Annotated in this window: 48 protein-coding genes and 1 pseudogene (2 of these 49 running past the window's edge); 23 read left to right on the forward strand and 26 right to left on the reverse strand. The window is 63.2% G+C overall.

All coding sequences use genetic code 11. From position 1 onward, the window contains the following. Together paaE and KEM60_RS07150 are read left to right on the forward strand one after the other, a co-directional pair. Positions 1 to 427: the 3' portion of a 1,2-phenylacetyl-CoA epoxidase subunit PaaE gene (gene paaE / locus KEM60_RS07145; RefSeq protein WP_219106828.1), read on the forward strand. The gene continues 779 nt to the left of window position 1, outside the view; the window shows 427 of its 1,206 coding nt (coding positions 780-1,206); the start codon falls outside the window, past its left edge; its stop codon occupies positions 425 to 427. Positions 428 to 566: 139 nt separating this feature from the next. Then, positions 567 to 884, forward strand: a complete 318-nt coding sequence (locus KEM60_RS07150) for a LysE family translocator (RefSeq protein ID WP_219106829.1) — start codon at positions 567 to 569, stop codon at positions 882 to 884. 1,299 nt (positions 885 to 2,183) lie between these two features. On the opposite strand, the gene KEM60_RS07155 is transcribed toward KEM60_RS07150, so the two are convergent. The 7 genes from KEM60_RS07155 to KEM60_RS07185 all read right to left on the reverse strand — a co-directional run bounded on the left by KEM60_RS07155 (position 2,184) and on the right by KEM60_RS07185 (position 10,889). After that, positions 2,184 to 3,056, reverse strand: coding sequence for a PadR family transcriptional regulator (locus tag KEM60_RS07155; RefSeq protein WP_219106830.1), 873 nt, complete (start codon positions 3,054 to 3,056; stop codon positions 2,184 to 2,186). Positions 3,057 to 3,331: 275 nt separating this feature from the next. Then, on the reverse strand, positions 3,332 to 4,099 hold the full coding sequence (locus tag KEM60_RS07160) for a hypothetical protein (protein WP_219106831.1): 768 nt from the start codon (positions 4,097 to 4,099) through the stop codon (positions 3,332 to 3,334). A gap of 196 nt (positions 4,100 to 4,295) precedes the next feature. Continuing rightward, entirely contained in the window at positions 4,296 to 4,607 is a 312-nt protein-coding gene (locus KEM60_RS07165) for a hypothetical protein (RefSeq protein WP_219106832.1), read from the reverse strand. 467 nt (positions 4,608 to 5,074) lie between these two features. Further along, positions 5,075 to 6,523, reverse strand: coding sequence for an amidase (locus KEM60_RS07170; protein ID WP_255574351.1), 1,449 nt, complete (start codon positions 6,521 to 6,523; stop codon positions 5,075 to 5,077). Between the two features lie 48 nt (positions 6,524 to 6,571). Beyond that, positions 6,572 to 9,043: an FtsX-like permease family protein gene (locus KEM60_RS07175; protein WP_219106834.1), complete on the reverse strand. Its 2,472-nt coding sequence runs from the start codon at positions 9,041 to 9,043 to the stop codon at positions 6,572 to 6,574. Beyond that, positions 9,040 to 9,765 (reverse strand): ABC transporter ATP-binding protein, encoded by a 726-nt coding sequence (locus KEM60_RS07180; RefSeq protein WP_219106835.1) that lies wholly within the window; start codon positions 9,763 to 9,765, stop codon positions 9,040 to 9,042. Before KEM60_RS07180 ends, KEM60_RS07175 begins: the two co-directional genes overlap by 4 nt. Positions 9,766 to 10,655: 890 nt before the next feature. After that, a complete protein-coding gene (locus KEM60_RS07185; protein WP_219106836.1) occupies positions 10,656 to 10,889 on the reverse strand; it encodes a hypothetical protein in 234 nt (77 codons plus the stop codon). 249 nt (positions 10,890 to 11,138) lie between these two features. Here KEM60_RS07185 and KEM60_RS07190 point away from each other — a divergent pair, with 249 nt between their 5' ends. Both KEM60_RS07190 and KEM60_RS07195 read left to right on the forward strand, forming a co-directional pair. After that, positions 11,139 to 12,146, forward strand: a complete 1,008-nt coding sequence (locus KEM60_RS07190; protein ID WP_219106837.1) for an aldo/keto reductase family protein — start codon at positions 11,139 to 11,141, stop codon at positions 12,144 to 12,146. A gap of 118 nt (positions 12,147 to 12,264) precedes the next feature. Then, entirely contained in the window at positions 12,265 to 13,878 is a 1,614-nt protein-coding gene (locus KEM60_RS07195; protein WP_255574372.1) for a wax ester/triacylglycerol synthase domain-containing protein, read from the forward strand. On the opposite strand, the gene KEM60_RS07200 is transcribed toward KEM60_RS07195, so the two are convergent. After that, positions 13,865 to 14,611: a hypothetical protein gene (locus KEM60_RS07200; RefSeq protein WP_219106839.1), complete on the reverse strand. Its 747-nt coding sequence runs from the start codon at positions 14,609 to 14,611 to the stop codon at positions 13,865 to 13,867. The two genes, KEM60_RS07195 and KEM60_RS07200, sit on opposite strands and share 14 nt — an antisense overlap. Before the next feature lie 238 nt (positions 14,612 to 14,849). Between KEM60_RS07200 and soxR the strand changes: the two genes are divergently transcribed. Continuing rightward, on the forward strand, positions 14,850 to 15,305 hold the full coding sequence (gene soxR, locus KEM60_RS07205) for a redox-sensitive transcriptional activator SoxR (RefSeq protein WP_219106840.1): 456 nt from the start codon (positions 14,850 to 14,852) through the stop codon (positions 15,303 to 15,305). Positions 15,306 to 15,348: 43 nt separating this feature from the next. On the opposite strand, the gene KEM60_RS07210 is transcribed toward soxR, so the two are convergent. Next, positions 15,349 to 15,774, reverse strand: coding sequence for a VOC family protein (locus KEM60_RS07210; RefSeq protein ID WP_219106841.1), 426 nt, complete (start codon positions 15,772 to 15,774; stop codon positions 15,349 to 15,351). A 226-nt stretch (positions 15,775 to 16,000) separates the two neighbouring features. Further along, entirely contained in the window at positions 16,001 to 17,485 is a 1,485-nt protein-coding gene (locus KEM60_RS07215; protein WP_219106842.1) for a hypothetical protein, read from the reverse strand. A 260-nt stretch (positions 17,486 to 17,745) separates the two neighbouring features. Between KEM60_RS07215 and amrB the strand changes: the two genes are divergently transcribed. After that, on the forward strand, positions 17,746 to 18,600 hold the full coding sequence (gene amrB, locus KEM60_RS07220) for an AmmeMemoRadiSam system protein B (RefSeq protein ID WP_219106843.1): 855 nt from the start codon (positions 17,746 to 17,748) through the stop codon (positions 18,598 to 18,600). Between the two features lie 88 nt (positions 18,601 to 18,688). On the opposite strand, the gene KEM60_RS07225 is transcribed toward amrB, so the two are convergent. Further along, positions 18,689 to 20,365, reverse strand: a complete 1,677-nt coding sequence (locus KEM60_RS07225; protein WP_219106844.1) for a methyl-accepting chemotaxis protein — start codon at positions 20,363 to 20,365, stop codon at positions 18,689 to 18,691. A gap of 186 nt (positions 20,366 to 20,551) precedes the next feature. Next, on the reverse strand, positions 20,552 to 21,478 hold the full coding sequence (gene dapA, locus KEM60_RS07230; RefSeq protein ID WP_219106845.1) for a 4-hydroxy-tetrahydrodipicolinate synthase: 927 nt from the start codon (positions 21,476 to 21,478) through the stop codon (positions 20,552 to 20,554). A 136-nt stretch (positions 21,479 to 21,614) separates the two neighbouring features. Between dapA and KEM60_RS07235 the strand changes: the two genes are divergently transcribed. From KEM60_RS07235 to KEM60_RS07250, 4 genes are read left to right on the forward strand one after another with little or no spacing between them, the layout of a single operon-like run. Next, on the forward strand, positions 21,615 to 22,112 hold the full coding sequence (locus KEM60_RS07235) for an SRPBCC family protein (protein WP_219106846.1): 498 nt from the start codon (positions 21,615 to 21,617) through the stop codon (positions 22,110 to 22,112). Positions 22,113 to 22,170: 58 nt separating this feature from the next. Continuing rightward, on the forward strand, positions 22,171 to 23,388 hold the full coding sequence (locus tag KEM60_RS07240) for a PLP-dependent aspartate aminotransferase family protein (protein WP_255574354.1): 1,218 nt from the start codon (positions 22,171 to 22,173) through the stop codon (positions 23,386 to 23,388). 49 nt (positions 23,389 to 23,437) lie between these two features. After that, positions 23,438 to 23,998: a PH domain-containing protein gene (locus KEM60_RS07245; protein WP_255574355.1), complete on the forward strand. Its 561-nt coding sequence runs from the start codon at positions 23,438 to 23,440 to the stop codon at positions 23,996 to 23,998. Beyond that, on the forward strand, positions 23,995 to 25,641 hold the full coding sequence (locus tag KEM60_RS07250; RefSeq protein WP_219106847.1) for a PH domain-containing protein: 1,647 nt from the start codon (positions 23,995 to 23,997) through the stop codon (positions 25,639 to 25,641). Before KEM60_RS07245 ends, KEM60_RS07250 begins: the two co-directional genes overlap by 4 nt. Positions 25,642 to 25,670: 29 nt before the next feature. Here KEM60_RS07250 and KEM60_RS07255 read toward each other — a convergent pair whose 3' ends face one another. Next, a complete protein-coding gene (locus tag KEM60_RS07255; RefSeq protein WP_219106848.1) occupies positions 25,671 to 26,003 on the reverse strand; it encodes a GIY-YIG nuclease family protein in 333 nt (110 codons plus the stop codon). Between the two features lie 280 nt (positions 26,004 to 26,283). Between KEM60_RS07255 and KEM60_RS07260 the strand changes: the two genes are divergently transcribed. Together KEM60_RS07260 and KEM60_RS07265 are read left to right on the forward strand one after the other, a co-directional pair. Beyond that, positions 26,284 to 26,919: an N-acetyltransferase gene (locus KEM60_RS07260; RefSeq protein WP_219106849.1), complete on the forward strand. Its 636-nt coding sequence runs from the start codon at positions 26,284 to 26,286 to the stop codon at positions 26,917 to 26,919. Positions 26,920 to 26,983: 64 nt separating this feature from the next. After that, positions 26,984 to 27,220 (forward strand): hypothetical protein, encoded by a 237-nt coding sequence (locus tag KEM60_RS07265; RefSeq protein ID WP_219106850.1) that lies wholly within the window; start codon positions 26,984 to 26,986, stop codon positions 27,218 to 27,220. 265 nt (positions 27,221 to 27,485) lie between these two features. On the opposite strand, the gene KEM60_RS07270 is transcribed toward KEM60_RS07265, so the two are convergent. Further along, positions 27,486 to 28,367 carry an alpha/beta fold hydrolase gene (locus KEM60_RS07270; protein ID WP_219106851.1) on the reverse strand — a complete coding sequence of 294 codons (882 nt, stop codon included), beginning with the start codon at positions 28,365 to 28,367 and terminating at the stop codon, positions 27,486 to 27,488. A gap of 85 nt (positions 28,368 to 28,452) precedes the next feature. On the opposite strand from KEM60_RS07270, the gene KEM60_RS07275 reads away from it, so the two are divergent. Further along, entirely contained in the window at positions 28,453 to 29,667 is a 1,215-nt protein-coding gene (locus KEM60_RS07275) for a pyridoxal phosphate-dependent aminotransferase (protein ID WP_255574356.1), read from the forward strand. Between the two features lie 94 nt (positions 29,668 to 29,761). Here KEM60_RS07275 and KEM60_RS07280 read toward each other — a convergent pair whose 3' ends face one another. The 10 genes from KEM60_RS07280 to KEM60_RS07325 form a co-directional block, all read right to left on the reverse strand. Continuing rightward, positions 29,762 to 30,592, reverse strand: coding sequence for a LytR C-terminal domain-containing protein (locus tag KEM60_RS07280; RefSeq protein WP_219106852.1), 831 nt, complete (start codon positions 30,590 to 30,592; stop codon positions 29,762 to 29,764). 907 nt (positions 30,593 to 31,499) lie between these two features. After that, the gene (locus KEM60_RS07285; RefSeq protein ID WP_219106853.1) at positions 31,500 to 32,183 is read right to left on the reverse strand and encodes a response regulator; all 684 of its coding nucleotides are present in this window, start codon (positions 32,181 to 32,183) and stop codon (positions 31,500 to 31,502) included. Next, entirely contained in the window at positions 32,183 to 34,714 is a 2,532-nt protein-coding gene (locus tag KEM60_RS07290) for an ATP-binding protein (protein ID WP_219106854.1), read from the reverse strand. Before KEM60_RS07290 ends, KEM60_RS07285 begins: the two co-directional genes overlap by 1 nt. A gap of 54 nt (positions 34,715 to 34,768) precedes the next feature. Continuing rightward, positions 34,769 to 35,344: a potassium-transporting ATPase subunit KdpC gene (gene kdpC, locus KEM60_RS07295; RefSeq protein WP_370626320.1), complete on the reverse strand. Its 576-nt coding sequence runs from the start codon at positions 35,342 to 35,344 to the stop codon at positions 34,769 to 34,771. Between the two features lie 21 nt (positions 35,345 to 35,365). After that, entirely contained in the window at positions 35,366 to 37,495 is a 2,130-nt protein-coding gene (gene kdpB / locus KEM60_RS07300; RefSeq protein ID WP_370626321.1) for a potassium-transporting ATPase subunit KdpB, read from the reverse strand. Beyond that, positions 37,492 to 39,141 carry a potassium-transporting ATPase subunit KdpA gene (gene kdpA, locus KEM60_RS07305; protein WP_219106855.1) on the reverse strand — a complete coding sequence of 550 codons (1,650 nt, stop codon included), beginning with the start codon at positions 39,139 to 39,141 and terminating at the stop codon, positions 37,492 to 37,494. The genes kdpB and kdpA overlap by 4 nt, the downstream gene beginning before the upstream one ends. After that, entirely contained in the window at positions 39,141 to 39,266 is a 126-nt protein-coding gene (gene kdpF, locus KEM60_RS16870; protein ID WP_219106856.1) for a K(+)-transporting ATPase subunit F, read from the reverse strand. Before kdpF ends, kdpA begins: the two co-directional genes overlap by 1 nt. A 184-nt stretch (positions 39,267 to 39,450) precedes the next feature. Next, positions 39,451 to 39,981, reverse strand: a complete 531-nt coding sequence (locus KEM60_RS07315; protein WP_219106857.1) for a hypothetical protein — start codon at positions 39,979 to 39,981, stop codon at positions 39,451 to 39,453. A gap of 49 nt (positions 39,982 to 40,030) precedes the next feature. Further along, on the reverse strand, positions 40,031 to 40,504 hold the full coding sequence (locus tag KEM60_RS07320; protein ID WP_219106858.1) for a hypothetical protein: 474 nt from the start codon (positions 40,502 to 40,504) through the stop codon (positions 40,031 to 40,033). 317 nt (positions 40,505 to 40,821) lie between these two features. Continuing rightward, positions 40,822 to 41,565 carry a DUF4118 domain-containing protein gene (locus KEM60_RS07325; RefSeq protein WP_219106859.1) on the reverse strand — a complete coding sequence of 248 codons (744 nt, stop codon included), beginning with the start codon at positions 41,563 to 41,565 and terminating at the stop codon, positions 40,822 to 40,824. Positions 41,566 to 41,827: 262 nt separating this feature from the next. Between KEM60_RS07325 and KEM60_RS07330 the strand changes: the two genes are divergently transcribed. Further along, the gene (locus KEM60_RS07330) at positions 41,828 to 42,355 is read left to right on the forward strand and encodes a hypothetical protein (protein ID WP_219106860.1); all 528 of its coding nucleotides are present in this window, start codon (positions 41,828 to 41,830) and stop codon (positions 42,353 to 42,355) included. Positions 42,356 to 42,515: 160 nt separating this feature from the next. Beyond that, positions 42,516 to 44,027, forward strand: a complete 1,512-nt coding sequence (locus KEM60_RS07335; protein ID WP_219106861.1) for a flotillin family protein — start codon at positions 42,516 to 42,518, stop codon at positions 44,025 to 44,027. A 163-nt stretch (positions 44,028 to 44,190) separates the two neighbouring features. On the opposite strand, the gene KEM60_RS07340 is transcribed toward KEM60_RS07335, so the two are convergent. Beyond that, the gene (locus tag KEM60_RS07340) at positions 44,191 to 45,516 is read right to left on the reverse strand and encodes a dicarboxylate/amino acid:cation symporter (protein WP_219106862.1); all 1,326 of its coding nucleotides are present in this window, start codon (positions 45,514 to 45,516) and stop codon (positions 44,191 to 44,193) included. 342 nt (positions 45,517 to 45,858) lie between these two features. Between KEM60_RS07340 and KEM60_RS07345 the strand changes: the two genes are divergently transcribed. Next, positions 45,859 to 46,233, forward strand: coding sequence for an antitoxin (locus KEM60_RS07345; RefSeq protein ID WP_219106863.1), 375 nt, complete (start codon positions 45,859 to 45,861; stop codon positions 46,231 to 46,233). A gap of 348 nt (positions 46,234 to 46,581) precedes the next feature. Continuing rightward, positions 46,582 to 49,518, forward strand: coding sequence for a hypothetical protein (locus KEM60_RS07350; RefSeq protein WP_219106864.1), 2,937 nt, complete (start codon positions 46,582 to 46,584; stop codon positions 49,516 to 49,518). Positions 49,519 to 49,656: 138 nt separating this feature from the next. On the opposite strand, the gene KEM60_RS07355 is transcribed toward KEM60_RS07350, so the two are convergent. After that, positions 49,657 to 50,403: a response regulator transcription factor gene (locus KEM60_RS07355; RefSeq protein WP_255574357.1), complete on the reverse strand. Its 747-nt coding sequence runs from the start codon at positions 50,401 to 50,403 to the stop codon at positions 49,657 to 49,659. A gap of 378 nt (positions 50,404 to 50,781) precedes the next feature. Here KEM60_RS07355 and KEM60_RS07360 point away from each other — a divergent pair, with 378 nt between their 5' ends. From KEM60_RS07360 to KEM60_RS07390, 6 genes and pseudogenes are all read left to right on the forward strand, one after another. After that, a complete protein-coding gene (locus KEM60_RS07360) occupies positions 50,782 to 51,936 on the forward strand; it encodes a sensor histidine kinase (protein WP_219106865.1) in 1,155 nt (384 codons plus the stop codon). A gap of 230 nt (positions 51,937 to 52,166) precedes the next feature. Then, positions 52,167 to 52,895, forward strand: a complete 729-nt coding sequence (locus tag KEM60_RS07365) for an ATP-binding cassette domain-containing protein (RefSeq protein ID WP_219106866.1) — start codon at positions 52,167 to 52,169, stop codon at positions 52,893 to 52,895. Then, the gene (locus KEM60_RS07370; protein ID WP_219106867.1) at positions 52,892 to 55,594 is read left to right on the forward strand and encodes a DUF4135 domain-containing protein; all 2,703 of its coding nucleotides are present in this window, start codon (positions 52,892 to 52,894) and stop codon (positions 55,592 to 55,594) included. The genes KEM60_RS07365 and KEM60_RS07370 overlap by 4 nt, the downstream gene beginning before the upstream one ends. Before the next feature lies 1 nt (position 55,595). Further along, positions 55,596 to 56,474 (forward strand): annotated as a pseudogene (locus KEM60_RS16510) (ABC transporter ATP-binding protein). Between the two features lie 5 nt (positions 56,475 to 56,479). Further along, complete coding sequence (locus KEM60_RS07385; protein WP_219106870.1) at positions 56,480 to 57,235, forward strand: hypothetical protein; 756 nt, start codon at positions 56,480 to 56,482, stop codon at positions 57,233 to 57,235. Positions 57,236 to 57,239: 4 nt separating this feature from the next. Then, positions 57,240 to 57,671: the 5' portion of a hypothetical protein gene (locus tag KEM60_RS07390; RefSeq protein ID WP_219106871.1), read on the forward strand. 411 nt of this gene lie beyond the right edge of the window; the window shows 432 of its 843 coding nt (coding positions 1-432); it begins with the start codon at positions 57,240 to 57,242; its stop codon lies off the right edge, out of view.

The raw sequence follows: 57,671 nt of genomic DNA on the forward strand, positions 1-57,671 counted from the left end.
CGAGTTAGTGCAACTCGTCCGGGACGATTTGGCACGGCGGGGTGTCCCGTCGGAGAAAGTCCGTTATGAACTGTTTGCGTCGGCGTCAACAGCCAGGGCGCGCACCGAAACGGGCGCCCCGGTGGCAGCTGACCCGACCGGCGAGACGACCACCATCCGATTCACCCTGGACGGACTCACCAGCGAGGTGGAATCGCCACGCTCAGCCAGGGAAACCCTGCTTAATGCTGCTTTGAGAGTGCGAGCCGATGTGCCCTTCGCCTGTGCTGGCGGAGTATGCGGCACCTGCCGGGCGCGGCTTGTGGACGGCCAGGTCGACATGGCTGACAACTACGCCCTAGAACCCGACGAAGTAGCCGACGGTTTCGTGTTGACCTGCCAGTCACGGGCCACCACAGAGTCAGTCACCATAGATTTCGATGCGTGATAGGTGCGCTCCGGGGAGAGGGTTGTTGAGGGCGTCATGGTGACGATCACCGCTTTGACTGGCTTCGCCGTGGCGGTCACCCCGGTGGTCGTCAGCCCAGGGGCGAGTTTCACGTTAGTCAGTGCCCGAGGCATGGTCGGTGACCGCCAATGACTGCCGAGTGTTCGAGCACACCAGAGACGCATTCTTCGCCAATCTACTCAACGTCAAAGCAGCATCGGTATACCTCACTTTGGCGCCACAATTCCTCCCAGCGCATGAGGTCGGTGTCTCCTCCATGCTCAGTGTGGCGGGGGTTCACGTCACAGTGATGTCGGTATGGCTGGGCGTATGGTCGACCGGCCTGACACTGATGACCGCACGGCTCAATATCCCACGGTGGCGAAACGTCATTAATCGCTGCGGAGGCATGGTCCTCATCGCGATGGGAGTCCGTTCCGCCACCGACATCAATTAACAGATATTTTGCTGCTCACCGAGACTTTAGCGGGTCAACTAAGAGCACCAGTAACGGACCATAGACATACACTCGCCACAGCCCATGAACATTTGACAAACATGCACAACCATGCGCACACATGACAACATCGACCGTTGTGAGATTGTGGGATTAAACGACTCTCATCGACGGCACCGCCATCCCGACCGGCAACCGTCTAGCTCAGGGCGCTGCAGTGACGAAGCTGCTACTCCATAAAGCGGCACTGTCAGTGCCCGAGCGCTTTATTCACGATTAGTCAACGTCAAAGAGCCCAGCTTGCAGCTCAGCCTACGGCGTCACCGAGGAGCGCGATAAGCGGCTGGATGATATCACACTGGATCTCATCCATGCATGGAGTCAGCTCAAATGCAAGATATTATGATCTTTCCATCAAGATAAAATGATATCAGTCATGATATTTTACAATTAAACTAATTAAATAACCTTGTTATTCCTGCAAGCAAGAAGTAAAGTGTCACATCACCTACCCTAGGGAGAAAATTTCATGCGCCGCGCAGGGGGCCGATAGGCTCAGTTAGTTCACTTGCCTGCGTTGCACTTTTCATGGGAAGACAGGAGATAATATCCACACTGAAAGACTGTGAGCCTGCCATGGAAGGAGCAGACTCCGAAGCATCAACTCAAGCATTTCCTGTGGTTGCTCCAGCCATCATTTCTACTATGACAGCTTGCGCTAAAGGCGCAGTAGGGTCAACCGTCATCAGCGCAGTGCAATCATGCTGCCGCAGCTGGAAATATGTCTCAAGCAGAGGAATGCATCGGCAGTACGCCGGCCGGCTGCATCAGCTCCATTGCAGGCCACCTCACGAAATCGATTACCACGAAAGAAAAGAAGACAGTTATCCATGCAATCATTGCCATCCTCGTTCGAATGAGCTAGCACCCCTCCATGAAACAAATTATCATGAAGTCCATATTGATTTCTGGAAATATGTCTAGAAAAGATGATGTGACATATGCCTTATTAACGGCTTCTTTTATTATGTCTATTGGACCGTCTGAGCGACTCTTTTCCATGCACTGGTGGCTGCTCTGGGGTGTGATATTTACTTTAGGCTATCTCTGGATGAGAGGGTTAGGTGCTATCGGTCGGCGTCTCTATCGAAAGCTCTACGGAAACCCAGAGGAGCACCACTAGAGATCGTCCACGAGGTGTCCTTTCTTGTTTTAAGTAGCGAATATGATGCATTGCTACGAAAAACTAGAAAGGACACCTCGTGGACGACTTGCTGTCATTACGGCTATGTGCAGCGCCTAAACCAAGGGATCTCTGTGCTCACCGTCCTGGGGGTCATCGCTGTCGGTTTCGGCGCGAGAATGTTCGTCGCGTTCTTCGGCGAGGAGTCGGTAAAGGGAGCGGCGCGATTCTTCAAGGAGTTCCACCGCGGCTCGGGTGACGTCGGCGTCGCTGCTTTGGGCGACAACGCGGGCAGCGAGGCCGAGTTGACCGTAGGCCATCCATAGTTCGCCGGTGCCGTTGAGGGGGTCTTGAGAGGTGCGGGCGCTATCGTCGGCGTGACTTTCCCAGGGTCGCGCCCGGTCACCGAGGTCGTCGACGTGGGTGCGGCCTTCGTCAGTGAGGGTGAAGACTTTGCCTTGGGCGGGGGCGATGAGGCCTTCATCTTCGAGCTGGTTGAGAGCTGGGTAGATCGCTCCGGGGCTGGGGCGCCATCGCCCGTCGGTGCGTTCTTCGAGGGCTCGGATGATTTGGTAGCCGTTTTTGTCACCTTCGGCGAGCAGTCCGAGGATGGCTAGTCGTACGTCGCCGCGGCGGGCGCGGTTGCCGCGATGTGCGGCGCGGGGGCCGCTGCGATAGGCACGGTAGGGTCCGGGGCGGTGGTCTGCGTGGCGTCCGGTGAGGACATCAGCGAACGCTACGAAGGGGTTGGCGGCGCCGAAGGGACCGTCTGGCCCGAAGAGCCCTAGGGGTCCGTCAGGTCCGAAGAGTGCGTCGGGTCGGGGTGGGTCGGTGCGACCGGCGTGTTCGTGTCCGGGGCGGGGCGGCCGGTGATGGGGGTCGCGCGGTCCGTGGCTGCTGCGCGGGTCGTGGTCGTAGCGGGGGTGGCGAGGTGCGGATGGTCGATCGTCGTGGTCAGCGGGGTACCAATCGTCGTCGTGCCGGTTCATGGGGTGTCCTGTCCTGCAGGCTGCGGGCTGTCGATGCCTGCTGATCCGGGGTGTGCCGGTGTCCTGTCCACGGCTGCGCTGGCCGGGAGGTTCGGCGGGAAAAGGGCTGCCCTTGCCAGCATGAACCCGTCCAACGCGATATGTCAAAGATATATCTCGATATGCTCGTATATCGCAGCACGCCCTAGAGCTGCACGCCCTAGAGCTGCACGCCCTAGAGCACCTCACCCCACGCCCCGGTCATTGAGCGCTCACGTGACGGCCACATCTAGCGCTCATGCGACCGCCAGAATCGCCGGCGCCGCCGCGATCACCTCGGTGGCTGCGATCACGACCTGCCGGAAGTCAACGTCGGCGCACGCCACTCCCTCCCCCGCCGTCACCACCGGCTGGGCAGCGACCCCCGGCGTACGCAGTCCCGTCCAGGCCAAGACCACCTCCCCTGGTCCGAGCGCCACCGGCACTATCAGCGCGGCTCCTGGGATCACCCCAGACATGCGTAGTCGACCTGCCTTGACCAGCAAGGATCCGTCTGTTCGCCGCCGCGCGTCGAGCGCTCTTGCGTTCTGGGCCGCGTGGGCGACGGTGACCGCTCCTCGCCGTAAGGCTCGTTGCAACCGATCATTGCTCGCGCTGGGGTGCCCGTGGGCGAGCAGGTCGATGGCGGTGCGATGCGCGGTGACGCACGCGGCGCTGAGGGGGTCTACCGACCGCAAGGCGGCGATGACGTTCAGCCAGGCGTGGGTCGCGGGGTCGGGCGACCCGTCGGTGCACCGGAGGACGATGTCGAAGAGCCCGGCGTCGGCGACGTCGTGGATCAGTGCCCGCAGGTCAGCGATCGGGTCGTGGTGTCGGTGCAACCCGACGATGATCCGTTGACGTTGTCCGGCGAGGACGGGTGCGAGCAGGGTGGCGGTGGGTGCGCAGGGGTCACAGACGCGCCGGGGTGCGGCGTCATCGGCGAGGACTACCGTGGGGGCCGCCGCGGCTTCACCGTTCGGGTCGGTGGGGTGGGACCGATCGGGGGTGGTGACGGTGGTCATGGTGGGCTCCGGGCGGCAGTGGCGGATGCAGGGCCGCCGGGTCACCCTGGCGGGGGCACCCGGACGGTCGTCCTTCGCATCGGCCGTCGCCGTACGGCGATGAGGTTTTCCCGCCACCGTTCGCAATGCGACGACGTGGTCCGCAGTGGCACTGTCAACGTCGGCCGCTGAGCGACATCACCGCTGGTGGGGGACGTTAGCGGCGGGGCGCGTAGACGGGACCTGCTGCGGCGGTGGTGCGAGCGCGGGGCGCATAAGCGGTGCCGGGGTGCTCAGTGTGCCCGTCGTCGGGGGCGTATCCCGGGCCAGCGTTGTCGCAGTCCTGGGCGTGGGGTGCGTAGGCGGGTCCGGTGACGGCGGTCACGGTGGTGATGCCTGCTGGCCAGCGGGTGGGTTGGCGCCGTTCGACCTGATCGGCGGTGGCCGACGTGCTGACACCAAAGGTGAGTACGCCGGTGACAGCGGCGGTGCAAGCGATGCCAGAGATCGTCGTCATCATGAGACGCATGTCGTCTGCTCCTTCAGTCGTGGCGATGGCCCCCCGGCTCATCGATAGCTTATGTGCATCGCATCTTCATTATGAAATAGATAATTTCTATCAATGCGATGGGTTGTGGTGTGATCGCTCCGGATCAACCCGCCGTACGGCATGCACCTCACCCGGCGGCCACCCACACCGATGCAGCGCCATCGCGACATGACGGGGCACACCGGCGGACGAGCCGAGGACAAGCCCGGAAACGGTGCAGGTCACAGCAAGTCATCACGGATCAAGATCCACGGCAGACGGGCCGGTCGATCAGAGACCACCAGGACATTCGCGAGATGAACGATGAATCTCCACCGACGGACACGGTAGAAACACCGGAGCATCGTCGAGGATCTGCACGAAAGCACGGGCCCACACCAGAGGGCGCCGTGGCGCGCGGATCTAGCCTATCAGCTCAACCACCCCAGATGTCACATCCGTCACAGTCAGCCCATGGAAGACCGATACCCCCGGGCGAGGACCGGCCACGGATCCGCTGCCTCCAGCTGCGCCGACAACGACAACAGCAGCTCATCCGCACCCAACTCCGCCATCAGCATCACCCCAAAAGGCAACTCCACCCCATCGACGACCTCCCGATGGATCGGCAACGACACCGCTGGACGTCCAGTCACATTCGCCACACTGGTGTACGGCGTGTATCGAGTCTGCGCAGCGAAATCCGCCTCCGGATCAGCGTCATCACGCAACTCCCCCACCCACGGCGGCGGCCCAGCCACCGTCGGCATCACCACCACATCCACACCAGCCCACGCCGCCGCAGTCTCCCGGGCAAGCAATTGCGCCTCATCCAGCGCCCGCGCATATTCCACCCCACTGACCACCCGGCCACGCTCCCGCAACCACCGCGTCAACGGCACCAACAAGGGCTCGTCCGCCTCCGGCACCGAAATCGACGCCGCAGAGACCGACCAGATCGCCGCAAACGCCGCCCACCGGTGCGCAGGAAACGGACTCGGCACCTCAACCACCTGATGTCCCAGATCAGCAAGGACCCGCACCGCCCGCTCCACCGCCCGCAACGCCGCCGGATGCACCTCAGCGTCCGCGATGATCGGAGTCGTCAACACCCCCACCCGCAACGACCCCACCTCCCGGACACAACAATCCAGGTACGTCGTACGCGGCGCAGGAAACAATGACACGTCACCCGGCCAGCCCGGCGACAACACATCCAACGCGACCGCCGTATCCCGCACCGTCCGCGTCAACACCCCCTCACTGGCCAGCCCCGGCCCGCTAACCCCCCACGGCCCTGAACCGATGAGCCCCCGAGAGGGCTTCATCCCCACCAACCCACACGCCGCAGCCGGAATCCGAATGGAGCCACCCCCGTCACTACCGTGCGCGATCGGCACCACACCCGCCGCGACCGCCGCTGCCGCACCACCCGAAGACCCACCGGCACCCCGACGCACATCCCACGGCGTACGCGCAGGAACACCCACATCAGGCTCGGTGTAACAGGGCAGACCAAACTCCGGAGTGCTGGTCTTCCCGACCATCACCGTCCCCGCCTGACGCAGCCGACGCACCACCCCACTGTCAGCAGTCGCCACCCGACCCCGCCACGCCGCCGACCCCGCCACATGCGGCAAGCCCCGCACCGGACTCACATCCTTAATCGGACAAGGCACTCCCCACAGCGGCGGCAGCACCTCAGGGTGGGCCGCCACCACCGCATCCGCACGTTCTGCCTGCTCCACAGCCATCTCCGCGGCGACACACGCGAACGCACCGAGATCCTCCGTGGCAGCGATGGCCGCGAGCGTGGACTCCGCCACTTCCACAGCGCTCACCACACCGCGGCGGATACATGCCGCCACCTCCACAGCACTCAATGCGGCCAGATCATTCGGGGTCAACGCGGACATAGAGGGCATCCTCGCGCATCGGCCCGCCCCCGTACGGCGAGGTGCTCGCTACTGTTGGGCTCTCTTCATCACCACAGGGTCATTACCTGACATCCAGACCACGAGCAAAGCCGCGATCACTGGCGCACAGGTGATGGCAACAGCCCCAGACAAGGGCGGGAAGATCATCACAGTCGGGCGCATCGTGCACCACGCCACAAACACCCCGATCCCCATCCCCACGACACAGGACCACCCGATCACCACGGCAAACATCACCGATGTCATCGCCTTAGCCCTCCGCGGAGAGCATCCCACCGCTTGCAAGACACCTCGATTCCGGGCGTCTTGACGCTTCCACGCCATGACGACAAAGGCAGCAACCACAAAAGTCAATCCAGCAGCGCCCCACACCGACCACGTCGCCACGACACCAGCCGGAGCGAATGCGGCGTTACGGAAACTCTGATAAAAAAACGCCCGCAATTCCTGATCGGCTGGCAGCTCACGAAAAACCTCCCAGCCGGGTCGTGCTTCGAGCGCATAATTTTGCTGGGCTTCCACGTCGATCCACCCCCAGGACCGCGCCGCCGCCGGGCTGATGACAAACCCTGGATGAGTGCTTGACCGTTGCCGATAGGGGAAAGACTTGGTGCGAATCTGCGTCTTCTCCACGAATGTCGAAGTGAACACTCCGACTCCCACAGTCTGCGCCCACCCCTCCCCTTTGGTGAGCGCTAGGCGGCCCTCGACAAAATCCTGTCGATCCTGCCCGGTGAGTTCACGACCGACGAGGTACGACGCCGATGCTTCATCGGCAATAGTCACTGCGTCATCCTCCACGGAGTGCAGTGTTTTCTCGCAGTCACTCTCAGCGGGGCGCTGCGCTGATCCGATGGGGAGGGCACGGCATAACACCTCCCGGCTGCCAGCACGAGCCACCTCCTGGCGGCCATCGACCATCACCATGCCGCGACGCCAGGTGGCTTTGACGCCCAGTCGCTCTTTTTCAGCGACGGTCAGCGGACGGGTCGTCGTGACGACGTTGTCATTCGTGTCGAGGGGAGAGACATGATAGAACGCCACACCGAGGCGCAAACCGTAGGACATCACATGAATAAACACTGCGGCAGCGACCACCGTCATAAAGGCTGCGACGATGCCGTTGTTGCGCGGCCCAGAATGCACCAGTGCACGGATCGGCACCTCGACGGTCACGGGCACCCGATCTCGCATTGACGGGCGCACCCATCGGGCCAGGAGCGGCAGCCGATACAGCACCCACGGCACCAACTTCAACGCGCCGACACCGATGAGAATGACCCCGGCCAAGATCAGAGGTTGCCCATTCGGATCACTGGAGGCCCACCACGCACAGGCCACACCGCAGATCATGGTCACTGCGAAGATGGTGACCGATGCGGTGGAGCGCATTCCTTGGCGGGGACGCCGTTGAACATGATCGACGAAAAATCGCCGGCATTGAAGCCAGGAGGCAATAGCAACGACAAGAAGGACCATGCCGAACACTGCGCGCTGTTCTTGCGAAAGATCTCCCCCCGCCCCCCAGATTTGATGATTGCGATCTGCCATCACCCGGATGGCCAGGTCACCGACTGGCGCTGTCAGCGCGTAGGCGCTTCCGAGGCCGGCTATAGCGCCAAGGATGAGTGGAGACATCGCCGAGATAATCATCACCCGCCGAGATACACCCACACGATGCAAGCATCCATAATCACGTTCCTGATCTTTCAATAAAATTGAATTAAATCCTAACAGAATCGCCACAAGCATCGTCATAAATGCAGCCAAGAGAGCCACAGACCGACCGATATCCATGCCGTGTTGCTCTATTCGGTAGCTGATTTCAGGATCTGACTGCACCCGATAGGTTGCCTGATGCGACATTAAAAAAGCAGCCGATGGGGATTTCATAGTGAGATAGGAGTAGCGAATCGGGATATCAGTCAGCCGAGGGATTGCCGCCACCGGGGCGATCCATCCCAGCCGGGTCGTATCTTGCGGATCAACATAGAGTGCACTGACCCGGAACACACTGTCTTTCACCTGCACCTCGTCACCGATCCCAGCACCGATACGGCGCGCTAACGCCTCACTCAGGCCGAGGGATTCTGCACCAGCGGCAAAAGATCCAGATTTCACGACGGTGACAGCCGCCAACTGCGGGTTGCCTGCATCAAAGATCCGCCCGGCGGCTGCGACCGTGTCACCGCCACGCCGTACACCAAGGGAGTCGACATATCCCAGAGTTGCGTAGGGGCCTAGCTCAGCCTTGTCAGATTCACTCAGCGGCTGGCCCTCTCTCGTGTCAATCACACCGACGTACGAACCGTAGGCACGATCGGCAAGTTCGCTCCTCGTCAGCGTGCTGGCCTGGTCTACTCGGGCGAGAACTCCGACCGCGAGGAGACTCACTAGGCAACCGAGAAAGGCTAGCGCCGTCACACGAATCGACCGGCGAACTTGAGCCATGATCAGCATCATCGCCACCCCTAGCGATGATTTTTTGGTGACATTCATGCTTTCACCGCGCGCCCATCCGTCGATGCTGCCACCGGCCGGCAATGCTCCCCACCCGTTGCCGGCTGATGCTGTTGCACATCGAGAATGTGATCACACCGTTGAGCGATGTCAAGGTCATGCGTGGCAATGACACAACACAGCCCTTGCTGGGCAGATCGCTCAAGCAGCAAATCAATGACATGTTGGCTGTTGTGCACATCAAGGGAACCAGTGGGCTCGTCAGCGAGCACCATGACAGTGTCACCCACGAGAGCTCGCGCCACAGCCACCCGCTGCTGCTCGCCGCCGGACAAATTTTCGGGGAAAGACGAAGCTAAACTATCCATGCCGACATGCTGCAACGCGTCATGCGCACGGCGTCGCGCCTTGTGTCGACGTTCGCCAGTCAACTGGAGCGGGAGAGCGACATTATCGAGCGCACTCAAATAGCTGACTAGATTCCATTCTTGAAAGATGAACCCAATCCGCTGCGAGCGAAGTTTTGATTGTTGGGCAAGAGATAACCCCGATATCTCTTTACCTTCGATTAACACCCTGCCCGCAGTAGGGACAATGAGCCCTCCTAAGATGTTGAGGATTGTCGATTTGCCGCAACCTGACACTCCAGTCAAAGCGAGACTTCCCCCTGAAGGAACTGAAAAGCTCACATCTTCGAAGATGGTCCGCCAGTGATCACCGTCGGGAAACGCCATCGTTAAATTTTCAGCTTGGAGCAGCATCCGACTTCTCCCCACAGAAGTAACCAATGCATGTGGGGGCACCACTGAGTGCGCCCCCACATGCATACATCATCTCAACGGCTCGTGGCCTTCTCGCACTTCTTCCACATGTCAGCAGTGCGCATCATCGCATTTTCGATAAGACAAAAGACCTGAACAGATAATGCGCACCGCTATCGCTAATGGGTAGTACCCTAACTAGCGGCAAGCTAAAATCAAGCATGCACCGACTCAAACTAGCGCATCTTGCATAAAAATTTACCTTAAGCAGATATTTTCGCCTGACCTTGACGCACTGAGTGTGTGATTCACAATAGATTGACCCTCTTTGCGAAAATCCGAAAACTTGCAGGTGATCGCAGGTCGCAGGCTCATCCAGCGGGCGCCGCCCCGCACACCACGCCCACGGGCGACATTCCCGACATCCCAACCCGCCCACGGGCGACATTTCCCCACAAAACCCCAGGACACCTCTCACCAAACCCGCCCACGGGCGACTTTTCGGCGTAAAACCCCAGGACACCTCTCACCAAACCCGCCCACGGGCGCACTCCGCACCACCCCACCTGCAGGTTCACCCCACTAAACCCGCCCACGGGCGACTTTCCCGACATCCCAACCCGCCCACGGGCGACTGTTCGGCGTAAAACCCCAGGACACCTCTCACCAAACCCGCCCACGGGCGACATCGGGGGAACGAAAAGACGCCCATGGGCGGGTGGGGGGGTGGAGCGTCGCGTCACGAGCATGGCGTCTCCAGCATCGCGCCGTTCCATGACGAAGCGACGCCGCCCCAGGGTGGTGAGCGGGGCGGCGTCGCCGTCGGCGTCGGCGTGGGGGTCCGACGCTGGTGCCACCAGTGGCAGCCCACCACTGGCAACCAGGGCCCCTCAGCGGGGGACGGTCAGGAGAGTGGTTGGCTCAACGGCTGGTGTGCCTGGCATGGCACGTTCGTACGACGCCACACGTTCGGACGACGCCACACGTTCGGACGACGGTGCAGCTCCGCTCTCGGCCTCGGGTTCGTACGACGGCGCAGGTCGGTACAACGGCGTAGCTGCGTGTCCCACCACGGGCGCGGATCCCACCACTGGCGCGAATCTCACTGCAGAGGCGCATGTCACGGTGGATGTGTGTGGCGCCGCATAGAACGGAGCTGCGGATGGCTCGGCGCTGAACTGACATGTGTTCCCCCTCAACGATGTGTCAGCGGTGCGGTCGTCCCCGTGGTGCTGGTGGGTGTCGTTGATGCCTGTCATCCACGGTAAACACCACATGTTCATTAGGTCAACTAATGACCTAGGCTAAATTTTCCTGCGGATTCAGGCACCCCCGGGGCGCATCGGCGTATCCCCCGTGGCTAGTGTCGGGTCATGGAGCATCGTCATCTTGGCAACAGCGGATTGAAGACCAGCGAGATCATCTATGGCAACTGGCTGACCCACGGGTCCCAGATTGAGGCCGACGCAGCCACCGCCTGCGTCCGCGCCGCACTCGACGCGGGAATTTCGACGTTCGACACCGCCGACGTCTATGCCAACACCGCCGCTGAGACTGTGCTCGGCGCAGCTCTGGCGGGCGAGCGTCGTGAGTCGTTGGAGATCCTCACGAAGGTGTATTGGCCCACTGGTCCGGCGGGTCACAACGATTGCGGTCTGTCGCGTAAGCACATCATGGAGTCGATTAACGGCTCGCTGCGTCGCCTGCAGACTGATTACGTCGACGTGTATCAGGCGCACCGGTTTGACACCGAGACGCCGTTGGAGGAGACGATGCAGGCGTTCGCCGATGTCGTCCGTTCTGGCAAGGCGTTGTATATCGGGGTTAGTGAGTGGACGGCCGATCAGATTCGTCAGGGCCAGGAGTTGGCACGTCAGCTGGGGTTCCAGTTGATCTCCAACCAGCCGCAGTATTCGATGTTGTGGCGGGTCATCGACGATGAGGTGGTGCCGACGAGTCGCGAGTTGGGTGTGTCGCAGATCGTGTGGTCGCCGATGGCTCAGGGCGTTTTGACTGGTAAATACGTGCCCGGTCAGTCTGCGCCGGAGGGCAGCCGGGCGACACATCCGCAGACCAAGGACATGATTTCGCGGTGGATGGAGGATGACATCCTGACCGCCGTGCAGCGGTTGCATCCGGTGGCGGAGGCTGCGGGTCTCTCGATGGCTACCCTCGCGGTCGCGTGGGTGCTGCAGAACGACAATGTGGCCGGTGCGATTGTGGGTGCGTCGCGGCCGGAGCAGTTGGCGGACAGTGTGGCGGCGACCGGCGTACGTCTTGATGAGGCGACGATGGCGGCGGTGGATGAGGCTCTGGGTGCTGTCGTGGTGCGGGATCCGGGGATGACTGCGCAGCTGGCACCGAAGACGCGGCCTTGCTGACAGGCTGATCCGATGGTGCGTTGAGGTCTGAGGATCACGCGCGTCTCTAACCGGTCGGTGGACCACCCCCGTAGGTTACGGTGGCGTAGGTGACCGATGGATCAGGAGCGCCGTGTCCATGGAGTTCATGACCAGCACCGAACGGATTTTCCTGCGCCTAGAGCGGCCAGGATTTCCCATCGACGTGGTCGGTGTCGCGGTGCTCGCTCCGCCCTTCGAAGCTGAGCCCGGCGCAGCTCAGCCCTGCGCAGCCCCGCAGGGTGGAGACGGGCAGCGTGACACGGACCAGTCGCATCGACCGGACACCTTCGAGGTGGTACGGCGAACGTTGGCGCGCACTGTCGCGCAGACGCCGTACCTGCGCCGTCGGGTCTCCCCTGCGCCGCTCGGCATTGGTGAGGACCGCTGGGTCAGCGTCGCTGAGGTCGATCTCGACGAGCATGTACGTCGGGTCAGCTGTCCCGCTCCCGGGGATACCCGTGCCTTGTTGGATCTGATGCTGGATCTGACTGCGCATCCGTTGGATCGGCGTCGTCCGTTGTGGGAAGCCTGGTATGTCGAGGGGCTCCAGGATCACCGGGACGCTCTCATCCTGCGTGGGCATCACGCGCTCACTGATGGGCTGGGCTTCATGCAACTCCACCAGGCGATCTTCAGTGACGCTCCCACCTCGCCTGATGTCGCCATGGAACCCGCGACATCGCACCGGCAACCCGATGCGTCGATGCCCGAGGTGGAGCCGGGACTGCTATTCCGGGCGTTGGCGGAAGTCCCTGAGCGGCTGTTGATTTCTACGATTGTCGGCTCGCGCGTGGCCCGCGCTGTCGTCCGGGAGGCCCCAGAAGCGGCAGGTCGGCTCGTGCGGGGTGCTGCGCGGGTGATGGCTGGCGCTGCGCAGGAGCGATCGCTGGATGCGTTGCCGAGGTTGCCTCGGCTGCCCCGGTTTATCCCGTCGTGGACATCTCATCCGCCGGTGACTCGGTTTAACCGGCATGTCAGCGACCCTCGCAAGTCGATGGCGGTGGCGACATTCCCGATGGCTCAGGTGCAGGCCGCTCGGTGTGCCCATCCCGGAGCGACAGTGAATGACGTGGTCTTAGCGTTGGTCGCTGGCGCCTTGCGCACCGAGTTGGCTCGGCATGGGGAGCTTCCCGATGAGCCGTTGGTCACGACATGTCCGGTGAATGTGCGAGCCAAACCCGGCCGAGAGAGCAGCGGCGTTGAGGGCAATACGTTCACCGCGATATGGGTGGAGGTGCCGGTGCATCTGCCAGACCCTGGGGATCGGCTGGCAGCGGTCCATGCCGGGTCGACGCGCGCGAAGGGCCAGCTGGGGCGGTCACGGGCGTCCTGGGATCTCCTGTCTGACGTGGGTGACTTATTTGTGCCAGGGGTGGTGTCAGCGGCGATGGAGTTTGCTGGCTCGCGTGCGTTTCAGGTGTTTCCACCGACGCAGAATCTGTCAGTGTCGACGATGCCAGGGCCGCGGACACCGCTCTACCTCGGGGAGCGGAAGGTGGAGAATTTGTATGCCCGGACGGTCATTTGCCCGCCGATTCACCTGTTTATCCACGCCATCACGTACGCCGACGCGGTGGAGATGGGGGTGCTCTCTGTCGCTGAGATCCTTCCGGACCCCGAGGTGGTGACGGCCGGGCTACGGCGCGAGTTGGACGCTCTGGTCGCTCTCAGCGCCGTACCGCCCGAACCGTCAAGGGTCACTTCTGTTTGAAGAGTTGGTCGCCGGTGGGAGGAGCGATGGTAGCTACGGCGTCCCACTGGCTGAAGGCGACCTTGATCGCGGGGACTTTGCCGACTTCCAGGAGCTCGTTTTTGCTGTCGTCGGAGACCACCGCGTAGGCGGCACCACCTCCAGCAGGGTCGCTGATCTTCCACGCCTTGACCCCACCGACGGTGATCGGCTCAACGGAGGCTTTGCCGTTCTTGATCCAGTCCATGTTGACGGCGCCAATAAATTTGTCGAGCAGGTCTTTCGGCGCTCCACCAGCCATGTTCTTCATCTTGTCGCCCTTGACAGGGAGGAACTTTCCGGTAGCTCCAGCTGAGGCGCCCGCTTTATCGACGGAGGTCTTGTCGAGGAGCTTCATCCATGTTGATCCGCCAGCGGCAATCACTTCATAATTGCCGGTTGAATCGTCTTTGACCACGGCTTTCATGTTGTTACCGTCCATGGCACCAGCCATGTCGATATGGGATTTCTTGCCGTCACCTTGGAAGTCGATGACGACATGCACAGCTTTAGCTGCTTTGGCCCCGTCGAACGCTTGTTTGACGATCTTGCTGGGATCTGGCTTAGAGGTGGTGGGGGCCGCGCTGGTGGTCGTCGCGGCGGAGCTGCTGGCTGGGGCCGCGTCGGGTTTCTTCTCCTCGCTTCCGCACCCGGTGAGCACGGCGGACACCATGCCTATTGTGATCAGCGCTGTCGTCCTGCGCGTCTGCCTCATGTCTGCCGACTCCTCAGGTTTGTGAGAGGGATGTCATCCCTGGAACCGCGCCCCATTATCGTCCAGGACGCCCGTCCTGGTGGGTTTCCCCCGACACCTCGCCCTGGACGCCGCGGACGAGGGTGCACCTCACGGCATTCCTGGTGACTGGACAATCGTCACCACATCTGTCACATCTGTCTCGATTTATCGAGACGCTTCCCCCCGTCCATGGGCCATTGCCGCTACGCTCTTCGCCATGCCACGGCGCCGTTCCACTCACGATCTCCTGCCAATTGGGGTGTTCGCCCAACGAGCAGGGGTCACAGTCGCCACTGTGCGTTATTACGAAGAGCAGGGGCTGATCTTTTCGACCCGCAGCACCGGCAATCAGCGACGCATTCCCCGCCATGCGCTACGTCGAGTTGCATTCGTCCGAGCAGGGCAACGTTGTGGGTTGTCCTTGGCTGAGATCAAGTCAGCTCTGGACCTTTTGCCTCAGGATGAACCTCCATCCAAGAAGGATTGGAAGAAATTAGGGGCAGCATGGCACGACATGTTGCAAGAACGGATCGACGCTCTGATTGCCTTGCGGGACACCACAAACGAATGCATCGTCTGCGGCTGTCTGTCGACAAAGAACTGTGCGATCTACAACCCGGAGGACCTGCACGGCCAGGAAGGGCCCGGGGCGCACCGCTGGCTTCCGGAATGATCCTGCCCAGCCCTGCGGCGCCGCCGAGCTGACGCGTTCGAGCTCAGCTCACCCGTTCGTCCTGCGGTACGGCGATGGTCACCATCCAGGTGTTGCCAAACCGGTCGACGAGGGTGCCAAACAGGTCTCCCCACTGTTGCGTGGTCAGCGCGGTGATGACCTGACCGCCCTCAGCGAGTTGATCAAAATAATGGCGGAGGCGCTCCACGTCGTCTCCGCTGAGGGAGATCCGACCGTTGGGGACCGCGGGATGCCCCTGGGAGGGCAACGAGTCTGCCCCCATCACGGTGAATCCGGTGTCGGTGATCAGCTGAGCGTGCATGATGCGTTCCCCGTCGTCGCCGTGCGCGACGTCGTACTGGGCGAAGGTCCGCAGGATCAGGTGACCGCCAAAGATCTTCTGGTAGAACTCCATCGCTTCCCGGGCATGGCCGTCGAAGGAGAAGTAAGGGGTGAAACCGATGCTCATGGAGTGCTCCTGGTCGTGCGGACGTCGCTGCGGGTGCGCAGCCACCGCGGGGATGCATACTGACTCCCCATCATCCCAGGAACCTCACGTGCCCCTCTGGTGTTCGAGTCCCTCCCGATGCTCAGATGACAGCACGAGGTACGACGAGCGAGGACGATGAAGGGGCCGACCGTGACTCGGTCGGCCCCTTCATCAACGACTGGCACCCCGGTGGGGCGTCCCGCACTCAGCCAGCAAGCAGGCCGGGGAAGGTCGTGGTCCACGACCCGGCGGGCCGCAGGTTCGGAGCTTTGACGGTGGGGGTGTACTGGCCGCTGAAGACGTGACCGCGACCTGCCCGGTCAAACACCACGAGTGCGCCGGTGTTTGAGACCCGGCCGTTCGGGTTCGCGCAGGTCAGGCGGGTCATTGCAGTAGCCCCAGCGACGTTCTTCTGCCCAGCGACGACGGTGGTCATCGGCTGGTGCGAACCGTCACGAGCCACGATGACCTGCCGCACCGAGTCACCGGCCGCCACCAGCACGCGGCTGGCGGTGTTGGTCTCTTGAGCGGGGTCACCGTCGACGTCGAAGCTGTCAACGCTCACCGCTGTCGCACTGGCCAGGCCAGTAGCGATCACGGAAGGAGCGGACAGTTTGGCAGCCTTGCCGTTGCCGACGATGGTGTACCGCAGCAACGCGCCGGAACCATCGACGACGTACACCTCGGGGTCACCGTAGGCGTGGAAGGCCACCCAGGCGCCAATCGCCTTGGCCTTGCCGAAGCCCGACCCTAGGACGACATCGCTGGTGACCTTGGCACCGGCGGGACGTCCAGAGGCGGCCCGGGTGATGGAGACCTCCACGAGGTGCATGCGGCCCTGAGCGTCCGTGGCAACGACCATTTCCATGCCTGCGCCCACGTCACCGGCGCTGCCAGCACTGGCGATCCGGACAGGCGCGAAGGGCAGTGAGCCCTGAGCTTCCTTCGTGGCGACGGCACCGTTGAGGATCTGGTAGCTCGTCATGGCCGAACCGACCGTGCCATGGATCTGCGCCCGGCAGGACAGGCCGTCCAGCGTGGCGCCGCCCTTGGCCGGAGGCGTGGTGCTCGGCGCGGGCTTGGGTGCAGCGGGGGTGGTGGCCGGTTTCGGCGCCGCGGGAGCGGAGGCAGCGGGGGCCGCAGGAGCAGGTGCCGGAGCCGCCGGTTTCGGCGCGGCAGGCGCTGGAGCTGGTGCCACTGGCGCAGCCGGAGCAGGCTCGACTGGCGCTGGGGCGGCCGGGGCGGGGCGTGCTGGCGGCGCCGGGGCAGGCACCGGAGCCGGGGCAGCGGCGCGCACTGGCGCCCGGGCGGGCACCGGGCGGGCCGGCAGCGCTTGGGCGGAAGCGTCCACGCCGACTTCTTCCAGCATGGGTCCGATGAACGGGCGGGCCTTGCCCTGACCGGGAGCTTTCATCGGAGAGCGGTGCTGAATCCGCGCGTCGGCCTTGGCCTCGACGGCAGGGCGCGCCGCAGCGGGAGCGACCTGAGTCAGGACCTCACGACCAGAGTCGGATGCTGGAGAAGAGGAGGCGGGTGGTGCGGGTGGTTGTTCAGCGGCCGCCGGGTCGCCGGGGTTGCCACAGGAGGCGAGCCCGACCACGGTGAGGACGGCCAGCGATGCCGTGAGATGAAGCTTGGGCCGCCCTAGGCTGGAGCGACCGCTCAGAAGGCGAGAGGGGTTGGCGCGCATCGGTATTCCTCGGTCATGGCCCGCTCGGAGACGGACCCGTCGATACCATGACTCCCTTTGAGAGCCCGAGACACTTAGGAACCCTACCGTGCAGTCCTGGAGGGGGGGTAACTTTTCGATACAGTCGTCCATCACGACATCGACGCAGCTCAGAAGGGTCGGCGCAGACATCTGTGGACATTCGTCCTGAACATGTGACATCACAATTCGGTAACTGTGGCCTGATAGCGACCTCCGCAGACACGGCGTACCGTGAATTCATGACAGCCGCAACGACTCCGGACGTCGCAGGCACCTACTTCCCCGCCGACCCGGACGAGCTGCACGAGACGGTGCGCACGCTCCTCAGCGCGCCGCGCCACCAACTCAGCGAAGACGCCGACCCCGATATCGACCGACCGGTGGCCGCGGTGCTCGTCCCACACTCCTCCTACAGCCGATCTGGGCAGGTCGCAGCAGTGGCTTACGCCCGACTGGAACGCACCCACCCCGCCGTACGACGGGTCGTCCTGCTCGGCCCCAGCCATCACGTCACGCTGCGCGGTCTGGCCCTGCCAGCTGGTACGTCGATCTCCACCCCTGCGGGCGAGGTCCCCATCGACGCGGACGCCGTCCGAGAACTCACTGCCACCACTCCCAGCGGAGCTTCCCGGTGTCCACAGGTCGCCATCAACGCCCAGGCACACACAGGGGAACATTCACTAGTCGTGCAGCTGCCGCTGCTACAGCAGGTCCTGGGGCCTTTCACCGTGGTCCCACTCGTTGTCGGACGGGCCACCCCGGCGGAGATCGCCGACCTCCTCGACCTCCTCGTCACCGACCCCTCGACGGTGGTCGTCGTGACGACAGACCTATCCCGCCATCTGCGCTACGAGGATGCCCGCGCCGTGGATGAGGTCACCATCGCTCAAATCGTGGGCAGCCACGGCGCGTTGAACCACGAACAAGCCTGCGGCGCTAGCCCTGTCAACGGATTGACCCTGTGGGCGGTGCGACACCGCCTCTCCCCTCGGCTGCTCGGCCAGTCGTGTTCATCCGCAGCTGGAGACGACTCCTCCCGGGTGGTCGGCCACGCAGCGATCGCCTACACCCGCAAGGACCACGACAGCTGGTGATCGCATTGCAGCCACCGAGCAGCGGGCGCCGCCCACCTGAACGGGTGGACGGCGCCCACGGGGCGACACAGGGGTCAGCACGCCTAGGTCAGAAACGGAACTTTCCGACGAGGTCTTGCAATTGATGGGCCCGGCCAGCCAGCTCTTCGGCAGCCCGAGAGGTGTCCTCCACCGCTGACGTGGTCTCCCCAGAGGCCTGCGAGACCTGGTCGACGTAATTGGCGATCTGAGACGCTCCCGAAGCCGCTTCAGAGACATTGCGACCCATTTCGTTGGTGGTCGCTGTCTGCTCCTCGACTGCGGAGGCAATCGTCGCCTGGGTGTCGTTAATCTGCGCGATGATCGCCGAAATCTCACTAATCGCCGCCACCGCAGCCTGCGTATCGACCTGAATCTGCTCGACTCGATGGCCGATGTCCTCAGTCGCCTTCGATGTCTCTTGCGCCAAATCCTTCACTTCGTTGGCCACCACCGCGAAGCCCTTACCCGCTTCACCCGCCCGAGCCGCCTCAATCGTCGCATTCAACGCCAACAGGTTAGTTTGCTCCGCAATCGTCGTGATCGTCTTGACCACTTCACCGATCTGCGTCGAACTATCTCCCAGCTTCGCCACCGTCGCGTTCGTCTGATCAGCCACCGCCACCGCCGAGGCTGCCACGTTCGCCGCATCATTCGCGTTCTTCGAGATCTCTCGGATCGACGCCGTCATCTCTTCGGTCCCCGCCGCGACCGTCTGCACGTTGGTGGAGACTTCAGAGGCCGACTGAGCAGCCGCACCCGCCCGCTCGGAGGACAAGGAGGCTGAGTTCCGCATCTGACCGGAGGTGGCGGTGAGCTCCTCACTGGCGGCAGCCACCGTCGCTGAGGCATCACCGACCTGTTGCAGGACAGACCGGATCGACTCGCGACTCTGATCCAAGGCCCGTGCCATGTCGCCGATCTCGTCGCCTACGGTGACATCGGCCGCCACCCGCAGGTCGCCGGAGTCCATCGCCTGCACGCTGGCGAGGACCTTACGGACCGCCACCAGGATGGCGCCGCTCACTCGCCACGCCAAGAAGATCAGTCCTAGCGCCGCCACAGTCAACGTCACTGCTGAAACGACAACGGCAGTAGATCGAGCGCTCTCAGCTTCGTCTTGAGAATTCTTCACTCGATTTTGAGCTGTCGTGGTCAGTGCTTCTGTTTGTGCACTCAATGCCTCCATGATCTTGCCGGCCTCAACCACAGCTAGTTCATTGGCTTTGTCCATAGATTTTTCTTTGACCGCTGCAACCACTTTTTCATCATTAGCGACCCACTGCTGCAAGGTCCCTTTGACCTCTCCCAGCGATTTCTTGCCAGCGTCAGTGATGAGCTGCGGTTGAATTTCAGCGATCTGCTTGTTGAGATCGTCAAGGTCTTTGAGGTAGGCCTTACGGCTAGGCGACGAGGGCTCCACAGCCTTAGCACCGGTAGTCGCCGCTTCTAAAAGGTAGCCGTTTTGCTGTCCGTTGAGGTCGGATACCAGCTGATCAATCCAGGTGGCGTTCACCTGGACTTCGTAGGCAGATTTCATGTTTTGTGAACTGTTACTCACGTTGTTTAGCGACCACAAGCTCACGCCAGTGAGCAGCACAGCCACAAACAACCCAACCAAGCCGATCGCCAAGATCTTGGCGCGGACGCCCAGGGAGCGGCGCGGCACGGAGCTGCCAGGGTGTTGCTGCCCTTCGCTGCCGAGCTTCCCTGGCGCGTGTCCGGTGCCTGGGGACGAGAACTGCATGGTGTCTCCCTCGTGGAGCGGGTAACCGACGGTGGATCGGTGGCATCCCTCGGTGGTGCCTGACGCGGGCCTGACGTGGCTGTCCGCGCCCTGTGAGCCTGGGCGCGGCGATGACCCGCAACGATTCCTACTTCGGTCGAATCCCGCTCGGGATGAGCAATTCCCATCGGGGACTTACCCATCGGGTCAGACGCTGACCCCCTGAGCGGCCAGCCCGGAGGCAGCCAGTCCTTCCCGAAGAATCTGCAGTTCCGCCTCGGTGGACGTCACCAAGGGCAAGCGCACCGTGGGGTGGGCGATGATCCCGGCCTCAGCGAGCATGGCTTTCGCGGTGATGGCCCCTTGGGAGGTGGTCATGATCGCATCGACGGCGGGCTGGAGTTCGCGGTGAATCCGGCGGGCTTCGGCCAGGTCGCCTCGGTCGACGGCGTCGACCATCGCGCGATAGCGCTGCCCCGCCAGGTGCCCGACGACGCTGACCACGCCGGAAGCGCCCAGGGCCAACATGGCCAGGTTGTCCTCGTCGATGCCGGAATACCAGGCAAGGTCGGTGCGGGCTACCACCGTGGTGGCGGCCCACTGGTCGCCTTTAGCGTCTTTGACAGCGACGATTCGCGGGTGCTCAGCCAGGGCGAGCAGCGTCGCCGTCGTAAAGGGGATGCCAGTGCGTCCCGGGATGTCGTAGAGCATGATCGGCAGTTCGGTGGCGTCAGCGACGGCATGGCAGTGGGCGATCAAGCCGCGCTGCGTGGGTTTGTTGTAGTAAGGAGAGACCAGCAGCAGGCCATCGACGCCGACCTGGGCTGCGGCAGCGCTCATCTCTAGGACGTGCCGGGTGTCATTAGAGCCGACTCCGGCGACGACAGCGGCGCGGCCCGCCACGGTCTGGGTGACCAGCCGCATCATCTCGATGCTTTCTTCGTCACTGAGGGTGGCGGATTCACCGGTGGTGCCGTTGACGACGATCCCGTCGTGCCCGGTGGCCAGCAGGTGCTCCACGAGGGAGCGGACGCTCTCGACGTCGATGGCGCCATCCGGGGTCATCGGGGTGACCATCGCGGTGAGGACAGAGCCGAAGGGGCGCGCGGGCAGGGCGGTGGGGGTCTGCGTCATGGCCCCAGACTGCCCGAGGTGGCTGGGCTGGTCCAGTCATGTTCACCCGTCTGTCTCGATGCGAGATGGGTCGGTGGTGCCCGCCGCGAGTTGGCGCGGTCCAGGGGGTAGGTAACTCGGCGGTAGCGTTCCCTTTATGTCCAGCCATGACGTCAGCTTCCGCGAAGGCACTTCGCGTATGGCCCGGGCCCAGCGGTTCATCCGTGCGGGCCGTTATCCGATCTTCGACATTTTGTCTGATCCGTTCCAGCATCGTCTGGTCGACGGTTCCGGGATGGTGCAGGGCAGTCCGCACGGACCTGGCCGGCTGACATTGGGGGCCCGTTTCACGATGGGGATGTCGGTCGGACCGGTCCCCTACCGGTCGGTGAACCATGTGATCGAGTACGACCCACCGCGGTGCATCGCGTGGGCTACGGTCGCGGAGTTTCAGGGGCGGGTGTTTGCAGGCGGTCAAACCTGGCGATATGAGCTGGAACCGGTCGATGGCGGCACCTTGGTGACGGAGACCTATGACTGGTCAGGGTCGCGGCGGGCGGTGTGGTTGCTGGAGAAGACCGGTCAGCCGGAGAAGTATGCGGAGGCGATGTCGGCCACCTTGGCTCGATTGGCACGTCTGGTCGAGGGTCACTGAGGGTAAGGATCTGTCAAAGACGGTTGCGCCGCCTTGACCGTGAGGTCAGGGTGGCGCCATGGACACGCTCATGGAAACTCTGCCTGACCTCGCCGTCAGCATCGACACCCTGGCCGTGCATGCCGGTCGGGAGGACTTGCCCGATCTGGGGGTGCATGTCCCGCCGATCGACTTGTCCAGCACCAATCCGCTGCCTTCGGTGGACGCTGGCGGAGAGTCCTATGAAGTGATGGCCGGTGGCGGTCACCCCGGTCCGGGTGGCCCGGTGTATCAGCGGCTGTGGAATCCGACGGTGGCGCGCTTCGAGACGGCGTTAGCCGCCTTGGAGGGGACGGCCGAGTCGGTGGCTTTCGCTTCCGGGATGGCGGCTTTCACGGCCTGTGTGCTGGCGGCGCGGCAGGTGGGAGCCGTGCAGGGTCGTGGCAGCCATGTCGTGGCGATTCGCCCGTTGTACGGCGGCACTGACCATGTCTTGGCGTCGGGTTTGTTGGGGACTGACACCACGTTCGTCCCGGCGGAGTTGGTGGCTGACGCAGTTCGTGCGGATACCTGCCTGGTGGTGCTGGAGACCCCGGGCAATCCGACTTTGGATCTGGTGGACGTGGCGGCCGTGGTGCACGCCGCAGGCGACGTACCAGTGTTGGTGGACAACACTTTTGCGACGCCGGTCTTGCAGAATCCGGCGGCTTTAGGCGCCTCGATGGTGTTGCACAGCGGCACGAAATATCTCGGCGGACATGGTGATGTCCTGGCGGGGGCAGTGGCGTGCGACCTCGAGTGGGCGGCGGCTTTACGGCGGGTCCGGGCGTTGACTGGAGCGATCGTGCATCCGCTGTCGGGATATCTGTTGCATCGGGGCCTGCAGACCTTGCCGTTGCGGGTGCGCGCCCAGCAGGACAGTGCGCGACAGCTGGCGGCGTGGTTGGCCCACGAGGCGCCGCATGTCGCCCAGGTCCACTATCCGGGTCTGCCCGGTGGCGATCCGTACGGTGTGATCGGGACGCAGATGCGAGGCCCGGGGGCGATGATCGCGATCCGGTTGGCTGGCGGCGCAGAGGTGGGATTCCGCCGGGCGACTGAGGTCACGCAACGGTGCCACCTGTTCACACATGCGGTGTCCTTGGGTGGGGTGGATTCGTTGATCCAACATCCCGCCGCCTTGACGCACCGACCAGTGGCGCCCGGCGCCCGCCCTTCCCCGGATATCGTGCGTTTGTCTATTGGTCTCGAAGATATTGATGATCTGCGGGCCGACCTGGAGCAAGCTTTGCGATGATCTGATTCCGGGTCGCGGCTGTCCAGGGCCTGACGGAACGAATCTATCGATGGGGACGGATGAGGCTGTGGACGACGAGGCAGAGTCGATGACACCGCTGGCGACAGCGGAGCCGGGGCAGGTGCGCCAGACAGTACGTCGTCCGGCGCACCGGGTGAGCCCGCGAGCGCCGTGGATGTGGCTGGTCAGTACGGCTGTGGGGTGGTTGTGTGTCTTGGTGCCGTGCGGGGCGGTGTGGTGGTTTGTTGAGTCAAGTCGGGGGTGGATGGGGTGGGTCTGTGGTGGGGGCGCGCTGTGGGCCGTGGTGCACTGCGCGGTGATGCCGCCGTGGCGTTATCTGGTGCATCGGTGGGAGGTGGACGACACGGCGGTGTACACCTTGGAGGGCTGGTTTACTCAGCGGTCTCGGGTGGCGCCGGTGAGTCGTATTCAGACGGTTGACAGTCGTTATGGGCCGGTGCAGCGGTTGTTCGGGTTGGGGACGGTGCAGGTGACCACGGCGAGCGCGGCGGGACCGTTGGATGTGGACGGGCTGCCTCGGGCGCAGGTGGAGGAGTTGGTGGCTCGGTTGACTGCGGTCACGGCTCGGGGCAGCGGGGACGCCACATGATTGAGGATGTGTCGGTGGGGGTGGCGCCGTCTTCTGATGTGGAGAGCGGTTCCGCTGGGGGTGTCCATCCGGGGGCTGAGCGACCGGAGGTGCCTTGGCAGCGGACGGCGGCACGGTCGATGTTGGTGTCACCGGTGAAGGCGTTGTGGGATGCGGTGCCGACGATGGCGCCGATGGTGCTGGTTGGGGTCGCCAAGGGCGGCTGGGCGCAGTGGCTGATTGTGGCGGGCTTGCTGGTGCCGGTGGGTACGGCGTTGATGCAGTGGTTTTTCTTGAGGTTTCGGGTCGCTGAGGGCCAGTTTCAGGTCCGACGTGGGGTGTTGGCTAGGCATCAGACCACGATGCAGTTAACCAAGATTCGTGCTGTCGACGTTCAGGCCACGGCGATGCGTCGGGTGTTGCGGGTGTGTGATCTGACGATCAGTACCGGTGCGGGCGCTCCGATTGAGGTCAAAGGGGTGGATGCTGCTGTCGCTCATGGTCTGCGTCAGACGTTGCTGGCCCGTGCCTCGTACGACGGCCCTGAGGGCGCGATCCCCGGGGGTGTCGCCCCTGACGCCGCGGTGTCGGATGCTCTGGTGGGGGGTGGCTCTGGCGTCGGTGGCAGCGTCTCGTCTGGGGTGGTCCCGTCAGCCCCGGAGGTGGCGGTGGCGACTGATCTGTTGCGATGGCGTTCGTCGTGGCTGCGGTTTGCCCCGTTCACGATGGGCGGGATCGCCGCTGCCGGGGCTGTGGTGGCCTTTGTCAGCAATATCGTGCGTGACTTGGATGATTCGTCATGGATCGGTGAGCACATCGGTGTGGTGACCGGTTGGCTTCACGCCATTGATCCGGTGTTGCTGGTGGTTGTTGCGGCGGTGCTGGCCGTGCTGTTGATCCCGGCGCTGGCAGTGGTGACATATGTGTTGAGCAACTGGAATTTTCGGCTGTGGCGCTCGGGTGATGGCGCGTTGCATGTCACGCGCGGTTTGCTGACCACTCATGCCACTTCCGTGGAGGAATCCCGGTTGCGCGGTGTGGTGTTGGAGCGTCCCTTGTTGCTGCGTCTTCCCTCGGGGGCCCGCGGCAAAGCCTTGCTCACCGGCGTGCCTGCCGACCATACGTCGACGTCCGATCTGTTGTGCCCGCCAGCGCCGCTCGACGAGGTCGTCGGTCTGCTCGGCACTGTCTTGGGCAGCGCTGACCCGGTGACGGTGGATCTGATCCGGCACGGCCCGATCGCCGTACGGCGTCGTTTTGTCCGGGGGGCGTGGTGTGCGTTGGCTTGGACAGCACTGTGGGTGTTCCTGGTGTGGCAGCAACACTGGCCGAGCTGGGTCGTCTCGGTGGCTGTCGTGGCCTGGGTGTGGGAAGGGCTGCTCGCTTGGGGGCGAGCGCAGTCGCTGGGTCACGCCTGGTGCGCTGATTATGTGGTGGGGCGCACTGGGGTGATGCCGCAACAGCGATCGATGGTGCGGGCGTCAGCGGTGATTGGTTGGCAGTTCAGTCAGACGTGGTTTCAACGGCGGGTGAATCTGGTGACGGTGCAGGTGATGGTCGCCACCAAAGGTGGTTCGGTGACCATTCCGGACATGCCGTATGAGCAGGCGGTGGCGTTGGTGGGTGCGGTCAGTCCAGACCTGTGCGCCCGGGTGCGTGCGTGAGGGAGCGAGCTGTCGCTGTCCTGGTGCGGTCAGTAGGTGCGGCCTTCGTGGATGTCCAGTTCGTCGATCCACAGGTCGCGTAGCCGCCCGAGCCGTTCGGCAAGGTCCCCGACGCACTCTTCAGGAGGGATCTCGTCGTGGATCGCGAATTCAAAGGCCCGTCCGGCGTCAACGGCCCAGTCAGCCTGCATCACCGGGTCCGGGTGTCGTCCGGCGGTCAGGGTGTCCCGGGTTTCGGTGATCGTCCGCGCCAGGTCATCGCTCCATCCGACGTACGTGCGCCCGGTGCGGGAGCAGGTGACGCTGTAGACGCCGGCCCGGGGCGGCCCGCTGGCTACGCTCCCGTCGGTGTCATTCCACATGAGTCCTCCTGATGTGCAGCCTCCCTCGACTTGAGAGGCCTTCTCCCTGGTGCTGTCCACGCTATCGCCACGCCTATCGCCCGATGTCAGCAGCCCCTGGTCTGTTGATCGGCCACGCACAGCGGCCAGTGCACTGGATGTGGTGGCGAATTTCGGGGTGGGTGCTGGCACGGGATGTCAGACTGGGGCGCGACGCCACGACGAGGGTCGCCCTGCCAGGTCGGTACGGCGACGTGGGGGCTGCGGCAGGGCGCGATATTGCGACCATGAGGAGGGTGCGGTGTCCGACAGCGACCTGGTCGTGGAGTCCGCCGCCGGTGACGCGCAACGGCGGGCGGCTGCGGCGGTGCTGGCTGAGGCGTTTCGTGAGGATCCGACGGTGTCACCGATGGTGGCGACCAGGGCTGATCCGGTGCGAACCTTGGCCGATTTGTTCGATTTTCAGGCGCGTCATCATTTTGGTCCGTACGGCGCAGTAGACATCGCCCGGGATGCGCAGACCGGGAAGGTCATGGGGGCGGCACTGTGGGCGGCCCCAGATCGGTGGCGGTTGCCGTGGTCGGTCACGGTGCGTTGGGCTCCAGCGTTGACGCGGATCCTTCAGGGAGATGTGTGGCGGGCAGGACGGGTGGAAGCTCAGTTAGAGGCAGCTCACCCGCGATTCCCGCACTGGTATCTGTACGCCGCCGGGGTGGACGAGACGGCTCGGGGGCGCGGTGTCGGGACGGCGTTGATGCGTCATGGGCTGGCCCGAGCTGATGCAGCGGGGATGCCGTGCTATTTGGAGGCGAGCACGTCGCGCAGCGCCACGTTGTACACCCGGTTGGGTTTTGTCCGGTTGGGGCAGATTCACCACGCGCCGGGGATCCCCAGCCCAGAGGGTATGTGGCGTCCAGCACTCAGCACTGGCATGTGACGGTCGACAGGACTGAGGCGTTCTCGGGGGTTGGGGTGCGCCGTCGGCGAGGAGAGAAGGCCACATGTCCAGCACGGTGCATTCTGCTGCCGCCGCGGTCCCGCTAGGGCCGGCGACGTCCACCGCCCGACTGGCGCAGGTCGCTGCGACCGGGGGTCCCGCTGTGCGGTTGCGGGTCGCCGCCCATCTCAACATCGACCGACGGACCTTGGAGTTGTTGGCGCAGGACGAGGACCAGATGGTGCGGCGCGTCGCCGTACGGCGGTTGCGTCAGTGGCCCGACGAGGTTTCAGCAGCGTGACAGCAGATCCCCACGGACGGTGACGACCCGGCACCACCGGTGGCACCCCTGGGGCGGACCTCTCCCCCAGAGACATTCACGAGCCCATGAGCTGCGGTTCAGCGTCTTCACAGCGTCTGCGGGTTCACTGGTGCCCAGGACGGATCGTTGATGCACACCTCCGACAGTCATCATCTGGCGCGACCGTCTCCGGACCACCCGCCCCGCGTGTGGAACCCCCGACTCCGCGCGGGGCGGGCCCGGTCGGCGACCTCACCGACCGCGGTCAGTCCGCACTGGGAGTGTCACCGCCAGAGCTGTCCGAGGCGCTCGCTTCGACACCGGCCACGACCGCCTCAACGACCTGTGGCGCGCATTTCTCCGGCAGCCAGTGGCCGCCGTCGACGGTGACAAAGCGGTATGGCGCTTCGACGTACTGTCCAGTGCGTTCGGCTGCTTCCCGACCGAGGAAGGCATCTTTGGCTCCCCACAGGTATGTCGTGGGCACCGTCACCGGACCGTCTGCGCTGATCGACCCGCTCAGCGGCCGCAACCACTGCGCGCGATACCAGGCCAATCCGCCGCGCCAGCCTTCCTCGGTGACCAGCCGGGACCGGTAGGACGCTTCCTGCTCTGGGGGCAGGCCGAGTCGCCCTAGGCCACGGCGTCGGACCATCGCGGCCATCATCCGTTCCGGCAGGACAGGGATCTGCACCGCTGTCATGTACCAGCTCTTCAACGCCTGGGTGGTGTGGCTCATCGCCCAGGTCATCGCTGCGGGGTGCGGAGTGGAGAGCACTGTCAGATGAGACACCCGTTCTGGGTGGCGGATCGCCACTTCCCAGGCCAACGCGCCACCCCAGTCGTGCCCGACGATATGGGCTTGATCCACCCCGGCGGCGTCCATCAACGCCAGCACGTCACCGGCGAGGACTTCCAGCCGGTACGCCGAGGTCTCGCTCGGGCGGGCTCCCGGGGAGTAGCCGCGCAGGTCGGGGGCGAGGACCCGCAGGCCCGCGTCGACCAGCCCGGGGGTCACTGCGGCCCAGGCACTGGAGTCCTGGGGGAAACCGTGCAGCAGCACTGCCGTGCCACGGGGTCCGTCCCCACCGGTCTCTGCGCTGTCGCGGACATCGAAAACCAAACCATCCCTGGTGAAATTCTTCATGGCTCAACTCAATCAGACCTGCCAGGGCGAAGAAGGCGATGCGCAAGGGCCGCTGAGCCGGTCGGTGCGCGTCAGGATGGATGACATGTCCGGTCCTGCTGCTTTCCCTCGGCGTCAGCACACACGTGCCGCGCACACCGCCCGCCGCGGCAAGGTCGAGCCGTTCCATGTGATGGAGCTCCTCAAAGCCGCCAACGACCGGGCGGCAACCCACGGGGATGTCATCACGTTGTGCGCGGGACAGCCGTCCACCCCCGCCCCCCGACCTGCGTTGGATGCTGCGCAACGCGCCATCCAAGACCAGGACCTGCTCGGATACACCGACGCGGTGGGCACGAGCGCGCTGCGGGCAGCTATCGCCGCGCATTACGACACGATGTATGGGCTAGACGTGGACCCGGACCAGGTGGTGGTGACCACCGGGTCCTCCGCCGGGTTCACCGCGTTGTTCCTCGCAGTGTTCGACGCTGGTGACCGGGTGGCGATGGCTCGTCCTGGCTATCCGGCGTACCGCAATGCTTTGCAGGCGTTGGGCTGCGACGTCGTAGAGCTGGACTGCGACGAGACCACTCGCTACCAACCGACCACAGCGATGCTAGACGAGGTGAGCGCCCGCACTGGCGGCCCACCGGCAGGGTTGATCCTGGCATCCCCAGCCAACCCGACGGGCACGATCATTTCGCCAGAAGAGTTAGCCGCGCTGTCCTGCTGGTGCGAAACCCACGGGACGTTGCTGATCAGCGACGAGATCTACCACGGCGTGTCCTACGGGCGTCGTGCCGCCACGGCGTGGGAGACCTCACGAGAGGCCGTGCTGGTCGGGTCGTTTAGCAAGTATTTCTCGATGACCGGGTGGCGAATCGGCTGGTTGGTGCTGCCGCGGGGGCTGGTCCGCACTGTCGAGCTGCTGCTGGGCAATCTCAACATCTGCCCGCCCGCGATCAGCCAGGTCGCCGCGCTAGCTGCCCTATCGCCGCAGGCCACCACAGAATTAGACGGGCATGTCCAGCGATATGCCCGCAATCGGGAGTTGCTGCTGGCTCGGCTCCCCGAGATCGGGGTCGCCACGATGGCGCCACCGGACGGGGCGTTTTATCTCTACGCCGAGGTCTCTCACCTGACACCAGATACCACGGCATGGACCAGGCAAGTCCTCGCCGATGTGGGCGTGGCGTTGACGCCCGGAGTGGATTTCGACACGGTGCACGGTGACCGGTTCGTCCGGTTGAGTTTTGCCGGATCCACCGACGAGGTCAACGAGGCGATGGATCGTCTGGTCAGATACGTCGGTCGCCGATGAGAAGGTGACGTTGACCGGAGGGTCGACATGTGCCCGGGTGGCGCTGACTCCCATCCGGGTCACCGCTTGCAGGGGCGGCCGACCTCGATCCGGGTCACCGCTTGCAGGGGCGGACGACCTCAATCCGGGTCAACGGCTTCTTCGGGGCTTCTTTGGGAAGCTTGTCGGCTGGGGACACGCCCGTCCATTTCATACCGATGAGCAGGTCCACTTTTGATCCCTCAATGTCTGGATCGAGTTGCATCGTGGATCCGGGGACGGCTTCATTGACGAGTTTGGCTTGGCGTTCACCGTCTGGGCCATAACGCACCGCAGCTTCGGTCTGAATCCACGCGTTTTTCGGGTCGAGTCCGACAGCGCCAAGTCGGAAACCGAGCCCCGCCATGTCGTCGGCGGTTTTCTTGCCGAGACCTTCGAAATAGGTGGTGTTGTAAATGTTGACGATGACGTCGTCGCGCCGGACCAGAGGGCCGTCATGCGGGGACAGCTGAGTGAACGACGGACCCAGGACCAGGTCGACAGTGGTGCCTTCTCGGGCGTCCAAAACGAGCCGTGCTTCTGGGAGCAAAATTTTCTGAGTCACCAAGGCTTGGTCGAGCCCATCAGCGCCGTAACGGATCTCACCAGTGCCGACGACCGGCCGAGGTTCGCCATCATTGCGGGCAGCACCGGCTTTGAACGATCGCAGCGGAAGCTCTTTGAGGACGTCACCAGCAGCGCCGGGTTTGGCGCCAGCGTTGAGGACGTTGAGAGTGAAGCTGTTTTGCAGTGGCCCTTGGACGCTGACCGGTTGGCAGCTGGGAGCTTCTGCACGAATGGCCCTGGTCAAGGCGTAGGACGCAGTGCCTAGACCTGCTCCGAGGACCAGCCCCGGGGTCAAGACAAAAGCGACAATCCCCACCTGGGTGCGCGTCCTGGGATCCAAGTCGCGGAGCCTGCGCATCCCGGCTCACCCCTCTCACTGCATGCCATGACGCCTGAACCGGCGGCCAGACAAAAGCATCTCAGCGTTTTGGCGAAACAAAAAAACGACACGGACGTCGATGCCAGATCGTTGTGTGACTAGATCACCATGTGGACATTTCGGAGATCGTTCCAGGTGGTCGGCACAGCAACCGGCGTGTCGCCGAGGACCACTCGGGCGGGATCACCGTCTGAGGCGCTATCGGACGGCGTACGCCGTGGCACGCCTGATGAACGGTCGGTGCGAGCGCACGGACCAGCACCGCGCAACAGATGACACGTCGCACGAGCCACCCTGGCAGCACTGACCAGACCAGGCTAAGCGACACCACCGGCGGGAGATAACAGCTGTACACCCTGGCGGCCGGTGACGTCAGGGTGGGCGAATCATACCCCTCCGCATCCCGACATCCCGTCGTATCTTCGTGTCAACGTTCATGATTCATCCAGAAACCCCCGCCCTGCACCACGGCAGTTCCTCCCGCTCCACGGCGTCTCCGCCTGCTCCACCCCGCCCATCACCACACCCAAACCCGCCCACGGGCGACCTTCACCACACCCAAACCCGCCCACGGGCGACTTTCCCGCGCAAAACCCCAGGTCGCCCCTCCCAAAACCCGCCCACGGGCGACCTTCACCACACCCAAACCCGCCCACGGGCGACTTTCCCGCGCAAAACCCCAGGACACCACCCACCAAACCCGCCCACGGGCGACTTTCCCGCGCAAAACCCCAGGTCGCCCCTCCCAAAACCCGCCCACGGGCGACCTTCCCGCACCCAAACCCGCCCACGGGCGACTATCCCGCACAAAACCCCAGGTCGCCCCTCCCAAACCCGCCCACGGGCGGCGTACGGGCAGCTCAGCGGATTACGGCACCAACCGATATCCCTGTCCGGGTTCGGTCACCAGGTGGACAGGGGTATCCGGGCAGGGTTCGAGTTTGCGGCGCAACTGGTTGGCGAAGACCCGCAGATAATGTGATTCACGACGGTACGACGGACCCCATACTTCGCCCAGCATGTCTGCGTGGGACACCAAATGCCCTGGGTTGCGGGCAAGGACACTGAGTAGCCGCCATTCGGTGGGAGTGAGCCGTACGACGCTCCCGTCGGCGAGTTCTGCTCGGCGTTCGGCGAAGTTCAAGGCGAAATCGGCGCAGGTAAATGTGGGTTGCCCGTGAAAAGAGTCGGTGTGTGAGCGGCGCAGCGCTGAGCGTATTCGCGCCATCAGCTCGTCCATTCCGAAGGGTTTGGTGACATAGTCGTCTGCGCCCAGGTCGAGGGCTTCGACTTTGTCGTCGGATTCGTGTCGTGCGGAGATCACGATGACGGGAAGTGAGCTGCGTTGCCGTAGCCAGGCGAGGACGTCCACGCCGTCCCGGTCTGGCAGTCCTAGGTCGAGGAGGACTAGGTCGGGGGCGTCTTCGGTCACTGCTTGCATGGCGCTGCGGCCGTCCCCGACGATCAGTACGTCGTACCCGCGGGCTCTCAGGTTGATCCGTAAGGTCCGAGTCATCGCGGGTTCGTCGTCGACGACGAGGATGGACGTCATCAGTAGCCTTCCCGTTCGAGGTCGTGAGCTCCTGGCAGGTCGACGGTCATGGTGAGGCCCCCGCCGGGGGTGTCGTCAGCGGTGACGGTCGCGTTCATGCTTTCTGCTAGGCCGCGAGCCACTGCTAACCCCAATCCCACACCTTCTCCTGCGGGGACGTCGCTGTGCCGTTGAAAGGGCCGGAAGATGCGTTCGTGTTCGCTGCGGGGTACGCCGCGTCCGTTGTCGACGACGCGCACCATCACCCGGGTGCCGGATTCTGGGGTGGTGATGGTGGCTACGTTGATGAGCACGGGGGATTCTGCTGGCGTGTACCGCAATGCGTTTTCTACCAGGTTTGCCACTACCCGGTCGAAAAGTCCTGGGTCGGCGTAGGCCAGGCATTCTCCTTGGCTCCATAGGTCTAATCGGGACGGTTCGCTCGCTTGTGACATCACGTCGACCGCTGCGGCGGCAGCGTCAAAGACCACACAATGTGGACGCATCGTCCCGGTTTCTAACCGGGACAAGTCGAGCAGGTTGCCGACCAGCGAATCCAACCGGTCGGCGGATTCTTCGATGGCGGCGAGGAGTTCTGCTTGGTCTTCCGGCCCGAATTCCACTTCGTCGCTGCGCAGGCTCGACACGGCTGCTTTCACGGCGGCTAGGGGTGTCCGCAGGTCGTGTGACACCGCGGAGAGCAGTGCTTGTCGGGCTCGGTTGTCTTGGGCCAGCGAGGTCGCGGCAGCTTCTTCGGCCCGTAATCGCTGCCGGGTCAGGACGGCGGCAGCGTTCGCGGCGTACGCCGTAATGAGCGATTGGTCACTGATTCCCAGGTCGTGACCGGTCAACACCAGGAAGGTGTCATCGTCGATGTGCTCACTCACTTGGGCGTGAGCTACGTCGTTCAGAGTGAACTCACCGGCGGTGGCGAGCAGCACGTCAGGTTCGTTGGTACGACGGCGTACGACGGCGCCACCTGACATCGCGAACATGTCCAGGCATTGCTGCAGGAGCAGTGGCAAGGGTGCTGTCGAGGACAACATGGCGTGCGTGATTCTGGTGAGGCTCGCCGCTTCGTGTTGCGCCACTCGGGCTTGCCCGGCCCGGCGGGCGCTGACGTGCACCACCGATGCCACCGCGCAGGACACCATCAGGTAAACCACCAGGGCAAACACGTTGAGTGGGTCGGCCACTGTGAACGTGTAGAGCGGCGGCGTAAAAAACCAGTTCAGCAGAAGCGTGCCTAGCAGTGCGCTGACCAGAGCTGGCCCGAATCCGCCGATTAAGGCAGTGGCGACTGCCACCGCGAGGTAAAGCATCATGTCCAGCGGAAGGTCATGGTAGGAGCGGGTCAACGACAGCATGACGGTCAGGACGGCCTGCCCGGTCACTGCCAGGACCCATCCCACGCCTGAACGAACTCGCCCCAGTGAGCCCTCGCTGTGCGTCATCTCACGGCGGCGACGACGTTCCGCCGTTTCATGGGTGACCAAGTGCACGTCAATGTCTTGTGATCCGGCGACGACGGTGTCTCCCACCCCGTGTGACCACAGTCGCGCCCACCGGCCCCGGCTACTGGCACCTAAGACGATCTGGCTGGCGTTGACTCGACGCGCAAAGGACAGAATCGCCGCCCCAATGTCGTTTCCGGTCACCGTGTGGAATCGGCCACCGAGTTCCTCGGTGAGGCGATGGAGTCGGGTGAGCTGTGTCTCGTCCGGCCCGGCTAGTCCATCGGGATTGTCGATGTGTACGACGATGAGTTCCCCGCCAGCACCGCGAGAAGCGATTCGGGCACCTCGTCGCAGCACGGTCTCCCCTTCGGGGGCGTCTACCAGGGCGACCACGACTCGTTCCCGTGCTGGCCAGGTCGCCTCGATGTCGTGGTCAGCCCGATACCGTTCTAACGCTTCATCGACTCGGTCAGCCAGCCATAGCAAGGCCAGTTCTCGTAAGGCAGCCAAGTTTCCCGGCCGGAAATAACTGGCCAATGCTGCGTCGACCTTCTGCGCCGGATAGACATTGCCGTGCGCCATGCGCCGCCGTAGCGACTCCGGTGACATGTCGACCAGTTCGATCTGGTCGGCCCGGCGTACGACGTCGTCGGGGACGGTTTCTCGTTGTCGCACCCCGGTGATGGTGTGTACGGCGTCGTTCAGGGACTCCACGTGTTGGATGTTGACCGTCGAGATGACATCGATGCCCGCATCGAGGAGCACTGCGATGTCCTCGTAGCGTCGGGCGCGCGGCGATCCTGGCGCATTGCTGTGTGCGAGTTCGTCAACTAGGACGATCTGCGGGGCCCGCGCCACGATCGCGTCGACGTCCATCTCCATGAAGGTCGCCCCACGATGGTGCACTTCACGTCGCGGAATGACCTCGAACCCTTCGACCATGCTGCTGGTGTATCGACGCTCATGGGTTTCCACCACGCCAACAACGACATCGGCGCCGCGTTCAACCCGCCGATGCCCCTCACCGAGCATCGCCACGGTTTTTCCCACTCCAGGTGCTGCCCCGAGATAGATCCGCAGCACGCCTCGCCTCATCACTTGATTCTGCGGCATCGTCATTCCAGAGTCGCTTGCACCGTCGTACCAACGTCACCGGTGGGATAACGTGAGGTTGAGGTCGAGGACGTTGACACGAGGTGTGCCGAGGAAACCCCAGGATCGCCTGGTCGTGTGGTCCGCGATCACAGCTCGCACCGATTCCACGTTGAGGTGACGAGCTCGGGCGACCCGGGGCGCCTGCCACAAGGCGTAGGCCACGCTGATGTCCGGGTCGAGTCCCGACGCGCTGGCGGTTAAGGCATCGGCGGGGATGTCGGCGGGGGCGTCGGGATTGGCGTGGCGCAAGGCGTCCCGACGTTGTTGCACCGCCTCCCGCTGTGGAGCCCCTACCGGGCTGAGGTTGGATCCGCCGGAGACATCACCGGCGTACCTGCTGGCTGACGGCCGCGACTGGAACCATTCATCACCGGAGTTTTCTTGTCCGAGTAGGGCACTACCCACGATCCTCCCGTTATCCGTGACGGGCGAGCCAGCTGCTTGATCGCGAAACGCCGCCCAAGCCACGCCCGTCATCACCAGCGGGTAGATCAATCCCAGGATGAGGCTTAACAGCGCAAACATTCGCAAGGCAGCGGTGATCTGCCGGGAGAAACCACGCATGGTCATTGTCTTCTCCTTCACGCCGGATCAGGACAGACCTGGCAGACCGGCGACCATCAGGTCGATGAGTTTGATCCCGACGAAGGGGGTGAGCACCCCGCCGAGTCCGTAAACGATCAGATTCCGGCGCAGCAATGCCGCCGCTGACAGGGGCCGGTAGGCGACACCTTTGAGAGCTAAGGGAATCAGCATCACGATGATGAGGGCGTTGAAGATCACCGCGGACAGGATCGCCGAAGCGGGGCTGTGCAGGTGCATGACATTCAGCACCCCGAGGCCAGGGAAGACCCCCATAAACATGGCGGGAATGATCGCGAAATATTTGGCGACGTCGTTGGCGATGGAAAAGGTGGTCAAAGCGCCGCGGGTAATGAGGAGTTGTTTGCCGATCGCGACGATCTCGATGAGTTTGGTGGGATTAGAGTCCAGGTCAACCATGTTGCCGGCTTCTTTGGCCGCAGAGGTGCCGGTGTTCATCGCGACGCCTACGTCAGCTTGAGCGAGCGCTGGCGCGTCATTGGTGCCATCTCCGGTCATGGCGACGAGTCGCCCACCGGCTTGTTCTTTCCGGATGAGGGCTAGTTTGTCTTCGGGGGTAGCTTCGGCGAGGTAGTCGTCGACTCCGGCTTCGGCGGCGATGGCGGCGGCGGTGAGTCGGTTGTCGCCGGTGATCATGACGGTGCGGATGCCCATGCGGCGAAGTTCGTCGAATCGTTCGCGCATTCCGGGTTTGACGACGTCTTTGAGGTGGATGACGCCGAGGATACGGGTGGTCTCGTGGGGGTGGGTGTCGCGTTGGGCGACGACCAGGGGGGTTCCGCCGGTGGCTGAGATCTCTTCGATGACGTCGGTGAGACCTGCTGGGGTGCTGCCGCCGTGGTCGCTGACCCAGGTGGCGACGGCGCTGGCGGCGCCTTTGCGGATGAGTGTCCCGTCGGGTAGGTCGATTCCGGACATGCGGGTTTGTGCGGTGAACTCCACGAAAGTGGCGTGTGCGGGCGGGTCGTCGGTGGTGCCGATCAGGTCGATGATCGATCGTCCTTCGGGGGTTTCGTCGGCCCAGGACGATAGGTACGCCGCCCGGTTGGCTTGCTCTGGGGTGGCGTCGCCGAGGGGGATGATCCGGTCGGCTCGTCGGTTGCCGTAGGTGATCGTGCCGGTCTTGTCGAGGAGGAGCGTCGATACGTCGCCGGCTGCTTCGACGGCCCGCCCTGAGGTGGCGAGAACGTTGCGTTGCACCAGTCGGTCCATGCCGGCGATACCGATGGCGGAGAGGAGTGCTCCGATGGTGGTGGGGATCAGGCAGATCAGCAGGGCAACCAGCACGATCACGGGTTGGGGGCTGCCGCTGTAGTCAGCTGCTGGGGCGATGGCGGTGACGGCCAGCACGAAGATGATCGTCAGGGTGGTGAGCAGGATGGACAGCGCGATTTCGTTGGGGGTTTTTTGTCGGGAGGCGCCTTCGACGAGGGCGATCATCCGGTCGATGAAGCTTTCGCCGGGTTTGGTGGTGATGCGCACCACGATCCGGTCGGAGAGCACGGTGGTGCCTCCGGTGACGGCGCACCGGTCTCCGCCGGATTCGCGGATGACAGGTGCAGATTCTCCGGTGATGGCGGATTCGTCGACGGTGGCGACACCTTCGATGACGTCGCCGTCGCCGGGGATCACGGCGAAGGGTCCGCCAGCTTCGACGATCACGTGGTCGCCGACGGTGAGGTGGATGCCGGGTACCTGTTCGGTGCGTCCGTCGGGGAGCCGTCGTACGGCGGTGGTTTCTACTTTGGTGGCGCGTAGTGTCGCGGCTTGGGCTTTGCCGCGGCCTTCGGCGACGGCTTCGGCGAGGTTGGCGAAGAGGACGGTGGCCCACAGCCATAGCGTGATGCTGATGGCGAACGTGCTGGGGTGCAGCAGTGCGAGGACGCTGGTGAGGAGGGATCCCACCCACACCACGAAGACCACGGGGGATCGCACCACATGCCTGGGGTCGAGTTTCCTGGCTGCTTCGGGGAGTTGTCGCCACAGCAGCTGGCCGACATGCTCGGAGGAGTTGGTGTCGTGGTGGGGGCTGGTGCGGGGGTGGCGGTCAGGTCGGTGCGGTGTGGGGGTGTGCTGTGGGTGGTCGTGGTCGGTGGGGTGTCGGGTGGTGATGCTCACAGCGTTCCTTCCGCGATGGGTCCCAGCGCGAGGGCGGGGAAGAAGGTCAGGCCAGCGACGATCACTGCGATGCTGACGAGCAGTGTGACGAAGAGCGGGGTGTGGGTCGGCAGGGTGCCTGCAGTGATGGGGCGGGCTGGCTGCTGCGCGAAGGCCCCGGCTAGGGCGAGGGCGAGCAGAATGGGCAGGAATCGACCCACTGCCATGCAGGTCGCCAGGGTCAGGTTGTACCAGGGGGTGTCAGCGGATAGCCCGGCGAAAGCGGAGCCGTTGTTGTTCGCTGCGGATGCATAGGCGTACATGATTTCGGTGAGTCCGTGGGGGCCGGCGTTGGCGGTGGCGTTGCGGGCGGTTGGCAGGAGCAGGGACGTGCCGGTGCCGAGCAGGACCAGCGCTGGCATCACCAGGATGAATAGCGCCGTGTAGGTGATTTCACGGCGGCCGACGGTTTTGCCTAAGAGTTCTGGGGTGCGGCCCACCATCAGTCCGGCGACAAACACGGTGATGACCACGATGATCAGGGCGCTGTAGAGGCCGGTGCCGACTCCACCGGGGGAGATCTCTCCGAGGAGCATGTTGGTGAGGATGATTCCTCCGCCGAGGGGGCTGAAGGAGTCGTGGGCGGAGTTCACTGCCCCAGTGGAGGTGCCGGTGGTGACGGCGGCGAAAAGGACCGATCCGGGAATCCCGAAGCGGACTTCTTTACCTTCCATCGCTGATTGTCCGGTGCTGTTGAGGGCGGTTTCTGCCCAGGTGGTGAGGGCAAGGGAGATAAGGAAGAGCGTGGACATCAGGGCGAGCAATGCTCGTCCTTGGCGGAGGTCTCCGACGAGCCGTCCGTATGTCCGGGGCAGCGCGAAGGGGATCAGCACGATGAGCAGGATTTCAACGAGGTTGGTGACGGGGTTGGGGTTTTCAAAGGGGTGTGCTGAGTTGGCGTTGAAGAATCCGCCACCGTTGGTGCCGAGCAGTTTGATGACTTCTTGGGAAGCGACGGGGCCGCCCTGGATGGTTTGTGTCCCACCGGTGAGGGTCTGCACGGTGTGGGGCGCGTCCAGGTTTTGTATGACACCTCCCGCGATGAGGGTGATTCCTCCGATGACAGCTAACGGCAGCAGAATCCGCCAGAGCCCCCGGGTCAAGTCGACCCAGAAGTTGCCAACATTGTCGGTGTCGTGACGAGCGAGACCTCGTACGACGGCGACGGCGACGGCGAGTCCGACGGCGGCACTGATGAAGTTTTGGACAGTTAAGCCGAGCATGTCGACGAGATAGCTAGCGCCACTTTCCCCTGCATAGCTTTGCCAGTTGGTGTTGGTGACGAAGGAGACAGCAGTGTTCAGAGCAGTGTCGAGGCGCATTCCGGTGCGTCCAGCTGACCAAGGTAGCCATCCTTGGGCCAGGATGAGCAGCCACAGTCCGATGACATTGACCAGCGAGAAGGTGAGGAGCGATAGAGCATAAACGCTCCAGCGTTGTTCGCTGTCGGGGTTGATGCGGCACATTCGATAGAGAATCGTCTCTGGTCGACGGTGCCCGCTGTCGGTGAAGCTGCGGGCGACATAGTCACCGAGGGGGATGTGCGTCAGTGCTAGAGCCATCACCACTGCAGACAGCGTCATGACGGTCGCTGCGGTGTCGTTCATCAGAACTTCTCCGGGTGTACGAGGGCATACACCAGGTATCCGAGTAACGCGATTGCCAGGGACCCTGCCATCAGGTTTTCCCACATAGGTGTCTCTCCGTTCGGCTGCTGCGGAGAGGTGGACATCCCTGCTGGGAGGTCAGGAGCTCCTATGTCGTCAGGGCCCGGTGGGGGTGAGCGCCAGCGGGGACTGCCACCTCTCGTTCAGCTGCTATGCCACTACTGGGAGAGAGGTGATCCAGTCGCGCTAACAAGGCACTGACGGGTCTTGACGGTTCCTTAACGGTCCAGGTCGATGCGTGGGGGTGCGCTACTGGTCTTGGATGCCTTGGGCAGGTCCGTAGCCATTCCATTGATGCCACATGTATTGCTGTTGCTGCCATTCCAGGTGTTCTTCCATTCGCAACTTGATCGCATAGGCAAAGATGAATGGGGCTGCCATCAGGAAAGGCGCGACAAAAAGAATCGGATCCACCCATGGATCATCTCGCACGAGGACGGCCCCGATAAGTGCTATATCTACAATGACGCCACACCAGGCAATGATTTTTATTTGCAGATAACCTGCGCGGCGCGCTTCCAGCGACACCTCAGTCCCATGGCGGCGAAGGCTAAAGCAACACCATATCGCACCAACACCTACCAGAAAAACCACTATCATCAGAAAGTAGGAATGCTTGACATATAGTCGAACGATGGCAATGGCTTGAATCAAGACACCCAGTGTTGCCCAGGCGGCAGCGACGTTCATTGCAACCGTGGAGGCATGGTTGTTTCTCTTTATCACCTGAAAAGATATTTCAAATAGAAATGACCATATTACGATGGTCAAAATTAGCATTAGTCAGTCCTTTTCTACGGGAAGGCAATTGCAACTTTAGCATGCGCTATTAGTATGAGATTTCTTTGAGTCGTAGCTGCATGCTCGACCAAAGAAAGAACGCTAGACCCATCGATATTATTAAGATAACCAATAAACTTAGAGATGCGCCAATATTCTGGACGCTCACGAGCATCAATAAACCCATGTTAGATGAAAACATAATGAGCATCGTCACCATCAGAGCAGCCATAGTATACGCCTTGACTTCACCGATATTATCTTTTCTAGGAGCTATATTAAATATAAATGTTGAAGAAATTTGAGCTATGGCAGAAATTTGAACTACAAAAGCTGCCGGAAGTGAGGCGGGAACAACTAGCGAAAATATCATCATTTCAGAAACAATAAAGGTGATGACTGCGAGAATGATTCCCACCCTTGCGGCCTTGAGGCTATTAGCTCCTTTGATGTGAATGTATTTAGCTCGGATAATAAAAAGGAGAACTATATAAGCCAGAATGATCGATATTGCAGTTTCCACGGTGATGCCAATCCTTCTTTTATGCTCAACAAATTTAAGAGCGGGTAACTCCCGTCACGCATCATTCAGTTGAGGTATCCTAAGGGTTTATTCCAAGCCCGGTTCAGCTGCACAGCGTCGCGTTAGCCTTGGACATCATGAGAGTCAAGGCGCTATTCACTGAGGGCTGATACCCTCGGTAAGGATCTGATAACTTCGCAGTTCACAGGACCGTACAGCAAGATATTGACTTCAAAGCCATTCAAGAGGGAGCTATAACACATTCCTCACTGGTTCCCGCATGCGCCACATCTCGACATTCACCTTACAGGTGACGATCAGGCCACCGCGACCTGATCTGCCAACAAGACCGCCACTTTCAGCTGATCCGCCGTTGCGCGAACCACTTTCGATGCCGCCACCAAGCGGAAATGCCCTAGCACTTCTTCGCCGCGTCGTACTGGGATCGCCACGACACTGGTGGTCGGCAACCCAGATACTTCGACTTCGACGATGGCACTGTCGTGCATCACCACACCGGAATCCGTGACGACAGGCCACCCCCCGGCGGGCGCACCAGCGACGTACACGCACGAATCGACGGAAAGGATGCGTTGGATCTCTTGGCAGATAGCGGCACTTCGGTCTGCTCCGGTGGTCCCTTGTGGATCGACGCGCAACACCCCTAACACCCCGTCGACGTATCCCAAGCGGCGGGCAGCGGACTCAGCCTGACGCCTTCCCCGCAAAGCCAACTCGGTCACTGCCATCCCGACCACTACGAATAGCGCCGTCAAGGCGATGTCTTCGCCTTTGCCGATCCGGAATGTGAGATATGGCGGCACCAGAAAGTAGTCAAACCAGGCTGCTGCCGAGACTGCGGAGACCACCCCGCTGATGCGGTCGCCGGATGCCGCGAATGCCACCACAACCAGGGTTAGCAACAGCACATTCACTGCGGAATCGACAGATTCGCGCCACGGCCAGACAGCGACCGCGGCCAAAGCTGGTACGACGACGGCGGCGACTCGCCGGACCTCGTCACGCGCCCACCACGTCTTCAGCACAGCGTCGATTGTCATGGATCCCATCGAACACCCGGGCGGTCAGCCACGGACCCCCTACCCCCTGACGAATCATCAGCGATGAGGCATCACCCGCAGCCACCACCCACAGCCGGCCCACACCTCTTCCGCTATCCGGACGTCCAGCTCCCGGAATACGGGATGTCCAGCTCCCGGATGGCGATTGCCCGGCTCGCGGAAGACCTCCGATTCCCCTTGTGAACTGCAAATTCAGCAGACTAGCGTTGATATCAGCCGATTCACGAAGGAGGGGTAAGCCATGCTGACCGGGTTCCTGATCATCGGAGGCGTCGGGCTCGGACTCCTCCTCGTCTCGCTGGTCGTCGGCGAAATCTTCCACGGCGTCATCGACGCACTCATCCCAGGCGACGTCATCTCCGGGGCCGCCGTGGCGAGTTTCTTGTCCGCCTTGGGATTCATCGGCGCATTAGTCCTCACCCAGACCGAGAACACTGCATTGGCGACCGCGGCTGGCACCACCGTCGGCCTGGGGCTGGCGGCCCTGGCGACGTGGATGACCCGCGTATTGATGCACGGTGACACGGCACACAATGTCAACCCCTCCGGGTTCATCGGCTTGCACGGCACGGTGATCAACCCCATCCCCACAGACGGATACGGGCAGGTCAGCATCATCGCTGAAGGTCATATCACCAGGCTCAACGCTCGCTGTGAGCAGCCCCTCGACCCCGGGCTCCCGGTCACCGTCATCGATGTCCTCTCCCCCACCAGCGTGCGGGTCATCGCCCGCGGCCCCATCCTGCCGGGCATCCCCAACGGCAACTGACCTGCGCCGTACGGCGGCTCCCCCGACCACGACGAATAGCCCGAGCAACCGTCCCAGCTCACAAAGTCATCAGTACCTCTGAGCACGCCACCATCCAATCCTGCGCTAGGGAGCCTCCATGCTCCGACCGCGACCACCACCCAGAAAGACAGGAAAAGTCATGACCACCCCACTTCCCACGAGCGTCATCGCCGTCATCGGCATTGTCGTCCTCATCGTGCTCATCGGGCTTCTTCTCGCCCAGCGCTACAAGGTGGCTGGCCCCAACGAGGCATTTATCGTCACTGGTCGCCGTGGCAAAGCTGTCCGCGACGTGGAGACCGGTGCCATGTCCACCGACTTGTCCGGTCAGAAAGTCGTTATGGGTGGCGGTGTCTTTGTCATCCCCTTTGTCCAGAAATTGCACATCCTGGATCTTTCCAGTCGACGCATCCCGGTGCAGATCCGAGGCGCGGTCTCCGGCCAGGGCATCAAGCTCAACTTGGAAGGCGTCGCCCTCGTTAAAGTCGGTGGCAACGACGATTGCATTCGCGCCGCCGCGCAACGGTTCCTCGCTCAACAGCACGAGATTGAGACCTTCACCCAAGAAACACTGGCCGGGTCATTGCGCTCCATTGTTGGTTCGCTGACTGTGGAGCAAATTATCCGCGACCGAGCGGCTTTTGCTCAGCGCGTCGCCGACGAGTCCGAAACGTCCCTCACTGGGCAGGGGCTTGTCCTTGATACCTTCCAAATTCAGGACATCACCGACGACGGCAGCTACCTGCATGACCTGGGTCGCCCCGAAGCTGCCCGCAACGGTCAGACCGCAGCCATCGCCGAAGCCAACGCCCGTCAAGCTGCCGAACAAGCCCGCATCGCCGCTGAACAGCAGATCGCCGACTCCCAGCGTGCGCTGAGCCTGCGACAGGCAGAGATCAAAGCCGAAACGGACGCGGCCAGCGCAAAAGCTGCGGCCTCCGGCCCGCTCGCCCAAGCCGAACGGGACCAGGCCGTCCTCTCCGAGAAGGAAAAGGTCGCCGTCCGTCAGGCCGCATTGAAAGAACGGCAACTCGACACTGAGGTACGTCGTCCCGCCGACGCCGAACGGTACCGCGTCGAACAGGACGCTGCTGCGCGTCGTAACGCCGCGATCGCTGAAGCTGAAGCGCGGAAAGCAGCCTCCATCGCGGCGGCCGAAGCCGATGCAGAAAAAGCCCGCCTCACCGGTGAAGCCGAGAAATCTCGCCGTACCGCACTGGCCGAAGCTGAAGCCATCGAAGGTGCCCGCCGAGGTGAGGCGGAGAAAGCCCGCCGCACCGCTGAAGCCGACGCCACCCGCGCTGAAGGTGACGCCCAGGCAGCGGCGACGCTGGCCATCGGCCATGCTGAAGCCGAAGCGATGAACGCACGCGCCGAAGCGTTCGCCCGCTACAACGAAGCCGCCGTGCTGCAGATGCTCGTCGAAGTGCTTCCGCAAGTCGCTCGTGAAGTCGCGGCACCAATGGCAGCCATCGACAAACTCACCGTGGTCTCCACGGACGGGGCTGCCGCTTTGCCCAAGCAGGTCACTGACAACCTCGTCCAGACCATGGCACTGCTGAAAAACACCACCGGAGTCGACTTGGAGTCTCTGGTCAAGAAATACGGCCAGTCATCGCCGAACCACGGAGACGCCGCATCCATCTCGTGACCGGACAGCGCCTCCTGGATGAGCTGACATGAGACGGCATGAGCTGGCGAGACAGTGGTGGGCGGCCGGAGCAATCTCCGGTCGCCCCCCACGACCTTTGCGATCTGTCCCTAGGCGCCGACGACCCTCAACAACCAAAGAGAAGCGGCCCCGCGGCGACCTTTCACCCGTGGATCGGCAGGTCACCTTTCGGCGCGTCATACACCTCACGGTCCAGCAGGCCCTCTCGAGCCGCGACCACCACCGGCACCAGCGCCTGACCAGCCACATTGGTGGCGGTACGCATCATGTCCAAGATCGGATCGATGGCCAACAACAACCCGGCCCCGGCCAATGGCAAACCCAACGTCGACAAGGTCAACGTCAACATGACGATGGCGCCGGTCAGGCCGGCCGTGGCTGCGGAACCGACAACCGAGACCAACACGATCAAGGCAAGCTGTGGCACTGACAAGTGCATCCCAAACACCTCAGCCACAAAAATCGACGCCAACGCTGGGTAGATTGCCGCGCAACCGTCCATCTTTGAGGTCGCCCCAAAAGGTACGGCGAACGCCGCGTAATCCTTCGGCACGCCCAGTCGATCCACGGTGACTTCTTGGGTCAACGGCATCGTGCCCACTGAGGATCGGGACACAAACGCCAACTGGATCGCTGGCCACGCACCCGCGAAGAAGCGCACCGGATTGAGTTTTGCAGCGAACATCAGCACTGCCGGGTAGAGCACCAACAACACCAGGAAGCATCCGACGTACACATCGACGGCAAACGTGGCTAGCGGGGCCAGCAAATCCCAGCCATACGTCGCGACAGCCTTACCGATCAACCCGAGCGTCCCCAGCGGAGCCAACAGAATCACCCACCACAACGCTTTCTGGGTGATCTCCAAAGCAGCATCAACGACCGCAAGGAACGGTTCAGCTTTGTCTCCGACCTGCACCGCAGCGAGACCGACGACCACGCCGAGGAAGACGATCTGCAAGACGTTGCCCTGCACAAACGCACCCACCGGGTTGGTCGGGATGATGCCGGTGAGGAAGTCCGTCCACCCCCCGGCTTTCTCCGGGGCCTTCGCTGCCCCCAGATCAAGGCTGACGCCACGCCCCGGATGGGTGAGCAAACCTAACGCCAGACCGATCAGTGACGACGCCAACCCCGTGATGGCGAACCACACCAACGTTTTTCCAGCCAGACGAGCCGCATTGGTGACACCGCGCAGGTGAGCAATGCTGCTGACCACTGCCGTGAAAACCAGCGGTGGGACAGCAAGTTTGAGGAGTTGCACAAACAACGAGCCGATGGTGCCCAAGGTCGTTGCCAACCAGGTGATCTGAGCTTCCCGGGCGAGATAGCCCAGCACAACGCCCAGCGCCAGCGCGACGAGCACCTGGGTGGTGTAGGAGAGTCGGAATCGACGTCGCGATGGTGGAGACAGGTCGTCCCCGCCAGTGTCAGGAGCTGCGATGTCAGATGATGCGGTGGCGGACATGTTTTTCCTTGAGGTCTGGGTGCGGGTCAGGTGGGGCTGGTCAGCCCAGACAGATACACGCAGCCTGACGACGCAGGTCGACGTACCTGCGTTCGGTCAGGTTCCAGATGTTGGCCACGAAACGTGAACTTACGCCCCTCGCCGGGTATTCCCCAAAGAGCCCACGCACCCCTACTCGGGTGCTGCCTGCCGCGACAGGACACCCCACCCCGGGTCTCACCGCACCGATCCCCGTCCGAGACGATGGTCTCGCCGGTCGCAAAGATCCCGGCACGGCGTCCTTGCCACCACCGGTGGGGACCTTACTGAATCGTTCATGGACACCCAGCGAAGGAGAACGCCATGTCATTCCTCGAAGAATTCAGCAAAGTCGCCCAAAAAGCCCTGCAAGAAGCCGAGGTCGTCACCGCCAAGGCACGTCAGGCAGCAGGGGCGGCCGCCGACGCCCATCGCGACAAAATTGACGATTACATCGGCAAAGCTGGAACGTTCATCGACGAGAAGACCGAAGGGAAGTATCACCAGCAGGTCATTAAAGCGCAGGACGTGGCAGGGAAGGGAGTCGACATCGTGGCCCAGCAGAAGTCCGCGACCATCCCGGACCGACCCGCAGCGCAGCCCAAAGATGACAGCGCCGACACCCCGCAGACCCCCCGTGACGCAGCGCCGAAAGCACCAGCTGAACCCGACCGGGAAGACGGATCTCCTACTGCCTGAAGGGGCCTCACGTCACGGCAGGATCGGCATCAGGGCCGCCCGCGACACGCCGACGACACACTGATCCGCCAAAAGATCCTGATCGCCGATCCTGCCACACCCGTTAACAGACGCCACAGATGAAAAACTCCCGCTCGCAGCTCCGAAGCCACTCTTCCGGTCTCTGCCTTGACGCACAAGGAAGCCCGTCATCTTGTCTCATTCCGCAGGTGATGTATCGGACGACTGTCCTATTAGCCCGTATCATGACGGGGCGATAGCCGGTCATCGCGGTCGGTGGGGATCCCCAGTCCCGCGCGATCCGAACCGGACCCACGACGACTGCGGGATGCTGCTGAGGTGATGCAGATGGCGGGGATGCGACCCGACCGGGGAGAATCCGCCGATGCGGGCGCTCCCGACCAGCCCATGACACGACGAGCCCGGCGCCACAACGCCGCGGAGTCAGAACCGCTCACCAGAGCTGAGCGGATGCGCCGAGAACGCATGGCCATGACCGAATCGTCCGGGGACCTCGGCGCCACCGAATCCTCATGGCCGGCTCAGGGGACGTCGTACGACTCCGGCATCTCCGGGTATGGATCGAGTTCTCCTTCCTACGGGTCGAGCAGCAGCTCTCCATACAGCTCCGGATCGCTCCCCACCAGCGGGTCCCCGTACGGCACCAGCACGTCCGACCCCACTTCGGCTGCATATCCGAGCGGCAGCAACCCGAGCAGCCCCTACAGCAGCCCCACACCCAGCACGCCGTACACACCCAGCTCCTATACCAGCCCCGCCACCACCTACCCCAGCAGCGGCAGCACTGGGAGCACCACTGACACTGGGAGCACCACGGGCACAGGCAGCTCCTCGTACACCTCTGGGTCTACCTACGGCGCTGGCAGCGCGGATAAGAGTAGCGGCACCGGACTCAGCAGCAGCCCGAGTAGCCCCTACAGCAGCCCCACACCCAGCACGCCGTACACACCCAGCTCCTACAACAGCCCCGCCACCACCTACCCCAGCAGCGGCAGCACTGGCAGTACCACTGACACTGGGAGCACCACGGGCACTGGCAGTAGTGGCAGTTCGTCGTACAGCTCCGGATCACTGCCCACCAGCGGATCCCCGTACGGCGCGAGCACACCCAGCACCACCCCCTCGGCGTACACCCCCAGCAGCCCCTACACCAGCCCCAGCTACAGCAGCGGAAGCTCCTCCAGTGGCATCGGCACCTCCCCCTACTCCACGGGAAGCAGTTCCCCGTCAACACCCGCCACCACAAGCAGCCCCAGCTCCCCGCTGCCCGGCGTCGGCGGTGCGGGAAGCAGCTCACCGTACAGCTCCGGACCACTGCCCACCAGCGGATCCCCGTACGGCGCGAGCACACCCAGCACCACCCCCTCGGCGTACACCCCCAGCAGTCCCTACACCAGCCCCAGCTACAGCAGCGGAAGCTCCTCCAGCGGCATCGGCACCTCCCCCTACTCCACGGGAAGCAGTTCCCCGTCAACACCCGCCACCACAAGCAGCCCCAGCTCCCCGCTGCCCGGCGTCGGCGGCGCGGGAAGCAGCTCCCCGTACGGCGGATACAGCCCTACACCGTCACGGAGTACGGCCGGGACCTTACCTGGAGTAGCAGGAACCCCGAGCGCCTCAACTCCGCCCGGAGGCTTCACCGCCACCCCCACTACCGGCGGGTTGCACTCCCAGGCGTTGGATCCCGGCCCGGCGGTCCCCTATAACTTGCCCACGAACACGATGCCGAAACTGAGGCGGACGTCGACAAACGCCCTGCCCACTATCGATGTCTCCCGACCAGCTGAACTCCCAGTGATCAGCGCGCCTCGTACGACGGGATTACCGGTAATCACGGTTCCCGGGGCGCCCCCGCTGCCCGTCATCGGCGCCCAGCCCACAGTGGAGATGCCAGTAGTGTCGCTACCCGCTTTTGACAAGGCGCATGGCGATCTGGATGCCCGTTCTTCCATGAACGCCCCCGTCGAAGGCAGGTCTGGGCGTCGCCGTACGGACGACGACGCGGACGAACCATTGCGGGGCCGGTCCGAACGGTCCCGTAGTCGCCGACGGTCTGCTTTGGATCTGGATGTCGAAAACGATGAGCCAGTGGGTCGCCGGAGCAGCCGAGACCGTGACGCTAGCCGGGATCTGGAGGAGTTCGACGAGGCAGACGAGGTTGACACCACGCGCGACGGTCGCATTGCGCCATGGCATTTAGGGCTAGCTGCGCTTTTCCTGGTCTTGCCGTGGATCATGCACGACGCGCTGTCACCAGCGGAGCAGCAAAGCTTGAAAGCTGCTCAACTCCCAGGCTTCCCCATCCGCAAGATTTCCATCACCACTGACGGCATCCTGGGCACCTACCACCTATTGCTGCATCCGCTGGTGTCGATGGTGCCGCCGATGATCGGGGCACGAGCCCTGTCAGTCCTGGGTTTTGCGGTCACCGTGAGTTTGGCCTGCCGGATCGGCAGACTCGTTGACGGGGCCAGAGGATTGGTGGTGGCCGGCGTGGTCACCATGATGAATCCGCTGCTGATTGGCGCAGCCGTGCAGGTCAAGCCATATACCTTAGCGACTGCGGTGGCCACGGCAGCCGTGCTGCGGGTGTTGCACATCGCCTTGGACCGTAAACCGGTCTCACAGTTGTGGTGGGTGACCTGGCTAGGGGCGCTAGCAGGCTATTTGCATTTCTTTGCCTTTTTGGCCCCGGTCGCAGCGGGGATGGGCATGGTGGTCCGACGACGGTCGATACGTCGACTACGGCATTCGTCGGGAATGTGGCCAGCGTTGACGGCTTTCTGCCTGATGATGCCGGTGGGTTTGATCGCTTTAGTGCAGATCCAGCAGACCTCCGATTCGGCGCCGTTCTCGCCGATATCAGCGGTGGAAATGCTCGCAGCCGCTCTGGTCCGAGCGCCCGGGTTGAACTCGCCGCTGGGCCACGGGATTGTCTTGCTGGTCTTGTCCGCTTTCGGGCTGGGATGCCTGGTGATGATGGCGTGGTCTGCGCGCCGGTTGCGCCGCCCTGAAGAGTCCGCGGTCTTGACGATTGCAGTGTCCTGGCTGGTGCTGCCAAGCCTAGGTATCGTGGCCGCTTCAGTGCTGGTGCCGATGCTGGTGCCGGGGTATGTGACGGCGTCAGTCCCGGCGGTGGGTTTGTTAGCGGCGCTGTCGTACCGGTCGGCGCGCACCACTGGCATTGGGACCGGGCGCACTGTGGTCCTGGCCTACTTGATAGTGATGACTGTGGTGAGCTTGGCGTCGCTGGTGATCTGGTAGTTATCGACATCACCAGGAGGGGGCGCCCCGCGCAGGGACGCCCCCTCCTCGCATACCCAGACCTCGTTCGTTCAGGCTGAGTAGGGCAGGATCAAGAGCTGACGTCTGCTAGCACCACCTGCCACCACCACACCGCCGTCACCGACGTCCAGCCCTGTGACAGCCCCTCGTCACGTCTCTCGTGGCGGAGAAGGCGCGACCGCTCCGGGTGCAGTCGTCAAGACCAAGGTCGGCGATATTCCATTCGTAGGCCCGGATGACCGCCTGGACACGGTCACGGACGCCGAGTTTGGCAATCAGCCGAGCGAGGTGGGATTTCACCGTTGCTTCGGTGAGAAACAGGTTTTCCGCAATCTCTTTGTTGCTCATACCCCGAGTGAGGAGCTTGATGACGTCCATCTCCCGTTCGGTGATGAACCGAGCTGCGGGAGGAGGTGTGGGCCGCGTCTCCTCCCGAATCGCGCTGACTACATGGCGGACGACTTCAGGTGACAGGGTCTGCTCACCAGCGACGGCACGACGGATAGCCGCAATGATTTCTTCCGGCCGCGTGTCCTTGACCAGGTATCCCGAGGCCCCAGCACGCAGCGCAGCGACGACATAACGGTCAGTGGCGAAGGACGACAAGGTGAGGAGGCAGACGTCGGGGTGCGACTCGTGGATACGTTTCGTAGCCTCCACACCGTCCATGTACGGCATGTGCATGTCCATAAGGACCACATCTGGCTTCACTTCGGCGACGAGTTTGGTGGCGCCCAGGCCGTCTGAAGCGGTACCTACCACTGCTAGGTCTTGGGCGGACTCCACGAAGAGTCGAAGCGCTTCAACGACGAGCGAATCATCGTCCACGATGACGACACGGGTCAGAGTGTCAGAGGTAGGCACACAGGGAATGTAACGTACCTCTCACAAGCGTGACAGCAACTTCGCATAATGGGTACAACAGCCAAATTGGACATGTGGCAAGCTGGAGACTGCCTCCCAAGCGTCTCGATCTCCATCTTGAAGGACTTGCATGCACACCACGCGCCGAGCCCTCACTGTCAGCGCCTTTCCCAGCATGGGTCTCATCTCGTTCGGGGCGGCCCCCATGCACACTACTTCGCTCCTGGCGGCACCGACGGAGCACCCATTGACAGGGATCGAGGCCTCACACCAGGGCATCAACAGAGGATTAATGGCGCCACTTAATATCAAACTTTCCGCGGCTACTCCTCACATCCATCAGATCTCTCGTTGACAACGATGGCAAAAACCCTGACCATGAACCGACTCAATCCTATTGACGCTGCTTGGACTCTCCGAGTATTCCTCCTTGGGGGGGTGCTCTTGTCCTTCATCAGTGGGGCTGACGGTAGCATCGGCGATATCTGCTATAGCGCCACCACCCACGCCATCCCTGCAGTGGCAGTGTTCCGTGCGGATATCGCGAGCCTTTTGTTTATACCCCTTTTAATTATTAGCGCACCCCTCGACACAGCATTTGCGATTCTCTTGCCGCTGCTGATCCTCATGGCATTGGTCGCCAACACCCAGCCTCTCCGACGAGTCGCAGGCCTCGCCACTGCCGCTGTCGCATGGTTGGCAGTGGAGTTAGGTTTTGGGCAGCTTGATTTTTCCGCCAACATCACCCCACTGTTTCTTATCTCGGTGGGAATTACACTCCAAGGCGTCCTCCTCCGTTTATCCATCCTGCAACGGCGGAAACAACAACACGAACTCGCAGAAGCGATGAAGCGCGCCGAGGCTGCCAGCGCTGGGGAACGACGACGCCTCGCCGGCGAATTACACGACATCGTCGCGCACGATCTCACCGTACTCACGATGCTCTCCACCATGGGACAGACTCTCGACGACACAGAGAAGATCAAAGATCATCTCAGCCGAATGGAATTAACGTCTCGGTCTGCCCTCGCAGATCTTCGGCGGCTGCTCGGTGCACTCGAACGCACGGAGGTACCTCCGGTCAGCCTAGGAACTTCCACCACCCGGCCCGACATCCGCGCCGTAGTGGACTCTGGCATCGAGGAACTCACCCGCCTCAATTTTCCCACGTCACTCACATGCAGGGGAGAGCTAGATTCCATTCCACGTTCAGTCCAACACGCACTGCGGCGCAGCATTAACGAAATGTTCGCTAACGTCACGAAGTACGCAGAGCCAGGTAGCCCTGTCGACATTGTCCTCGTCCTCACAACGGATGGAGTCACCCTGCGGATCACCAATGTCCCATCACCGATAGATCGCCGCACTGATTCCGGAGGAATGGGACTAGGCCTCAGCCACCTCCAAGAACAGGCAGAGTCGTTCAATGGCTCATTCCAGGCTGGCCTTGAGGGGCATCGATGGATATCCGAACTCTATATTCCGTTGCAACCCAACGAGACGGATGACGGCCGTCAGTCAAGTCCCCGGTAGTCGGGTAACGGAGAATATCGATCTCACGTCCTGACTGATCATCTCGACGAGTTGGAATCGGGTCCTCGCCGAACGCGACATCGTGACCTGGATCCAGAGCTGGAACCCCAATCCGGAACCGTTCGTATGGACCAAAATCGCCGACGCTACGCTCGTACTCCCGCTACCTCGAAAAGCTCGAGGACATCCTCGGCACCGAGGTCGAGTCGACCAGCGGGTCGCGCACCGAGTTGGACAGCGGTGAGATACGACTCAAGAACCTGTCCTTCAGCTACGCCGGTGAGCCGCGTGCCGTGCTGGACGACATCAACATGTCCATCGGCTCGGGTGACCTCGTCGCCGTCGTGGGCCAATCTGCTTCCGGCAAGAGCACCCTTGGCAAGGTCATCTGTGGCCTGTACGAGGCTGGTCGGGAGGCGGTCGAGATCGGTGGGCATCCCCTCGGCGACTACGACCGTGACGCCCTGCGCCGCCAGATTGGTTACGTGCCACAGGACGTCACGCTGCACAACGGGACGATCCTCGAGAACCTCGCTATGGGCAGCGACCTCGACGAGGCCGAGATCGAACGTCGCTGCCGCCGGCTCGACTTCCTCGACTTCATCGAGCGCCTCCCCATGGGGTACCGCACGATGGTGGCCAATCTCGGAGCCAACTTCTCCGGGAGCCAGCGTCAGCGTCTCGCGATCGCCAGGGTGCTCCTGCGGTCTCCTCAGATCATCGTCTTCGGCGAGGCGACCAGCGCTCTCGATCAGCTCAACGAGCAGCGCGTCAATCGTGTCCTGCGCAGCCTGGGTTGTACGCGGATCATCATCGCCCACCGCCTTGAGACGGTGCGCGGCGCCGACACCATCTACGTCATCGAAGACGGATGCGTCGTGGAGCAAGGCACTCACAACGGTCTTCTCGAGTCCAATGGGGTGTATTCGCTCCTCTACCGCCAGGGAGTCCCCGCATGACCGCCATCGGCACCCCGCTCACCCCTGTCGATGTCGACGCTGAACCCATCCGGATCCAAACGGCGTTTGCGCCGCTGCTGGATGCGGTGACCGACCGGGTCACCGCATCCAGAGCGCCTCGGTACGTGCTGCCGGAAGGCGTCGCAGCCGGACTGAGGGCTGTGATCCGCACCGATGTGACGATGGTGTGGATCCGCATCCTCGTCGAGGAGTTCCACCGTTTCCGAGAGGAACTCGGCCTTCCGGATTCTCCAGCGTCCACCACGGCGCTCCGCCGTTTCCACGAGGCGCTCCTCGACGGCGACTTCATTGACCGAGTGATCGGTGCCTGGCCGACCGCGGTCGGGCTCGTCGAACGCCGAGGCCGCTGGCACCGCGACGCCGCCGAGGAGATGTGGGCGGCGTGGCTTGCCGACCGGGACCGGCTCGTCGCCGCGGGCATGGTCTCCGCCGATTTCGAGCCGGTCGCCGCACGGTTCGGTGCGGGCGACAGCCACCACCAGGCTCGCACCGTCATTATCCTCACCGGGGCCGACGACTCGAGGATCGTCTTCAAGCCCCGCGCCCCCGAGACGGACCTCATGCTCGTCGACCTGTTGGACCTGCTCGGGCGAACGTTCGGCGTGGACATGAGCCGGTGCGCCCCCCGTTCCCTGGCGGGAACGCAAGGGTGCTGGCAGGAGTTCATCGCCTCTCACGAACCGGTGAACCCCCAGGAGGTGCACGACTACTTCCTGCGGTTCGGCCTGCTCGCAGGTCTCTCTGGCGCCATCGGCGCCGGAGACCTGCACCACGAGAACGTCATCCTGCGTGGTGCATACCCGTGTGTCGTCGACAGCGAGACCATCCTCCAGGCACGTTTCATGCCACTCGATGGACGCCTCGCCAGCAGGATGCTGAACGCCGCGCAACGCTGCCCCGGGGCGACACTCATGTTGCCCGCCCGGGTCCGCAGGGGTGCGTTCGACATCTTCATCAGCGCCCTCGGAGTACCGTGGGTGCAGGTCTCCGATAAGGAGACCTTCGACATCGTCGACGACGGTACGGACGCAGTGCGCCTGGGCCGGATCAAGATCACCATGGAACTCGACGGCAACGTCGTCCGCCTCGGCGGTGAGCGGGTCGACCACCTCGACCACCTGGACACCGTAATCGAGGGGTACCTGCTCGCGCAGGCGACGCTCACCGAGCACCTCGACGAGTACGTCGCCGCCCTCGAGTCGGCGCGCAACGCCCTCTTCCGCATCGTCCTGCGCCCCACACAGGTGTATGGCACCTTCGTCGACGCGTCCGTGCATCCTTCGGCGCTCGCGGATTCCGTCGAGAGGCGGCGTGTGCTGGGGCTTCTGAAGGACGTCGATTACAACGACGAGGGACGCATCGGTGCACGTGAGCGCGCCGACCTGGAGGTTCTCGACATTCCCGCGTTCCACTGCTTCGGCGGCTCCACGCGCCTCGTTAGCGGGGGACAGGAGTTGTCGGGGGACTACTTCGTGCTCTCACCGGTTGACTCCGCTCTGCGCAGCCTGCATGAGTTCTGCGAACGCCCTGCGGCGTATCACCGGTTCCAGCTCGAGACGTCCTTGAACGAGTTGGCTGCCGGTCAGGACCGCCCCTATCCCTTCGCGATGTTGCGGTCCGCGTTCGTCGCGGGGCCACAGGCGACAATCGATCAGGTCTTCCACGTTCTCGACGCCGCCGGGGAGCGCGGCATGAACGAGCAAGGCGTCGAGGCGATCTCCTGGCTCTCGCACCTCGGCCACGACGGCCTGGAGACCTACGAGATCGACCAGACCATGACCTTCCACGACACCGACGGCATCGCGGCCATGTTGTCGACGCGACATCCTGGAACGGCTCTCGCCGCACAGTCCCTGGCGGCGCTAAGCCTCGTCCAGGTGCCTACAGGGACGACCCGGTGCTCGGTGCTCGCCGGCCCGGCGAGCACTCTCTTCATTCGTGGACGGGCCGTGCTCCCAGCACCCCCTGAGGCGCCCACGGAATCCACCGAACTCGACCTCATGGTCGGAACGGCAGGACTTCTCCTCGCCGCGGCACGGATGGCCGAGCCCGATCTCGCCTGGATTGCACGGGCTCGTGACCACCTCACCACCTGGACGCCCCAATGTGCCTGGAAGCGGCCCTGGTCGGACCTCGCACACGGAATGATCGGGGTGGAATGGGCTCGATTCCGAGCCGCCCACACTCTCGGTGAAGACACCGGGCGCCTCGCAGCGGGACTGATCGCGGGGCTCGAGCACGCTGTGGAGGACTCGATGTACGGCGCAGCCTGGTGCTCCGGCGCTGCCGGGGGCCTCGTCGTCCTCGCGGACCTGCACGAGTCCGGACACGACGTGCCCGCAGACTTGACCCGACGCCTGACCCGACGAGTCGCCACCGGCGGCCCCGGCGTCGTCGATGTCTCGGTCTGCCACGGCGTCGCCGGTCGGATCCAGGCGCTGCTGCGTGCAGAAGAGGGCCGGCTCATCACCGACGGCCGCGAACGTGCCCAAGAGCTGTGGCGCCGCTCGGCCGAAACAGCCCGCACAGAAGGAATCCAGACCGGTGCTCCGGGCCGGACGGCTATCCTCGAGTACTTCCTCGGCTGGGCGGGCGTCGCCGACACCGCCCACCGACTCCTCCACGGGGCAGGCCTTTTCGACGCCGTCTCCCTGATTCCACCGACGAAGGAGATCTGACATGGCCATCACCATCGACCACGTGTCGCTCGACTACGGCGAGTTCGCACTCAAGGACGTCACTTTTGACGTGCAACCCGGAGAGGTCGTCGGCTTTCTCGGCCCGAACGGTTCGGGTAAGTCCACCACATTGCGAGTCCTGCTCGGCCTCGAACGCCCAGACAGCGGAACGGTCCTGATCGCCGGCCAGAGGTAACAGGACATCGGTCGTCCACTGCGGGTCATCGGTTCCCTCATCGACACCAATTGGATCAACGGATCCCAGCGCACCCAGGACTATCTGTCGTGGCTAGCGGCGTCCAACGACCTCGACAAGGCCCGCATCCCGGAGCTGCTCGAACGCGTCGGCCTTGCCCACGTCCACAAGCGCAAGGTGTCGAAGCTCTCCCTTGGGATGCGGCAACGCCTGGGTATCGCGGCAGCGTTGCTCGGCGACCCGGCCTACCTGGTGTTCGACGAGCCGCTGAACGGGCTCGATCCTGAGGGCATCCGATGGGTGCGTAGGCTCCTCGGCGAGCTCCGCGACGACGGGCGGGCCATCCTGCTCTCTAGCCACATCCTCGCCGAGGTCGCCGAGGTCGCCGACCGGGTCGCGATGATCTCCGACGGCGCCATCGTCGGATACGGCAGTCTCCCCGAGTTCGAGGGCGGCATTGGCCTGGTCGCCGTAGTTTCTGATCCCGACCGGGCCGTCGCGGTCCTCATCGAGAAGGGGTACGAGGCCACGCACACAGGCACCCCCGAGGTCCTCGTCTCCGGGGACGCTCACGGGGGCGACGTGGCCCGGGCTCTCGTCGAGGCCGACATCACCTTCGAATCCATCGCCAAACGCGAGGGCGACCTTGAGAACGCCTTCTTCTCCCGCCTCGTCAAGAAGTGACCGGCATGCGCACTCTGCGCACAGAGCTGCGGAAAGTCGTCGCCTACCGGCTGCCGCTGTTCGTAGCCGTCGGCGCCCTGCTGCTCGTGGGGCTGTGGGACGTCACGATCCTGGCTCGGGGCCAGTCCGGCCTCAGGGCGATGGATTCCTCCCTCGCGTTCAGCGGGATCGTGCTTCCCACGGCGTGGTTCATCATCCCCATGCTCCTCGTCGGAGCCGACACCTGCGAGGGCACGTTGTGGCCCGCGCTGCACTCCCGGCCCGGAACCACTCGTGTGCTGATGGGCAAGGCGGTGGCCGCCGTGGTCGTCGCCGTCGTTACGGCCCTCCTGGCCGCGCTCATGCTTGCCGGGCTGACTCTCGTCACGTCCCACGGAGCCCCCACCGTGGAGGTGCTTCCCGCCGTGATCGGACGTTTGCTCATCCAGGCCATGTTGTGCACAGTGATCGCCTTCTCGATCTACGTCCTCACCGGTTATCAGGGCGCATCGTGGATCATCCTCGGCCTCCTGGTGTGGATCCACTTTGTCGAACGGGTACTCTCCTCGGCGCTACCGGGCAACGCAGGAATGCTCGGGATGCCGTTCCGCCTCGTTGACTTCTGGATCCGCGGCAAGTGGAGCGCGACCATGCCTCAACTCGAGATGTTCGGCTTCGGCCCACTGGCCGTGTACACCGCCGCGCTCGCCGCGCTGGCGGCCGGCTCCTTCATCTTCTTCTCCGACAGCTCCGGGCGCACCTGGGGCAGAAAGCGCTGGTGAACCCATGTCCTTCACCCTCGCGGACGGCCGCGGCGCCGACCGGTCGCCCACGGTCGAGAGCACACCGTGGGCGACCACGCTCCGCTGGATGCGCACCCTGGTCGTCAAGAACGGTCTTGCACCCATCCTTCTGCGCAGCGTCCTCGTTCCGATGCTGCTGTCCTTCGCCGGTGCCCTGTTCATGATGCTCGGGCCGGTGCCGATCCGGCCTGACGCTGCAGGTGGTATCCCCGACCGCGACGTCGTGTTCCTCTTCCTCGGCTACATGCTCCTCGGCCAACTGGTGGTGATCGTATCCGGCGCGTGGCTACACCTCCGGGATGTCCTCTCCCGGTCTCTGGGCGGCATCTACACCGCCGTCCCGGATCGTCGGGCCGTGACGCTCGGCACCGCCCTCGTGGCCGCCGTCGTCGGCGCACTGGGTGCGCTGGCGAGT

The organism is Austwickia sp. TVS 96-490-7B, from assembly GCF_019331795.1.
Classification (GTDB): Bacteria; Actinomycetota; Actinomycetes; order Actinomycetales; family Dermatophilaceae; genus Austwickia.

Coding starts and splice junctions, on each gene's coding strand:
- KEM60_RS07155 (WP_219106830.1), bottom strand. CDS start 3,056: ATGAACCGGCACGACGACGATTGGTACCCCGCTGACCACGACGATCGA.
- KEM60_RS07160 (WP_219106831.1), bottom strand. CDS start 4,099: ATGACCACCGTCACCACCCCCGATCGGTCCCACCCCACCGACCCGAAC.
- KEM60_RS07165 (WP_219106832.1), bottom strand. CDS start 4,607: ATGCGTCTCATGATGACGACGATCTCTGGCATCGCTTGCACCGCCGCT.
- KEM60_RS07170 (WP_255574351.1), bottom strand. CDS start 6,523: ATGTCCGCGTTGACCCCGAATGATCTGGCCGCATTGAGTGCTGTGGAG.
- KEM60_RS07175 (WP_219106834.1), bottom strand. CDS start 9,043: ATGAATGTCACCAAAAAATCATCGCTAGGGGTGGCGATGATGCTGATC.
- KEM60_RS07180 (WP_219106835.1), bottom strand. CDS start 9,765: ATGCTGCTCCAAGCTGAAAATTTAACGATGGCGTTTCCCGACGGTGAT.
- KEM60_RS07190 (WP_219106837.1), top strand. CDS start 11,139: ATGGAGCATCGTCATCTTGGCAACAGCGGATTGAAGACCAGCGAGATC.
- KEM60_RS07195 (WP_255574372.1), top strand. CDS start 12,265: ATGGAGTTCATGACCAGCACCGAACGGATTTTCCTGCGCCTAGAGCGG.
- KEM60_RS07200 (WP_219106839.1), bottom strand. CDS start 14,611: ATGAGGCAGACGCGCAGGACGACAGCGCTGATCACAATAGGCATGGTG.
- soxR (WP_219106840.1), top strand. CDS start 14,850: ATGCCACGGCGCCGTTCCACTCACGATCTCCTGCCAATTGGGGTGTTC.
- KEM60_RS07210 (WP_219106841.1), bottom strand. CDS start 15,774: ATGAGCATCGGTTTCACCCCTTACTTCTCCTTCGACGGCCATGCCCGG.
- KEM60_RS07215 (WP_219106842.1), bottom strand. CDS start 17,485: ATGCGCGCCAACCCCTCTCGCCTTCTGAGCGGTCGCTCCAGCCTAGGG.
- amrB (WP_219106843.1), top strand. CDS start 17,746: ATGACAGCCGCAACGACTCCGGACGTCGCAGGCACCTACTTCCCCGCC.
- KEM60_RS07225 (WP_219106844.1), bottom strand. CDS start 20,365: ATGCAGTTCTCGTCCCCAGGCACCGGACACGCGCCAGGGAAGCTCGGC.
- dapA (WP_219106845.1), bottom strand. CDS start 21,478: ATGACGCAGACCCCCACCGCCCTGCCCGCGCGCCCCTTCGGCTCTGTC.
- KEM60_RS07235 (WP_219106846.1), top strand. CDS start 21,615: ATGTCCAGCCATGACGTCAGCTTCCGCGAAGGCACTTCGCGTATGGCC.
- KEM60_RS07240 (WP_255574354.1), top strand. CDS start 22,171: ATGGACACGCTCATGGAAACTCTGCCTGACCTCGCCGTCAGCATCGAC.
- KEM60_RS07245 (WP_255574355.1), top strand. CDS start 23,438: ATGGGGACGGATGAGGCTGTGGACGACGAGGCAGAGTCGATGACACCG.
- KEM60_RS07250 (WP_219106847.1), top strand. CDS start 23,995: ATGATTGAGGATGTGTCGGTGGGGGTGGCGCCGTCTTCTGATGTGGAG.
- KEM60_RS07255 (WP_219106848.1), bottom strand. CDS start 26,003: ATGTGGAATGACACCGACGGGAGCGTAGCCAGCGGGCCGCCCCGGGCC.
- KEM60_RS07265 (WP_219106850.1), top strand. CDS start 26,984: ATGTCCAGCACGGTGCATTCTGCTGCCGCCGCGGTCCCGCTAGGGCCG.
- KEM60_RS07270 (WP_219106851.1), bottom strand. CDS start 28,367: ATGAAGAATTTCACCAGGGATGGTTTGGTTTTCGATGTCCGCGACAGC.
- KEM60_RS07275 (WP_255574356.1), top strand. CDS start 28,453: ATGTCCGGTCCTGCTGCTTTCCCTCGGCGTCAGCACACACGTGCCGCG.
- KEM60_RS07285 (WP_219106853.1), bottom strand. CDS start 32,183: ATGACGTCCATCCTCGTCGTCGACGACGAACCCGCGATGACTCGGACC.
- KEM60_RS07290 (WP_219106854.1), bottom strand. CDS start 34,714: ATGAGGCGAGGCGTGCTGCGGATCTATCTCGGGGCAGCACCTGGAGTG.
- kdpC (WP_370626320.1), bottom strand. CDS start 35,344: ATGACCATGCGTGGTTTCTCCCGGCAGATCACCGCTGCCTTGCGAATG.
- kdpA (WP_219106855.1), bottom strand. CDS start 39,141: ATGAACGACACCGCAGCGACCGTCATGACGCTGTCTGCAGTGGTGATG.
- kdpF (WP_219106856.1), bottom strand. CDS start 39,266: ATGTCCACCTCTCCGCAGCAGCCGAACGGAGAGACACCTATGTGGGAA.
- KEM60_RS07315 (WP_219106857.1), bottom strand. CDS start 39,981: ATGCTAATTTTGACCATCGTAATATGGTCATTTCTATTTGAAATATCT.
- KEM60_RS07325 (WP_219106859.1), bottom strand. CDS start 41,565: ATGACAATCGACGCTGTGCTGAAGACGTGGTGGGCGCGTGACGAGGTC.
- KEM60_RS07330 (WP_219106860.1), top strand. CDS start 41,828: ATGCTGACCGGGTTCCTGATCATCGGAGGCGTCGGGCTCGGACTCCTC.
- KEM60_RS07335 (WP_219106861.1), top strand. CDS start 42,516: ATGACCACCCCACTTCCCACGAGCGTCATCGCCGTCATCGGCATTGTC.
- KEM60_RS07340 (WP_219106862.1), bottom strand. CDS start 45,516: ATGTCCGCCACCGCATCATCTGACATCGCAGCTCCTGACACTGGCGGG.
- KEM60_RS07345 (WP_219106863.1), top strand. CDS start 45,859: ATGTCATTCCTCGAAGAATTCAGCAAAGTCGCCCAAAAAGCCCTGCAA.
- KEM60_RS07350 (WP_219106864.1), top strand. CDS start 46,582: ATGGCGGGGATGCGACCCGACCGGGGAGAATCCGCCGATGCGGGCGCT.
- KEM60_RS07360 (WP_219106865.1), top strand. CDS start 50,782: ATGAACCGACTCAATCCTATTGACGCTGCTTGGACTCTCCGAGTATTC.
- KEM60_RS07370 (WP_219106867.1), top strand. CDS start 52,892: ATGACCGCCATCGGCACCCCGCTCACCCCTGTCGATGTCGACGCTGAA.
- KEM60_RS07385 (WP_219106870.1), top strand. CDS start 56,480: ATGCGCACTCTGCGCACAGAGCTGCGGAAAGTCGTCGCCTACCGGCTG.